Below are 54,679 nucleotides of genomic sequence, written 5' to 3'. Positions count from 1 at the left end.
ATGGTGCGCGCACCCCGGCCGATGCCCTGTTCGCCGACGAATTCGCCGCTTTCGCCGCCCGTCATGGCGAGCGTTTCCGTTACCTGCCCTGTTTCTCGCGGGCGTTGCCGGCGGACGACTGGCCGCATGGCGCGGACGCCGAGGCGCGCCACGGTTACGTGCAGGGGGTGCTGGAAGAACTCGCGCCCGATGCCGGATGCGACATCGCCTACCTCTGCGGCAACCCGAACATGGTCGATGCCTGCGTGGAGGCGCTGAAGGGTTTCGGCCTGCCGATGAAGCACATACGCCGCGAAAAGTACGTCAGCCTGAAATGAGCCGATGAGCGAAGTTCGCGCGTCCGTCGCGAACGCGGCGCTCTACCCGCGTCCCGCCGTGGGCGCGGCCCGGCCATCGCAGTCGTTTCGGAAGGTCGCCGGTTGCTTGCTGCTGTCGGGCGTGCTGGGCGCGGCCTTGGGCATCGGGCTGACGTTGCTCCGCCATTACTTCCGTTTGCCACGGCTGCTCCCCCTGGGCGGCGGCGCTGGGTTCTTCGCCGGCTTCCTACTCTCGCTCTGGCCCCAGGTACTGTTGCACGAGGCCAGCCATGCGCTGGCCGGAAAGCTGGTGGGGATGCGTCTGTACGTGGCGGGCGTGGGCCCCTGGCGCTTGCAGTGTCTGGCGGGGCGCTGGCGGGTGTTCCGCATCGGCGGCATCCGCGGCCTGGGCGGATTCGCGGCGATGGCGTCGTCCGGCCGGCATCCGCTTTCGAATGTCCGCATGCTGGCGTTCACGTTGGGCGGTATCGCCGGCAATCTGCTGGCGGCGGCCGCCTGCCTGGCCTTGATCGTCTGGCTGACGCCGCCGCCGCTTGCGCACGGCCTGCTTGGCGGGGCGGCGGCGGCCGGCTTGCTGCTCGCGCTGGCCAACGCGTTTCCGTTCGTGGCGCAGGGCTGGTACAGCGACGGCAAGCAGGCGCTGGGCCTGTTGTGCGGCGATCCATCCACGCTCGGTTATCTCGAATTGCAGCGCTACGGCGCGCTGATGCTGGCCGGCGTGCGTCCGCGCGACTGGCCGCCCGAATGGCGCCCGTCCCTGCGGGAGACGCCGGCCGAGGATCTGGCCGGCCGCCTGCACGAATTGATCCTGGCGCAATGGTCGCTGGATGCCGATCCGCGTGGCGGCGACGACCGTCTCTGGCCGCGTATCGTTGCCCACCATGCCGAGTTGCCCGACGGCATGCGCCAGTACGCCGCGCTGGCGATGGCCGATTACGCCGCGCGGGTGCTGCGCGATGCCGCCTTGTTGCAAGCCTGGCGCGCCGAGTGCGAGGGTGGGCTGGTCGATCTGTCGCCGCAGCGCGCCTGGCTGGACGCGGCGCTGGCCCGGTTGCAGCGCCGCGACGATGAACTGCCCGCCCTGATCGATGCCGCCGAGGCCCTGCTGCCACGCGCCAGCGACCCGGCCAGCCGGGCGATCCTGGCCGAGCATTTGCTCGCCCTGCGCCGCTCCTGAGCATGGCGTTCAGTGGCAAGTCGGCCGGTTCTCACACGGGGGCAACACGCGCGTGCACATACTGCCGGCATCAAGACACGGGCGAATGCGCGCCCACGGAGCCGACATGAGCAAGTTTGACGATATCGCCAGCCGCGCCGCCGGCATGGCTTCCGAAATGGGGGGCAAGGCCGCGGATTTCGCCGCCGACCTGGGCAACCGCGCCGGGCAGTTCAAGGGCAAGTTGCCCGATGCCGCGCTGAAGTGGGTCGAAACCGGCGCCGCGCTGGCCGCGGTGCGTGGCGGCGGCCGCATCGCCACCCGTTTCGTGCGCCGCAACCCCGCGCTGGTGGTGGCCACCGCGGCGGGTGCCGGCCTGCTCTGGTATGCCGCGCGCCGCCGGGCGAAGCAACGCGCCGCCGAAGCGCCGATCGAAGGCAGCGCGCGCCGCATCCAGAAACAGCAGGCCGAGGAAACCGGGGCCGAATAAACACCGCGCGAAGCGCCACGCGGCTCAGTACACCTAGGTGGTGCAGGTCGCTTGCGGCAGTTCGATCACGAAGCGCGCGCCGCCGCCTTCGCGGTCCTCGTAGAACAGGTGGCCGCCGGCGCTCATCACGATCTGCCGGGCCAGCGACAGGCCAAGGCCGCTGGACAGGCCGTTGGCGGGGTCGGTATCGGACAGCCGGGTGAACGGCTTGAACAGCTCGCGTTGGCGCGCGGCCGGGATGCCCGGCCCGCGGTCCTGCACCACCAGCTGCCAGTAACCGGGTGCGCCGGCGCGCACCCACAACTCCAGCTCTCCGCCGTCGGTGGCGTATTTGCCGGCGTTGGTGACGAGGTTTTCCGCCACTTGGCGTAGCACCATCGGGTCGATCGCCACCTGGTCGGCGTGTTCGGGAAGGCGCGTCTGGATGCGCAGGCCGCGTGCTTCGAGTTGCAGCGCGTAGCGGCTGACCAGCCATTCCACCGCTTCGCGTAGCGAGGCGACCTGGGCGTGGTGGTGCTCGCCCGCCGGGCTGGATTGCGACTCCAGATAGCTGCGGATGTAGCTGATCGCGTCCAGGGTGGCATCGTGGATGATTTGCAGGTAGCGCGGCGCGCGCTCCGGGTTGACATCCGGCTGCATCAGCATGTCGCTGGCGAACAGTACGCTGGTGAGCGGATTCTTGAGATCGTGCGCGACCAGATTGACCAGATTCTGGCGCTCCTGGGCGACCCGTTCGAGGCGGTCGCGGGTGAGTTTGAGCACGATGTGGGCGTTGACCCGGGCGATCAGCTCTTCGGGGATGAAGGGTTTGGTGACGTAATCGACCGCGCCGGCATCGAAGGCACGCAGCAGCAGGTCGCGGTCCTGCGCCGCGGTGAGGAAGACGGTGGGGATGCGCATCAGTTGCGGGTCCTGCTTGATCGCGTGCAGGAGTTCGAAGCCGTCCATGCCCGGCATCATCATGTCGAGTAGGATCAGGTCGGGGCGGATCTCCCGGCAGCGCTCAAGCGCTTGCTCGCCATTGGTGGCGGCGATCACTTCGTAGCCCTGGCGTTCCAGCAGGGTGTTGACCACGTGCAGATTGGTCGGCTGATCATCGACCAATAGGATGTGGCCCGTGGTGGCAATGCGAAGTGGCACGATGGTTTCCCCTGTCACAATGCGCGTATGACGATAGACGTCATACATTGAATTATAAGGATGTGGCTATCGCACTGATATAGGCGCATTCAAGCTGAATAATTCAGTCTTTCGGTCGCTCAGGCGTCAAGCGCGCGCCATTGGCCGGGCTTCAGGCCGTCCAGCCGCCAGCCGCCTAGCGCGACCCGGATCAGGCGCAAGGTCGGCAGGCCGACGGCCGCGGTCATCCGCCGCACCTGGCGGTTGCGGCCTTCGCGCAGGGTGATTTCCAGCCAGGCGTCGGGCACGGTCTTGCGGTGGCGCACGGGCGGGTCGCGCGGCCATGGCGATGGGGGTTCGATGCGACGCGCGCCGGCGGGCAGGGTCGGGCCATCGTTGAGAGGGACGCCGCCGCGAAGGCGCGCCAGTTGCGCTTCGTCCGGGTCGCCTTCGACCTGCGCCCAATAGGTCTTGGCGGCCTTGTGGCGGGGGTCGGTGAGGCGGTGGGCGAGCGGGCCGTCGTCGGTCAGCAGCAGCAGGCCCTCGGAATCGAAGTCCAGCCGGCCCGCGGCGTAGACCCCGGCCGGCAGCCCGAATTCCGCCAGTGTGCGGCGTGGCGGCGTGCTGCGGTCGGTGAACTGGCAGAGGACGCCATAGGGCTTGTTGAAGGCGATCAGCATCCCGCGTCGGTCCGCGCGCCATCGCAATGGCCGGCCATCGGCGTGGCGCGCGGGTGCTGCGCGGCGGTTTGTCGCCGGGTGATCACGGGCCGGTGGGTTTGACGAAGCGCAGGGTCATGCGGTCGCTTTCGCCGATGGCGCGGTACTTGGCCGAATCGCGCGCGGCATGGCGGTTGGTCGGCGGCAGCGTCCACACGCCGTTCGGGTGGCGGGTGTCGTCCTTGGCATTGGCGTTGATCTCGCTCCTGGCGTCGAGCCGGAAACCGGCCTCGGTGGCGAGCTGGATCACTAGCGCTTCGGTGAGATAGCCGGATTTCTTCATCGTCTCCAGATCGGTGCCGGGCGCGGCGCGATGGTCGACCACGCCGAGCACGCCGCCGGGTTTCAGCACGTCGTGGAAGGCTTTGAAGTAAGCCTTGGCATTGTCCGCCGCGACCCAGTTGTGAACGTTGCGGAAGGTGAGCACGGCATCGGCCGAACCGGGCGCGCCGAATGCCGGTGCCTGGGCATCGTATTCCAGCCATTGGGCGCGGTCGAAACGCTCGGGATCGGCGGCGAAGCGCGCCTTCAACGCGGCGTTGCGCTTGCCGCCGGTGCTGTCGGCCGGGGCCTTGGCGCTGGCGGCGAAGTAGCTGCCGGAGCTGCGCACGTAGGGCGCGAGGATCTCGCTGTACCAGCCGGCGCCGGGGCTGATCTCGATCACCCGGTCGCGGCTGCCGATGCGGAAGAACTGCAAGGTCTCGCGGGGATGGCGCCAGGCGTCGCGGGCGCGCTGGCCACTGCCGCGCCAATGGCCGTCGAGAATGACGCTGAGCGCTTCGGCATCGGCCGCGCGCCAGGCGGCTTCCTGTGCGGCGGGCGAAGGGGCGGACGAATGCGGGGTGGTGGCGCAGGCGGACAGCAGGCCGACCAGCGTGGCCGCGGCCAGGCGGGACATGATGCGACGCATGGGATGGTTTCCCCTCCGGATGTTGCACGGCAGCCTAGCGCAGGCGATGTGGCGATGCACGTGAAAAACGGACATGGCGGTGAGGACGGGGCCATCGCCGGCGCCCGTGGCGGTGGCGCGCCGGGCGTGGTCGGCATATTTTCGAGGGAAAATCGGCGGCTGGCCCGTCGTCCTGGGTGTCGCAAGCTGCGAGAAAGTGGATGTGGACATCGCCGGTGTTCGTGCTGGCGGTATGGGCGGCATGTCGCCGAGGGGAAAGCGGCGGCTGGTCCGCCGCCCCGGGTGTCGCAAGTCGCGGGAAAGTGGATGTGGATATCCTCGATGTTCGTGCTGGCGGCGCGCGCGGCATATTTTCGAGGGAAAATCAGCGGCTGGCCCGCCGACTTGCGTGCCGCAAGCGGTGGGAAAGCGCAATTGCGGGCGTGGTGCGGGCGCGGGCAGGAGAACAAGCAAAAGCCCGGCGCGTGGCCGGGCTTCGCAGGTGTGGGCCGGGCGTCACGCTCAGCCGCTTAGCCTTGCAGCAGACTCAGTGCCGCGTTGAGGGTGGGGCTGGGGCGCATCGCGGCATCGGTGCGGGTGTCGTCGGGGCGGTAGTAGCCGCCGATGTCGGCGGGCTTGCCCTGTACCGCGACCAGTTCATCGACGATTTGCGATTCACCTTCCACCAATGCTTTCGCCAGTGGCACGAAGGCCGCCTTCAACTCGGCGTCGCCATCCTGTGCGGCCAGCGCCTCGGCCCAATAGCGCGCCAGCCAGTAGTGACTGCCGCGGTTGTCGATGCCGCCGAGCTTGCGAGTCGGCGATTTGTCGTTGTCGAGGAAGCGGCCGTTGGCGACGTCCAGTGCCTCGGCCAGCACCCGGGCGCGGGCGTTGCCGGTGGTCTCGGCCAGGTGTTCGAGCGAGGCTTGCAGGGCGAGGAATTCGCCCAGCGAATCCCAGCGCAGGTAATTCTCGGCCACGAACTGCTGGACGTGCTTGGGCGCGGAGCCGCCGGCGCCGGTTTCGAACAGCCCGCCGCCGGCCATCAGCGGCACGATCGACAGCATCTTGGCGCTGGTGCCGAGTTCCATGATGGGGAACAGGTCGGTCAGGTAGTCGCGCAGCACGTTGCCGGTGACGGAAATCGTGTCCTTGCCGGTGCGGATGCGTTGCAGCGAATGCTTCATCGCGTTGACCGGCGACATCACGGTGATGTCGAGGCCCGAGGTGTCGTGTTCCTTCAGGTAGTGCTCGACCTTGCGGATGATCTCGCGGTCGTGCGCGCGCGCTTGGTCCAGCCAAAACACCGCCGGGGTGCCGGAAAGGCGCGCGCGGTTGACCGCGAGCTTCACCCAGTCGCGCACCGGCGCGTCCTTGGTCTGGCACATGCGGAAGATGTCGCCGGCCCGCACTTCCTGCCGCATCCACACTTTGCCGGTGTCGTCGACCACCCGCACCATGCCCTCGCGCGGGATATGGAAGGTCTTGTCGTGGCTGCCGTATTCCTCGGCCTTCTGCGCCATCAGGCCGACGTTGGGCACGCTGCCCATGGTGGCCGGGTCGAAGGCGCCGTTGGCCTTGCAGTCGTCGATCACCACTTGGTAGATGCCGGCATAGCAGCGGTCGGGGATGACGGCTTTCGTATCCTGCAACTCGCCCTTGGCGTTCCACATGCGGCCGGAGTCGCGGATCATCGCCGGCATCGAGGCATCGACGATCACGTCGCTCGGCACATGCAGGTTGGTGATGCCCTTGTCGGAATTGACCATCGCCAGGCCGGGGTTCTCGGCGTGGATTTCGCCGAGGGTGGCGATGACTTCGGCGCGCTCGACCTCGGGCAATTCGCCGAGGCGGGCGTCGAGTTCGCCAATGCCGTTGTCCGGCTCGAAACCGATGCGTTCGAGCAGCGCGCCGTGCTTTTCGTACAGCTTTTTATAGAAGCGCCCGAGCGCGATGCCGAACATGATCGGGTCGCTGACTTTCATCATCGTCGCCTTGAGGTGCAGCGAAAACAGCGTGCCGCGCGCCTTGGCATCGGCGATCTGCGCATCGATGAAGTCCGCCAGCGCCGCCGAGCGCATCACCGCGCAATCGAGCACTTCGTCCTTCAGCACTTTGGTCTTGGCCTTCAGCACCACTTCGGAGCCGTCGGTGCCAAGCAGTTCGATGCGCACCTTGCCGTCATGGTCGAAAACCACCGATTGCTCGCTGGCGTAGAAATCACCGCCGTCCATGTGCGCGACGTGCGATTTCGAGGTCGCCTCCCACTTGCCCATGCGGTGCGGATGCTTTCTGGCGTAATTCTTCACCGAGGCCGGTGCGCGGCGGTCGGAGTTGCCTTCGCGCAGCACCGGGTTCACCGCGCTGCCCTTGACCTTGTCGTAGCGGGCGCGGATGTCTTTTTCGTTTTCGTCCCGCGGGTCTTCCGGGTAGTCGGGGATGTCGAAGCCCCGGCCTTGCAGCTCGGCGATCGCCGCCTTCAATTGCGGCTCGGAGGCGCTGATGTTGGGCAGTTTGATGATGTTGGCCCGGGGCGTCGCGGCCAGCTCGCCCAGTTCGGCCAGGTCGTCGCTTACCCGGTGCTCGCCAAGACGCTCGGGGAACTGGGCGAGGATGCGCGCGGCCAGTGAGATGTCGCGGGTTTCCACCTCCACGCCGGCGCTGCGGGCGAACGCCTGCACGATTGGCAGGAGGGAATGCGTGGCGAGGAGCGGTGCTTCGTCGGTGAGGGTGTAGAGGATCTTGGGCGTGTCGGTCATGTCGGGCTCGCTAGGGAATGGGCGCGACGCGGGCGCGCGGGAACCGCCCATTGTCGCCGCTCGCGCGGGCGCGGGCAAAATGCGGTGGCGTATCGGCGCGCGCGGATGCGCGGATAAAAAAAGGGCGCGGTTCGCGCCGCGCCCGTGTCCGCCCTTGGACAAAAAAGTTGAATCGGGCCATGCCGCGAAGCGGCACCTGCCCGGTTGATGATTCAGCCATCACGCTCGTGTAGCCAGGGCGCGTGGCTCAGGCCGATCAGAACCCCCTCGGGGCTGATGAACCTGGCGACTGTCTGGCCCCAGGGTTCGGTTCTGGCTTCGTGAATGAATGCATGGCCCTGTTCTTTCATTTCCTCGACCGCGGCCGCGACCGCGCCGGCATCGACCAGTTCGAATTCCAGGGTCGCTGTCGGCTCGGGCACATGCCCGGGCCATTCGTCCTGACCAAAGCAGGTGCGGGCCGCCATGGCGAGCGGCCATACGCCGAAATGGTTGGATCCCGGGAATCGATCCATGAACAGGTAATCTTCTTGCCCCGCCAGCGGCAACCCAAGGCGTTCGCGGTAAAGCGCGACACTGGCCGATGGCTGTTTTGTAATCACGGCGAATCCGGCGATGCACTCGATTTCCATCGGTGTCCTTCATGTATGCGCGCGTCGCAAATATACGGCAGGCATTGAGTTGCCGGTTTTTTGGAAAGCGCGCGATCGAAGCGGGGTTGCCGGTTTCTCGTGAATGGTGCGGCCTGCCGGTTGGCAGGCGCCCGACGCCGGCCCCGATCCACTGGCGACCGACCGGCGTGGTTGCCCGGGGCTTACTTTACCTCGAACTCGCGGCTCTGCGCCGCGCCGCCGTCCATGCTGACGTCCACCTTGTATTTGCCGGCCGGCCAGCCTTTCGGGTTGGCGACGTGGAATTCGTAGGTGGTGTCGGCGCCGGTCATGTCGCGGCTTTCTTCATGCACGGTCTGGCCATCCTGAAAAGTCCATTTGGCGGCGATCTTCTTGCCGGCGCCGTCGCCGCTGGTATTGATCGAGGCGTAGATGGTGTCGTTCTTGCCGAAGCGGGTGCCAGGCGTGGTCACTTTGCCGTCCGCGCCGAGGGCATTGCCCAGATCGATCGAGACGATGCCGGCGCTGGCCGGGGCGGGTGCGGGTTCCGGTGCCGGGGTGGGGGCCGGGGCGGTCTCGGCGGCGGGCGGCGGCGGCATGGGTTCTTCTTTCTTCTTGCAGCCGGCAATGCCGATGGTGGCGACCAGCGCGGTGGCCAGGGCGATGGAAATCTGCTTGCGTTTCATGGGGGGCGTTCCTGGTAAGGGGGAGGGGCTGGGCAATCAGGGAATACGGAGCACTTGCCCCGGGAATATCTTGTCGGGGTCGTCGATCTGGTCCTTGTTGGCCTCGAAGATCGCGTTCCACCGGCTGCCGTCGCCATAGACCGCCTTGGCGATCTTCGACAGGGAGTCGCCGGCCTGGACGGTATAGCGCTGCTGGTCGCCGCCGGCGCCGACCGTGGCGCTGCTGCCTCCGGTCACGGCGGAGAAGTCCGCGCCGCCGGAACCGGTGGCGCCGGATAAGGAAAGCTTGTCGGGATCGGTGTCGGTGGGCATGTCGGGCTCCTGTGCGGGATGCACGGGGCGCAGCGTTGCATGCGGCCCGTTAAGAACGGATCGTGCCGGGGTGAAAGAATGGCTATTGGCGCGGCAGGCGACGCGGTGGCGGCGCGGCGCAATCGGGCGTGGCCCGCCAGGGGTTGATGTCCAGCCCGCCACGGCGGGTATAGCAGGCTTCCACCGAGAGCGATCGCGGCCGGCAGCGGGCCGTCAGGTCGATGAAGATGCGCTCGACGCATTGCTCGTGGAATTCGCGGTGGTCGCGGAAGCTGACCAGGTAACGCAGCAGTCCTTCGCGGGCGATACGCGGGCCGCGATAGGCGATGACCACGCTGGCCCAGTCCGGCTGGCCAGTCACCGGACAATTGGATTTCAGCAGGTGGGAGGAGAGGATTTCCTCGACGGTTTCGTCATCGGCGGCGCTCAGGTGGCCGGCGTTGGGCGGGCCGTAGTCGTCGATGGCGATATCGAGGCCGTCGATGCATTCGCCGCCGGCCTCGCCCATCGGCGGCAGCGCCGGATGCATCGTCACCGGCGCGGCGGCGGCGGTCGACAGATCGGTTTCGATGCGCGCGCGCAGTGCGGTGTCGTCTTCCACCCGCTCGCGGTTGAACGAATTGAGATAGAGCTTGAAGGATTTCGATTCGATCAGGTTCGGCGAGTCGGCCGGCACCGTGAAGCGCGCCACCGCCACCCGTGGTTTGCCGCGTGCGTCCAGCCAGCTCAGTTCGTAGGCGTTCCAGGCATCGAACCCGACGAAGGGCGGAGCGCCGTCGATGCCCAGCGCGGCGCGACCCCGCGCGCGCGGGATGGGAAACAGCAGGCGGGCGTCGTAATGCTCGGGATAGGCGGTTTCCCGGCCAAGCTGGCTGGTGTCGGGCGAGTTGTGGGCGGTGCTCATGGCGGCATTATCGGCGAGCGCGGGTGGCGGGGCGTGGTTGTCGCCGCGGGTGTGGCGAGGGCTTCAGCGATTCGAGCTGGCCGCCTCTGGATAGCGCGCGCCGGCTGCCGCATCCAGTGGAAAGGCCGCTTCGATGCGATTCATGTCTTGGGCGCTCAACGTCACTTCCGTGGCTGCGAGGTTTTCTTCCAAATACTTGCGCCGTTTGGTGCCGGGGATGGCGACGAGATGCGGATCGCGCGCCAGTACCCAGGCCAGTGCGAGTTGTCCGGGCGTCACGCCCAAGTCGTCGGCGATGGTCTTGACCGTATCGACCAGGGTGAGATTGCGCGCGAAATTATCGCCCTGGAAACGCGGGCTGGTGCGACGGTAGTCGTCGGCGTCGAAGTCGTCCGGCGCGCGGAACTTGCCGGTCAGGAAGCCGCGCCCGAGCGGGCTGTAGGCGACGAAGCCGATGCCGAGTTCGCGGCAGGCGTCGAGTACGCCATGGGTTTCCACCTCGCGCGTCCACAACGAGTATTCGGTCTGCACGGCGGTGATCGGATGCACGGCATGGGCGCGACGGAGGGTATCGGCGGACACTTCGGACAGGCCGATCCAGCGCACCTTGCCGGCGCGCACCAAATCGGCCATCGCGCCGACGGTTTCCTCGATGGGCGTCCTGGGGTCGATCCGATGCTGGTAATACAGGTCGATGTGGCCGGTGCCGAGCCGCTTCAGGCTGCCTTCCACCGAGGCGCGCACGTATTCCGGCCGGCCATCTATGCCGCGCGCCGCCGGGTTCGCCGGGTCGCGGATGATGCCGAACTTGGTGGCGACGAAGGCATGCTCGCGTCGTCCCTTCAAGGCGCGGCCCAGCAACGTTTCGTTGGTGTGCGGGCCGTACATGTCGGCGGTGTCGAACAGAGTCACACCCAGTTCGAGCGCGCGATGGATGGTGGTGATCGATTCGGTTTCATCCTCGCGGCCAGCGTAGAAGTCGCTCATGCCCATGCAGCCGAGGCCCTGCATGGAGACTGCCGGGCCGGCGGGGCCGAGGGTGCGGGTTTTCATCGGGCGTCTCCTGCTTGGTCGAAAAATTCCCGGGCCACGCGGATGGCGTTCAACGCCACCGGCAGGCCGGTATAGGGATGCAACTGGTCGAGCGTGGCGAAGATTTCGGCGCGGCTGGCCCCGGCGTTGCGCGCGCCTTGCAGGTGTACGCGCAACTGCGGGGCGGCATCGCCGCGCGCGGCCAGCACGGCGACGGTGACGAGTTCCCGAGTCTTGAGATCGAGCGTGCCGTGTTCGCCATAGATTTCGCCCACGGCGATGGCCTCGGCCCGCGCGGTCAGTGGGGTGTCGTGGGCGGCGCGTTCCATCGATGCGCGGCTGTCCTTGCCCAGCAGGGTTTCGATGCGTTGCAAGCCGGCTTCCATGGTGATCGGTGTGCGGGTCATGGCGTTGTCCTTTTGCGCAGCGATTGCGCATCGAATCGCGCGCCGATCGGGGAGCGGCGCATGCCGCCCAGCGCCGGCGGCGCGACCAGCACTACGCGAGACATCGGGTAGCGGATGGTGGGCAAGCCGCTGGCCGCCGGCATCCGGCTCCAACGGTCGGAATCGCCGTGAACCAGGATGCGCGGCGGCGTGGCGGCGGAGAGGCCGGGCAGGCAGAGCAAAGCAGGAATCAAGCGACGCATGGAATGTCCCGGCCGAGCGATGCGAACAGCATGAGTGCATTGATTGCGATGAAAAACCGGCAAGATACGAATACCTATTGAAGTGAAACTTCACGATGAGTGCGGCCCGTTTTTCCGCCCTCACCGCTTTCGCCGCCGTCGCCTGCCACGGCAGCTTCAGCCGCGCGGCCGGCGTATTGGGCGTTTCGGCCTCGGCGCTGTCGCAATCGGTGCGGGCGCTCGAAGCCGATACCCGCGTGCGCCTGTTCAACCGCACCACGCGGCGGGTCGGGCTGACCGAGGAGGGCGAACGCTTCCTAGCCCAGGTCGCGCCGGCGCTGGCGATGTTGGAAGCCGCGTTCGAGGCGCTGGCCGAACGCCGTGGCGAACCGGCCGGATGCTTGCGGATCAATGCCTCGCGGCTGGCGATCGGTCTGCTGATCGAGCCGGTGTTGGCGGAATTCCTGGCTCGCCATCCGAAAATCGAACTGGATCTCCATGCCGACGACACCTTGGCCGACTTGGTGGCCGGCGGCTTCGATGCCGGCATCCGTCTGGGTGAGACATTGGCGCTGGACATGGTGGCGTTGCCGGTGGGGCCGCCACAGCGGCTGGTCGTGGTCGGCGCACCGGATTACCTCGCCCGCCACCGTCCGCCGCGGACGCCCGCCGATCTGACCGTGCACGAGTGCATCCGTTTCCGCCTCCCCGGCAGCCAGCGGATCATGCCGTGGCTGTTTGGTGATGCCGAAGGTCGCGAGTTCCGAATGGACGTGCCGGGTCGCCTGGTGGTCAACGACAACCGCCTGTCCCAGCAAGCGGCGCTGACGGGAGCGGGGCTGGCGCTGCAATTCGAGAACACCGTGCGTGAACACCTGGCCGAGGGCCGGCTACGCCAGGTTCTGGCGGATTTCGCCGCCCCGCCCGAGCAGCTTTTCGTCTATTACCCGGCGCGCGAACACCTGCCGCTGAAGCTGCGCGCGTTCGTGGATTTCCTGCGTGCGGGGTGAAGTGGTGCGGCGTCTGACCGATTCAGGTAACGGATGGATGGCGTGACGCGCTGGATGAACCGGCTGGCTGGACCCGCGCCGGCGGCAGCGGCAAGCCGGGTGCGGCGCTACGGCGCTCCGCTTCGGGTGGAAGCGCGCCGGTTTGGCGGTCGATCACCCGAATGCGGAGTCTGCCATCGCGCATCGCTCAATCCTTCGCGCCGCCGTGCAGGTAGTCCAGCGACATTTGCAGCATCGCGCGCAGGCCGATGTCGAGCGCGGATTCGTCGAGCTTGAACAGCGGCGAATGGTTGGAGGGCGCGCTGGCCGGGTCGATGCCGGTCTCGGTGGCGCCGACGAAGAAGAACACGCCCGGCACTTCCTTGGCGTAGTAGCTGAAGTCCTCCGCGCCCATTTGCAGCGGCGGTTCGATGACCTTGCCGTCGCCGGCCACCGCTTTCAGGCTGGGGAGCATGCGCGCGGTGAGCGCTGGGTCGTTATAGGTGACGGGGTTGCCGGTTTCATCGCCGATGTCCAGACGCGCCTTGGCGCCGTGGGCGGCGGCGCTGTGTTCGACCACGTTGCGCATGTCCTTGACGATGCCGGCGCGCATGGCGTCGTCGAAGGTGCGCAGGGTGCCTTCCATCCGCACCGAATCGGGGATGATGTTGTAGCGGATGCCGCCCTGGATGGTGCCGACCGTGACCACCGCCGGCAGTTTGGTGATATCGGTACGGCGGCTGATGACGGTTTGCAGCGTGCCGACCAGATCGGCGCTGGCGGCGATCGGGTCGATGCCGCCCCAGGGCCGGGAGCCGTGGGTCTGCCGGCCCTGTACCTCGATGCTGAAATAATCGCTGGCCGCCATCAGCGGCCCCTGGCGGATGCCGAGGGTGCCGGCCGGCAGGGTGGAGAACACGTGCAGGCCGAATACCGCTTCGGGCTTGAAATCGCGGAACAAGCCTTCCTTCAGCATCAGCGAGGCGCCGCCCGCCTCGGGTGGCGGCGCGCCTTCCTCGGCCGGCTGAAAGATCAGCATCACCTGCCCGGGCAGGTCTTTTTTCATCGCCACCAGCGCTTCGGCCACGCCCATCAGGATCGCGGTATGGGCATCGTGGCCGCAGGCGTGCATCACCCCGGTCCGCTGGCCGTTGAAGGTGGTGGTGACTTTCGAGGCGAACGGCAGATCGACTTGTTCGGTAACGGGTAGCGCGTCCATGTCGGCGCGCAAGGCGAGCCTGGGCCCGGGCTTGCCGCCTTCGATGAGGGCGACGACGCCGTGGTGGGCGATGCCGGTCTGCGGCTTCAGGCCCAGTTTGCGCAGGTGCGCGGCCACTTTCGCCGCGGTGCGTTCTTCGCGGTTGGAAAGCTCGGGGAACTGGTGGAAATCGCGTCGCCAGGCGATGACGTCGTTTTGCAGGCGTCTGGCGGCGGCATCGACTTCCGGCCTGCCCTGGGCGCTGACTTGGGGGGCGGGCAGCAGCGTGGCGGTTAAAACGGTGGCGAGTAGTGAAAGGCGCATCTCGTTTTCCCGTGAGTTGGTTGGAAACGATGCTAAACCAGATTGCCGCGCCGCCTTGGAATGGGCCGGGGCGCGATGGCGCGGGGCCGGTCTAGGTCAGGTGCTCGCGCGCGAGATACTCGGCGCTTTGCATCTCGATGAGCCGCGAGGCGGTGCGTTCGAAGGCGTGCGCCAGGCGTTCGCCGTGGTAGAGATCGACTGGCGCGGCGTCGGCGGCGGCGATCAGGTTGACGTGGCGGTCGTAGAACTCGTCGATGGCGGTGACGAAGCGGCGCGCGGCGTCATCGTTGGCGCCTTCGAAGCGCGGAATGCCGCCGAGCAGGACGGTGTGGAATTCGCTGGCGATCTCGATGTAATCGGCGGCGGCGCGCGGGCCTTCGCAAAGGGCGCCGAAATCGAACCAGACGAAGCCGTGGTGGCGGGCGCGCACGGGGATCGCGCGGCCATCGATATCCAGCGCGCCGGGCCGCGCCGGTGCGTGGGTGAGGGTCTGCCAGCGTTGCTGGAGCCAGGCGTCGGCGGCAGCGCCGGCCGGGGAGAAATACACCGGCGAGCGGGTCAGTTCGCGCAGGCGGTAATCGGTGCTGGATTCGATCTCCATCACTACGCAGTGCTGTTGGATGAGGGCGATGGCCGGCAGGAAGCGCGCGCGCTGGAGACCGTCCTTGTACAGATTGGCCGGCGCGGTGTTGGAGGTCGTCACCAGCACCACGCCTTCGGCGAACAGGCGCTCCAGCAGCCGGCCGAGCAGCATGGCGTCGCCGATGTCGGTGACGAAGAATTCGTCCAGCACCAGCACCCGCATGTCGCGCCGCCATTCCCGGGCGATGGCGGCCAGCGGGTCGCGTTCGCCGGCGTGCGCTTTCAGGCGGGCGTGCATGTCGCGCATGAAGCGATGGAAGTGGGCGCGGCGTTTTTCCGGGAAATCCAGCGAGTCGAAGAACAGATCGACCATGAAGGTCTTGCCGCGGCCAACGCCGCCCCACAGGTACAGGCCGCGCGGCGGCGGCGGGGCGTGCCGGCCGAGCAGCCGGCCGAGCAGGCCGGGCGGCTCCGCCGGGGCGGACAGGGCCGCATGCAGGCGGTCGAGTTCGGCCATCGCCGCGCGTTGGGCGGGGTCGTCCCGCCAGTCGCCGCGTTCGACGCCGGCGGCATAGGCTGTACCGGGCGCGGGGTTCATTCGGCGGGTTCGGCGGAGGGTGGGGGGGTGGTCTCCCGCGGCGGATTCGGCAGCCAGTGCCGGGCGGTGTTCTTCACCACGCCGCGCAGATCGACCAGCTTGCCGTGGAAGAAATGCGAGCAGCCGGGCATTTTCACCAGGGTCAGTCGCGGAGCGTCGAGCCGTTCCAGCCAGTGATAGACGGCGTTGGGGTCGACGATTTCGTCCTCTTCGCCCTGGACCACCAGCCACGGCATGGGCGGCGCGGCGTCATCGAAATCCCAGCGTCCGGCCGGGGGCGCCAGCGAGATCAGCGCGGCCGGTTCGAGCGTGGCGGATGCGCGGATGGACACGAACGCGCCAAAGCTGAAGCCAGCCAGCCACAGCAGCGCTTCCGGGCGCTCGGCGCGCACCCAGGCGGCCACCGCGCGCAAGTCGGCCTGTTCGCCCACGCCTTCGTCGAATTCGCCGGCGGAGTGGCCGGTGCCGCGGAAATTGAAACGTACGGTGGTCACGCCCAGCTCGCGGAGCGCGCGTGCGGTCATCGTCACCACTTTGTTGTTCATCGTGCCGCCCTCGGTGGGCAGAGGATGGCAGACGATGGCGACGACTGGCTGCGGCGTGCCGCCGGCATCGGGAAGTTCCACCACCGTTTCCAGCGGGCCGGTGGGGCCGGGGAGCGTGAGTGGGGTGTCCTGGGTGGGGAATGCGGGGGGATTCATGCGCGCATTTTAATCGCCACGGGGGTGGGTCTTTCGCCGCGCGCCGAGGCGCAGGTCGATCGCCAGTGGATCGTGGTCGGCGCTGCGCCAGGGCGCGGCCGGCGCGTCGGCCGCGGGCGCGAGGTCGGGTTCGTCGGCGTTGATGTGCCATTCGGTGGCGGCGGCCAGCCGCGCCGCCATCGCGGCATTGAGGAAGGCGTGGTCGAGGCGGCCGGCCTGGCCGTCGTAGACGTAGGAGTAGGGTTTGTCGGTGTCGGTGTCGGCGAAGGCGTCGCGCCAGCCGGCGTCGCGCAGCCATCGCGGCGGGTCTTCCATGGCGTAGGCGTTGAAGTCGCCCAGCATCAATGCCGGCATCGTGGCGAAGCGCTGGCGATACCAGCGGTCGAGTTTTTGCACGGCGTCCAGGCGGGTGGCGCTCCAGCAGGATTGGCCGTCGCGCTGGTCGGCGTCGGCGCCTTTCGCGTCGCGGCAGCCCTTGGATTTCAGGTGGTTGGCGATCACCGCGAAGGCCGGCCCGGCCCCGGCGCGGAAGCGCGCGGCCAGCGGCGGGCGGTTGCGCGTGGCGAAGGTGTCGTCATCGAGGGTGTCGGCGGCGCCCAGCAGGCGTACTTTCGAGGCGCGGTAGACGATGCCGACGCGGATCGCGTCGGTGCTGGCATTGGCCGGCACTGGCACCGCTTTCCAATCGCCGCCGTGGGCGAGGTTGAGCGCGGCCAGCAGTTGCGATTCCGACGACAGCGCGTCCTGGCCGTCGTTCTCCAGCTCCATCAGGGCGACGATGTCGGCATCCAGCGCGGCCAGTACGGCGACGTGCCGGGCGCGCTGGCGCAGGTAGTCGGCTTGCGTCGCGGCCCCGCGCGCGGTTGGGAAGCCGCCGCCTTTTCCATCGCCGTTGAACAGGTTTTGCAGGTTGAAGGCGACGATGCGCAGGTCGCCGGCGCGGGCGGGCGGGGCCGGCCGCGCGGCGGCTGCCACGCGCGGCATGGCCGCCAGTTGCAGCCGGTAGCGGCCAAAGCGTTGATCGACGATGCCTTCCACGCCGCTCAGCACGCTGCCGGTGCGCGGGATTTCGCGGCTCATCGCGGTGCCGGCGCGCGCGCGGGCGTGGCCGTCGTCGAGCCACAGGGTGCGGGCGTGGTTGCGGCGGCCAAGTGCGGCAGCCGCCGGGCCGGGTCGGGCGATCTCGGTGGGCGTCCACAGCCGGCCGTCGGTACTTGCCTGCCATTCGCCGAAGCGCGCGGCGTTCCGGGTGCCGGTGAGCGTCAGCGCCACCGGCACGCCGACCCGCATCGCTTCCAGCGATTCCCAGCCGGCGGGACTGGCCGGCGCGGCGGCCAGTGGCCTTGCCGCCGGCAGCGGGCGCGGCGGCAGGGCGCGCGCTTCGATCACCCGGAGCGCGGTGACGGTGGTTTCGCGGCCGCTGTCGAGTTCGACCACGACCCCGCGCACCGACAGGGCGTCGCCAGGCTTCAGGCCGGCCGGCGCGCCGGCGAGGAACAGGGCGTCGGAAGTGGCGTCGTCGCCATCGCCGTCATCCTGCAATGCGAGGAGGCCGAGGCCAGGGGAGAAGTCTGCGGTGATCACGCCGGCAACCCGCACTTCGCGGCCGGTCAGCGGGCTTCGCGGGCCGGCTCCCTGCACCGCGCCGATGGCGAGCGCGGCGGGCGCGGCCGGCGGCGGGGAGGAAAGGCAGCCGGCGAGCAGGGCGGCGAGGAGCGGCGGGACGAATGGACGGATCGGGCGCATGGCGGGCTGGGGGCGAAAGGGAGGTAGGTGTTCCAGCGGCGGTGGGCGCGTCGCGGGCGAAAACGAAAACGCCGCCCGAAGGCGGCGTCATCGCGATGCGGCGGTTTACTTGCTTTGCTCGACCATCCATTCGACGGTCTTTTGCACCTGTTCGTCGGTCAGTGCCGGGTTGCCGCCCTTGGCGGGCATCACGCCGGTGCTGCCGGTGAAGCCACCGATGGCCTTTTTCACCAGTTCGTCCAGGCCCTGCTGCGCCAGGCGCGCGCCGATCCCGGCGGCATCGAGCTTCGGTGCGCCGCCGGCGCCCGAGGTATGGCAGCCGGTGCACAGGCTGTCGTAGATCACCTTGCCGTCCAGGGTGCCGCCGTAGGCCGCCTGCGAGGTGACGGCGGCCGCGCGCGCGGCATCGGCGGCCAGCGCCCGGGCCATGCCCTCGGCGCCGACGTAGACCGCGCCGACCGGGGTGATACGGGCATCGGTCTGGGCCTGCGCCTGCGGGGTCATTTCCGCCGGCAGCAGCTTGTTGATGTGGCGTGCCAAGAAGATTAGGCCGATCGTCACCACGACCAGGAAGGCGATGACCGTGGAGAATTTTTTCAGGAAGACGGAATCGTGCTTGTTCACGTGCTAATGCCCCGGACGACCCGGTTGGCCGCCTCCAGCCCGGCAGTATAAAGGCCGCGGGCAACGCTCACCATAGCCGGGGCCGGGGTCAGCCGGCGAGCGTGGCGCAATCGACCACGAAACGGTATTTCACGTCGCTGCGCAGCATCCGCGCGTAGGCGTGTTCGATCTGGTCGGCGCGGATCGGCTTGATGTCGGCGACGATCCCGTGGCGGGCGCAGAAATCCAGCATCTCCTGGGTCTCGGCGATGCCGCCGATGAGCGAACCGGCGATCGCCCGGCGCTTGAAGATCAGCGCGGCGATGTTCGGCGCCGGGTGCGGATGCTCGGGTATGCCGACCAGCACCAGTTGGCCGTCGCGTTTCAGCAGGCGGGTGTAATCGTCGAGCGAATGGCTGGCGGCGACGGTATCGAGCACGATGTCGAAGCGGTCGGCCTGCGCCTTCATTTCGGCGGCGTTGCGCGAGACCACCACTTCGTGCGCGCCGAGCGCGAGGGCGTCTTGGCGCTTGGATTCCGAGGTGGTGAAGGCCACCACGCGCGCGCCGAGCGCCGCGGCCAGTTTCACCCCCATGTGGCCCAGCCCGCCAATGCCGACGATGCCCACGGTCTTGCCCGGCCCGGCCCGCCAATGGCGCAGTGGCGACCAGGTGGTGATCCCCGCGCATAGCAGCGGCGCTACCGCCGCCAACTGCGCCTCGGGGTGACGGATGCGCAGTACGAACCGTTCGTCGACCACGATGCGCTCGGAATAACCGCCCAGCGTGTGGCCCGGCGCTTCGGCGCAAGGCCCGTTGTAAGTGCCGGTGAAGCCGTGTTCGCAATACTGCTCCAGCCCTTCGCCGCAGGCGTCGCACTGGCCGCAACTGTCGACCATGCAGCCGACGCCGGCCAGGTCGCCGGGCCGGAAGCGCTCGACCCCGGCGCCGACCGCGCTCACCCGGCCGACGATTTCATGCCCCGGCACGCAGGGGTAGCGGGTGCCGGCCCATTCCGAGCGCACGGTGTGCAGGTCGGAATGGCAGATGCCGCAGTGGGCGATGTCGATTTGCACGTCGCGCGGGCCCACGGCGCGGCGCTCGATGCGCATCGGCTCCAGCGGGCGGGCGGCGGCGTGTGCGCCAAGGGCGTGGATGTTCATGGCGGGCTCCAAAGCGGGAACGCCAGCATTGCATGTGGTGTATGAAAGCGCCGGCAATGGGGCGCGCCGGTCGTCCCGGGGCGGATGCCGGCGCCGCGACGTTCGGTGGTAAGGTGCCCGCCTCCCGCCGGTGAGCGGGCGGGGCGGAGGACGCCCGGGCCGCCGACCAACGCGGTGCGCGCGCCGGTCGCCGGCCTGGCGACGCCGATACGTAGATGGGTTACGCAATGCACCAATCACCGCGCGTCGATGCTGGACGCGAAATGTCCCGGGAGGCCCGCTTGTGAGCATCCGTTCGATTTCCGCGCGCGATGCGTGGGCGCGATTGGCGCGCGGCGAGGCACGCATCATCGATGTGCGCGAGCCGCACGAGCAGGCGCTGGGCGTGGCCCCCGATGCCTGGAGAATCCCGCCGCCGTCGCTGTCGCGGCACCCCGGGCTGGCGGCGTGCCGGCCCGATGCCGCTCTCATGCTGATCTGCGCCTCCGGCGCGCGGTCGCGGGCGGCGGCGGGCATCCTGCTGGCCGAGGGCTTTAGCGATGTGGCTTCCGTCGAGGGTGGCATGGCGGCCTGGCGCGCGGCGGGGCTGCCGGTCGAGAGTGGCGGCCTGGATCCGGCCTGGGCGGATCGTTATTCGCGCCAGATCAAGCTGCCCGAGGTGGGGATCGCGGGGCAGCGCAAGCTGGAGGACGCCCGCGTGCTCATCGTCGGCGCGGGTGGGCTGGGCTCGCCCATCGCGCTGTATCTCGCGGCGGCTGGCGTCGGGCGGATCAGGCTGGTCGATGACGATCGGGTCGAGCGCAGTAATTTGCAGCGCCAGGTGCTGCACGCCGAAGCGCGGATCGGCATGCGGAAAGTCGATTCGGCGCTGGAGACGCTGTGCGCGCTGAATCCCGCGATCGCGGTCGAGCCGGTGGTCGGGCGGCTCGACGAATCGACCATCGAAGCGCTCCTCGACGGGGTGGACGTGGCGGTGGATGGCTCGGACAACCTCGCCACGCGCTACCTCCTCAACCGTGGCTGCGTGCGGCGCGCGGTGCCGCTGGTCTATGGCGCGGTGCAGGGGTTCGAAGGACAGGTCGGCGTTTTCCACCCGGCGGCGGATGCGCCGGAGATGCCCTGCTACAACTGCCTTTTCCCCGAGCGGCCGGGCGTGGCCCCGTTGCCCAACTGCGCCGAGGCGGGCGTGCTGGGCGTGGTGCCGGGCACCATCGGCCTGTTGCAGGCGACCGAAGTCCTCAAGCTGCTGCTGGGGGTCGGCGCATCGCTGGCCGGCACGTTGTTGCACGTCGATCTCTCGACGGCGGATTTCCGCCGCCTGGCGATACGGGCGGACCCGGCCTGCGAGGTCTGCCAGAAGCGCGCGGGCTGACGGGCCGCCGCCCGGGCGGCGGCCGGGCGCGATGAATGCCATCCGCCTTGACACATCTCAAAGACAGGCAATCGCGAGCGGCGGCACACTTCGCCCGTTCAAATAGGGACGGGATACATGAAAACGTTGAGCTTCATCGTCGTGGGCATATGCGCGCTGGCAGGCGGGCCGACCAGCGCGGCGGAACCCGCCGCCGCGGCCGATCCATGGTCGTTGAGCGCGCGCTATCGGCACGAATTCGTCAGCGACGGGGCGTTCGCCAGGCAGGCCAATGCCGACACGCTGCGGCTTCGCGCCGGCTTCGCGCCCAGGCTGTCGAATGGCTGGGAAGCGTTCGCCGAGGCCGAAGGCGTGGTGGAACTCAATCGGCGCTTCAACTCCGGGGCCAACCGACAAACCACCTATCCTCTGGTGCCGGACGCGCGCGCGTTCGAGTTGAACCAGGCGTGGGTCGGCTGGAAAGGGGCAAGGGGCGGCGTGCGCGCGGGGCGGCAGCGCCTGGCGCTGGACAACCAACGCTTCATCGGCAACGTCGGCTGGCGCCAGAACGAGCAGACTTTCGATGCCATCGGCGGTCAGTTCGACATCACCGCGCGGACGCGGGCGCGGGCGATCTGGCTCAATCGCGTGCGTCGGGTGTTTGGCGACAACGCCATCGCCCCCCTGGCCCGCGAACGCCGCCTGGACGGCCGTCTGCTCACGGTCGAACAAGGGCTTGCCCGCGCCGGCACGCTGGCCGGATACGGTTACTGGATCGAGGACAAGGACGTGCCGGGTGCTTCGTCGCGCACCCTGGGCGCGCGCTGGAACGGTGCATGGCCGCTTACCGGGCACACGAAATGGGGCCTGGAGGTGGAAGGCGCCCGGCAGAGCGGCCATGCCCGTGCGCGGGTGGGCGGCGCGCGATACCTGCGGGTGGAGCCGTGGCTGGAACATGCCGGCACCACTTACCGTCTCGGCTATGAAAAACTGGGGCGCGGGCACGAACGTTCGTTCCAGGCCCCGCTGGGCACCCTGCATGCGTTCAATGGCTGGGCGGACAAGTTCATGGTCACGCCGCCGGGCGGGCTGGAGGATCGTTTCGCCGCCGTGCGTCGCGGTTTCCAACTGGGTGGGAGAAAAGGCCGTTGGGAACTGGCGTGGCATGATTTCCGCGCCGATGGCGGCGCGCGTTACGGCCGCGAGCTGGATGCCTCGGTCGGCTTGGCGCTGCGCCCCGGGTTGCAGGCGCTGCTGAAGCTCGCCGATTACCGCAGCGATGGTTTCGCGCGGGATACGCGAAAGGTATGGTTCCAGCTCGAATGGTCGCGCTGATGTAGGTCAAAGTCCGGGCCGGGGCCGCTGTAGTAACGTTCGACCGCCAGCCGCGCCCTGCCGCGTTGGCGCTCCGAACCGCGTCGCCTTCGCCTTGGCATGGCGCGCGGTCGTGCCCCCGCGGGGCACTGGGTGCCGGGGGAAACACCAGCGCCTCCCGTGTTTGGAAAGGAGTGTGGATGACATCGCTGACCGACCGCTTCGGGCGGACGTTTTCCTATCTCCGGCTCTCCCTGCTGGAAGCGTGCAACTATCGTTGCAGCTATTGCCTGCCGGACGGTTTCCGCGCCATCGAGGGTAGGGCGCCCGAACTGGAAATCGACGAGATCGCCCGGCTGCTGCGCGCCTTCGCGGCATTGGGGACGCGCAAGCTGCGCCTGACCGGCGGCGAGCCGTCGCTGCGCCGGGACCTGACGCGGATCATCGCCACCGTCGCCGAGACGCCCGGCATCGACACCGTGGCGCTCACGACCAACGGATGCCTGCTGGACAAGCGCATCGACGACTGGCGCGGCGCCGGCCTGACCCATCTCAACGTCAGCGTCGATTCGCTTTCTCGCGCCCGTTTCCAGTCCATCACCGGGCACGACGACCTGCCCCGGGTGCTGGCGGGGATCGAGCGCGCGCTCGCCCTGCCGGCGCCAGCGGTGAAATTGAACGCCGTGTTGCTGCGGGGCCTGAACGACGACCAGATGCCGCTGTGGCTCGATTACATCCGCGAGCGGCCGGTGGCGATCCGCTTCATCGAGCTGATGCAGACCGGCCAGAACGCCGAGTACTTCCAGCGCCATCATCTGCGCGCCGAAGCGCTGGAGAATTCCCTGGCCGACAGCGGCTGGTCGCCGTGTCCGCGCGCGCCGGGGGCCGGCCCCGCCCGCGAATATGCGCACCCCGGCTATCGCGGGCGCATCGGCGTGATCGCGCCCTATTCGAAGGATTTCTGCGCCGGGTGCAACCGCCTGCGCGTCACCAGCCAGGGCGAGCTGCGGCTTTGCCTGTTCGGCAACGTGGGGATTCCGCTGCGCCCGCTTCTCCAGCGCGACGACCAGCAACCACTGTTGCGGGCCACGATCGCCCGCCAGCTCGGCATCAAGGCGATCGGGCACGGCCTGCATGGCGGCGATACCGGCCTGACCCCTCATCTCGCCGCCATTGGAGGTTGAAAGCTGATGAAAGAAAAGATCGACTCCCCGCCCGGCGGATTCCACATGGCCGACGTGCGCCGCAAGCGCGCGACCGAGCGCCGCGCGGTGGCGGTGGGCGAGTTGCGGGCCGGCGATGCGTTCGCCCTCGTCGTGGAGAAACGGCTGCCCAAGGGCGATGCCATGACGATGGCCGAGGTCGCCGGCCTCCAGGGCGCCAAGCAGGCCAGCGCGCTCATGCCGCTGTGCCACCCATTGTTGCTGGAGTACGTGGATGTCCGTTGCGTCCCGGTGGCCGAACGCCAGGCGATCCGCGTGTATTGCGAAGTGGCCACCCTTGCCCGCACCGGCGTGGAGATGGAAGCGCTGGCCGGCGTCAACGCCGCGCTGCTGACGCTCTACGACCTCACCAAGCCGGTCAAGCCCGACCTCACCATCGATGACGTGCATCTGCTGTTCAAGGAAGGCGGAAAGAAGGGCCTGTGGATCTGCCCGCAATCGCTCACGGAAGAGGAAACACGCCATTACCGCCCACGCAAGGAGCCGCGCCTCGATGACGTTTCCGCGCACGTGGTGACGTTGAGCGACCGCGCCCACGCCGGGATCTATGCCGACGAAGCCGGCCCGCTCGCCGTGGCGCGGCTCACCGCGCTGGGCGCTCGGGTGGGCCAGCACCTGCTGCCGGACGATCGCGGCGCGCTCGGCGCCCTGCTCTCCCGGCTGAGTGATGAAGGCACGCAACTGGTCGTGTGCACCGGCGGCACCGGGCTGGGCGCGCGCGACCTCACGCCGGAAGCCCTGGTCGATGTCGCCACACGGCGTGTACCGGGGTTGGCCGAACTGTTTCGCAGCGCCAGTGCTGCGCACACCTCGCTGGCATGGCTGAGCCGCGCCGAAGCGGTGCTGTTGGGAGACATGCTGGTCATCGCGCTGCCCGGCAGCCCGCGCGCGGTGAAACAAGGCATGGATATCCTCGCGCCGCTGCTGGCGCACGCGATCGCCATGGTGCGCGGGGAGCCGCACCCATGATGCCGGTACACCAGGCGCGCGCGTTGATCGAGGCCCATGCGCGGGCATTGCCGGGCGAGTGCGTATCCATCGACGACGCGCCCGGCCGGGTGCTGGCCGAGGACGTGCGCGCGACCCACGCCCTGCCGCCCTTCGACAACAGCGCGATGGATGGCTTCGGCCTGCGCGTGGCGGCCGGCGTGGTGCCCGCCGGCACCGCGCTGCCGGTGTCCGCGCGCCTGGCCGCGGGCGATGGCGCAACGGTGCTCGCCCCCGGCAGCGCCTGCGAAATCATGACCGGCGCGCGCGTCCCGGCCGGGTGCGACAGCGTGGTTCCGGTCGAGCAGGTGGACGTGCTCGACCGCGATGCCGACGGCGTGCCGCGAACCATCCGACTGTGCGCGGACGTGGCGCAGGGCCAGCACGTGCGCCGAGCCGGCGAGGATGTCGCGGCGGGCGCGATCCTCGCCCCCGCGGGCGCCTGGGTGACGCCGGCGCTCGCCATGCTGTTGCGCGGCGCGGCGGCGCATCGCGTACCGGTGGCGCGCCGCCCCCGCGCGGCCTTGCTCAACACCGGCCGCGAGCTGGTGGACGACGAGCGGCCCTTGCGCGAGGGCGAAATCCGCAACACCAACGGGCCGTACCTGGAGGCTCGGCTGCGCGAGGCCGGCGCCGAGGTGGTGCTGCGCGAAACCGTGGGCGACGAGACCATGGCGTTCGTCGAGGCGCTCGGGCGCGCGCTGGCGGCGGGGGCCGAGGTCATCGTCAGCACCGGCGCGGTGTCGATGGGGCATTACGACTTCATCCCCGATGCGTTGGTGGCGATGGGCGCGCGCATCCACTTCCACAAGCTCAGGATGCGGCCGGGAAAACCGCTTCTCTTCGCGCAACTGCCCGGCGGCGCCCTGTGTTTCGGTTTGCCGGGCAACCCGGTGTCGAGCGCGGTCGGCCTGCGCTTCTTCGTCGAACCGGCGCTGCGCCGCATGCTGGGCATGCCGGCCGAGCGGCCGCTCATGCTGCCGCTGGCCGCGCCGGTGGCCGGGAAACCCGGCTTCACGCGTTACCACAAGGCCGATGTCGGGATCGATGGCGGCGGGCAGGCGCGCGTGCATTCCCTGCACGGCCAGGAATCCTTCCGCATCCGTCCGCTGGCGCTGGCCAACGCCTGGCTGGAGCTTCCCGAATCCGCCGAAGGGTTCGACAGCGGCGTTCTGGCGCCGGTGTGGCCGCTTACCCATTGCCATCCTTTTTGGAGCCAGACGCCATGAACGCCATCGAACTGCAACTCTTCGGCGTGTTCCGCAGTTGGGAGCCCACCGCGCGCCTGCGCCTGCCGCTCGCCGCCGGCGCGCGCATCGGCGAGGTGCGCGCCGCGTTGGCGGAATACGCCGCCGCCCACTGGCCGCCTTTGGCGCACGATGTCCTGGCCCAGTCCGCGTTCGCCGATGCCAGCCGCGTTCTGCGCGATGACGATGCCGTTCCGCATGACGGGGCGCTCGCCGTCCTGCCGCCGGTCAACGGAGGCTGAGCCATGCCCGAGGCCCGTATTTCGGTTCACGTGCTGGATGCGAGTTCCGCCAGGCCCGACCCCGCGCAGGCGCTGGATTTCGTCACCGACGAAGCCTTCGGCGGCCAGTCGCTCTTCGTGGGGCGGGTCAGGCGCCACACCCGGGGCCGCGCATGCACCGGCATCGCCTACGACATGTTCGACGCATTGGCGCTGGTGCAATTCCGCGCCGCCGCCGAAGCCGCCATCGCGCGTCACGGCCCGCTCATGCGGATCTACGTGGCCCACGCCAAGGGCGCGCTGGACGTCGGCGACGTCGCGGTGGTCGTGGCCGCCGGCAGCCCGCACCGCCACGAAGCGTTCCTGGCCTGCCGCGAGGTGATCGAGCACGTCAAACACCGCTCGCCGATCTGGAAACAGGAGCACTACGTCGATGGCAGCAGCGAATGGAGCGAAGGCTGCTCGCTCTGCGACGCCGACCACGCCGACCGTCCGCCGGCGACGCCCGTCGCCGGGGCGGATGCCGGGCACTGCGATCACCCGCATGGAGACCCCCCATGAAAGTGCAACTCACCGACAAAGCCTTGCGCTGGCGCATCGACGAACGCGAACTCGCCGCCCTGTTGGCGGGCGATCCGGTTTCGCTCGCCCCCTGCGCCGGTGCGCTCGGACTGGCCTGCCTGCTGGCCCTGAGCGACGACGACACGCCCCGCTTCGACCCGACGGCCGGGCGCTGGTCGCTGCGACTGCCGCGCGCGCTGGTGGAGGCGCACGTGGCCACGCTGCCCAGCCGGGAAGGGGTGCGCGTCGATATCGGCGCGCTGTCGTTCCTGTTCGAGGTGGACGTGCGCGAGAGCGTCCGCGCCGGGCGGTCGCGCGCCCCGGCGCGATGAACTTGCGCTGCGCCGGCTTCAGTCCCGGAGGATCGCGCGCGCCAGGGCTTCCAGCCGGGCGATGTCCATCAGATGGACGTCGCGCTGATGCACTTCGATCAGGCCGTCGTTGCTGAACTTGCGGATGATCCTGCTCACGGTTTCGGGCGCGATCCGCAGATAGTTGGCGATATCCGCACGCGTCATGGCGAGGTTGAAGCGGTGGGCCGAGAATCCGCGCGCGAGATAGCGTCGCGACAGCACCACGAGGAACGCGGCCATCCGCACCTCGGCCAGGGAATCGACCGCCAGCATCGATGATTTGCCGATGTCCATGCTGAGCAGCTTGAACAGGTGCTGTTGCAGGCCCGGCATCTTCGCCGCCAGCGTGGCGAGTTGCGGAAACGAGAACCGGCAGAGCGTCACCGTGTCCAGGGCGACCGCGTTGCAGGGAAACCGGGCGGCGTGGATCGCGTTCAGGCCGATCACCTCGCCGGGTAGATAGAAGCCCAGCACCTGTTCGTTCCCCGCCGGGTCGACGATGAAGGTCTTGACAGCCCCGGCGCGCACCGCGGAAATCGCATTGAAGGTGTCGCCTTCCCGGAATATGTACTGCCCGGCGTGGTAAGGGCCAATGTGATCGACCAGCACGTGCAATGCCGCCAGATCCTGCTTGGCGTAGCCCTCCGACAGGCATGCCTGGGAAAACGCGCAGGTCGAGCAGAACGTGAATTCGTCGCCGTCATCGGCGGCGGCGGGGTTCGGGCACCGGGTGCCGGCGGGCGATAAGGCCGGGAACATGCGGGGGAAGGGGAGGCGCGCGCGGCGGGTTCGAAGGCGTCTAGGATAACGTGTGCGGGTCAAATAGGCTGGCAATCGCGCTCGAGGCCAGCCGCGCGATGGGGTCGAGAACGATTCGGTTCCCCGCCCAGGCGAGCGAGCCATCCACGAATAGAGGCGCCAGCCGGGTCAATTCCCCGTCGAAATAGCGGCGGAATTCGATGTGGTACCAGTGTTCGAGGCGATCCGCGTCGATGTACCCGTGACACATGATTTGCTGGAATATCCGCGCGCGCAACTGGTCCTCCTCGTTCAGCACGAGCCCGCGCGCCACCGCGCGGCTGGCGCTGTCGATGCGGCGCTCCCAGTCGGCCGGATCCTCGGGGTTCTGCGCGTAGCACCTGCCAAGCTGGCTGATGGCGCCGACGCCGAAGCCGACCAGATGCGTGGTGCCGTGCGCGCCGAAGCCGAGCACGTCGCGATGGATATGCCCCGAGCGCTGCGCCCTCAGCAGCGGGTCGTCTTCCAGGGCGAAGAGCTCCCCGCCCACATGGTGGTAGCCGGCCTCGCCCAGTCTGTCCGCGGCCGCGCAGAGCAGCCGTGCGTGCTGCCTGTGCCGCGCGTCACTTTCCTTTTCGCTGTTTCGGTTTTTCGGCTCCCCGCAATAACGCAGCACCACGCGTTCGGGTCTGGCCGCGATCACCGCGTCGAGCAGGGCGGCGAACGTCGCGTCGTCCTGCCCGGGCATCGCATAAGGCACTTCCATGCGGATGTTGGCGAATCCGGCCTGCCGCGCGGTATCCAGTTGCCGGGCAACGGCCTCGCGCAGGTGCGCCGCGTTGGCATGGCTGGCCAGGGCGCCAAGGCCGATGCCGATGCGATTGAAACCCAGCGCGGCCCATTCGTTGACGCGGACGGCGCGCGTCTCGCCGTCGAGCGTCATGGCGAGGTCGAGGTCGCCACGGCGATGCAGGTGCAACTGGTGGAACAGACTGTCGAGCAATTCCTCGACCTGGGCCGGCGTCATCCAGCGCGTCATTCCCGGCGCGAGATTGACCCGCACCACGTCGCGGTCGCGGTCGAACAGGCTGGCGACCAGGCCAAGCTCGCGGATCAGCCGATCGCGGTAGAGCGCGGCGGGATTGGCGTCCTCCTCGCCGATGGCGGGGGGAGGGTGGCAGAAGCTGCCCCGGTAGCGCGCGGGGACATCGAAATGCAATGCCAGCCGCGCGGGAATCGGGTCGCCATTGCTGGTGTGGATCGCCGCCTTGAATTGGGCGTCGTTCAATTCGCCGAAATCGCGTGGCGGCGGATACAGCGCGCGGCGGCCGCCGCCCAGTGTCAGGATGCGCGACAGCCGGGAGACTGCCTTGTCTGCTGTCGTCATGATGGCCTCATGCATGCGGAGTGGTCATCGGCAGGGGAAAGACGCGGCCGGTCAGCCACAACCGCAGCTGCCGCAGCAACGCTCGCCGCCGGGCGCGGCCACCCGCATGGACAGGCCGGCCTCGCGGATGGCCGCGTCCAGCCGCTCACGGTCGATGTCGCCGCGCACGAGCACTTCGCCGCTGTATTCGTCGATGAGCACTTCGGCGTCCGGGTCCATGCGCCGGAGCAGCTCGCGCAATCCGGCGAGCGTGGCGGCGGTGGGCGTCGAGGGGGAGGGCGATGGATTCATGTCGGTCGATGAAGGATCGGGAGCTTCAATCTTCGGGAGCGTCATCATGGGCCGCATTGATAAAGGTCAAACAGGGATGTACTCGCCGTGGATAGACTGCGAACCTCCCCACTGTTTACCCGTGATGGATCATTTCGACGATCTCCTGGCCAGCGCCCGGGCGCGGCCCGAACCGCAGAGGCTGCTACTGGTGTTCACCCGCGCTGAATGCCCCGCCGATGCCGGCGCCGAGGCGCGAAGCGCCTTCGAACGCGGAGAGGGCGGCGCGCTTGCGCCGGTGGTTTGCGTGGACAAGCGGCCGGAGGAGATCGCCTCCTTTCAGGCGCTTCTGGAGGAGTCGCGCGGGATCGCCCCGGACTGGCGCATCCTGTTCGTCGCCGCGATGGAAGGCCGCGGCGGCCACGCGCCCAATGCCGACGAGGCCGTCCAGCCGTTGCGGATGATGGTCGAGCAGATCAAGGGCGGTCACATCGCGCGCTTCCTCGCCGTGAATACCGGCGGGCGGCTGGTGGCCCTGGCCCGGACGTAAGCCGGGCGGCGTCGCCGGGCTGAGCCTGGAGCGCTAATTTGCGAAGCCCCGGATGCACGCCCCGGGGCTTCTTCCGTGTCGTTTCATTACGGGGTCTTGGCGTCCGGCTGGGGCGGCTGCGCCGGGCTGTCGTACCCCAGCAGCACGATCTGCCGTTGCACGGCCGGGCTGCGCAGGTGATGCAGAAAACCGCGCGCGGCCGGATTGTCGCGTCCACGCGTCAGCAGTACGGCGCTCTGCACGATCGGCGCGTGCCAGTCGGCGGGCACCAGCCAGCTCGAACCAGGTTGGGTGCGTTGCGCTTCCAGCACCATGGAGCGAGGCACCAGGCCAAGCGGCGCCGCGCCGCTGGTCAGGTACTGCATGGTCTGCCCGATGTTTTCGCCCATGACCAGCTTCGGCTTCAGCGCCTCCCAGCGGCCGATGTGGCGCAGCGACTCGCGCGCGGCGGCGCCGTAGGGCGCGAGTTCCGGGTTGGCGATGGCCAGCCGGGCGATGTCGCCCTGGCGCAGCGTCGCCTCGCCGTCGCGAAAGGCCGCGGGGTCGCGGCTCCAGAGCATCAGCCGTCCCACGGCGTAGTCGAACAGGGTGTCGCGGACCGCCAGCCCTTCGTCCACCAGTCTGCGCGGGGTGGTGTCGTCGGCCGAGAGGAAGGCGTCGAACGGAGCGCCATGCTTGATCTGCGCATACAGCTTGCCGGAGGAGGCGCTGCTGATTTCGATGCGGTGGCCGGTCTGGCGCCGGTAGTCGTCGGCGAAGCGGCGGGCCGGTTCGGCGAAGTTCGCGGCCACCGCGAGCCGCGCGCTGCCGGATTCCACCTGGGTGGTTTGTTGCGCATGGGCGTATCCCATGACCAGGCAGGCATAGGTGGCCATACCGGCCACGAGACGTTTGAGCGAGCGTTTCATCGATACTCCTGGAAAACGGGTGGGTGGGGAATGTCGAACCGCATGGGCCGGGACGAAGCCTGGCCCGCGTGCCTTGGCTGTCGCCACCGTGGCGGCGGGAATGGCCGGCCAGGCGGGCCGGCATCCACGATCAGCGCCGTATCATTCGTGCGGGTCCTCGCAAGTGAAGAAATCGACCGCGCCGGTGGCAAGCTCGTAATCCGCCCCGACGATGCGCAGGCCGCCCTGGCGTTGGGCGTAACGCAGATAGTCGGAATGGCTGAGAAGACTCCGCATGGTGGCGCGCACATTGGCACGGATCGCCTGTCGCATGCACGCATCGTTCGCCGCTCCCGCGCAGTCGTCGATGACCGGCCGGACGCCGGGCGCGATGCGATCCACGATCGTGCGCAGGGCCGGGCTGGTGTCGGCCGGGGTCAGGCAATGGTTCAGCGTCGCGCGCACCGCCCCGCAGTTGGAGTGGCCGAGCACGACCACCAGCGCGATACCGTACTGCTCGACCGCGAACTCGATGCTGCCCACCTGGGACGGCGCGGCGATGTTGCCGGCGACCCGGATCACGAACAGGTCGCCCAGCCCCTGGTCCAGGACGAACTCGGCCGGCGCGCGCGAATCTGAGCAGCCCAGGACGACCGCGAAGGGGCGCTGCACCCGCGCATGCTCGTCGCGGCGGGTGTGGCTGAGTAGCGCCTCCAGGCTGACGACGTGGTCGACGAAGCGCCGGTTGCCCTCGCGCAGCCGCGCGAGGGCCTGGTCGGCGTCGAGCTGCGGCCCCCGCATGTCAGGGCGTCTTCCGCGCGGCCTGCATGATTTCGGGCAGATCGGTGTCCCTGGCGATGTGCGGGTGACGCGCGAGGTCCATGCGGCGAATGGCGAAATGCATCCATGCCAGCGACGCGCTGACCAGCACGAACAGCAGCATGAAGCAGCTCGACCAGATACCTATCGCATCGTTTATCGCGCCGAACATGATGGGCAGGAGGAAGCCGCCAAATCCGCCGATCATGCCGACCACGCCGCCCACGGAACCCACGTTGTCCGGGTAGTAGGCGGGGATGTGCTTGTACACCGCCGCCTTGCCCAGCGACATGAAGAAACCCAGGATGAAGACCAGGATCGTGAAGGGCACCACGCCCATCGCCAGGCGGAACTCGATCGGCCCCTGGGCGCCATCCACGATGTAGCGGGTGGGCGGATAGGAGAGCAGGAACGTGCAGGCCGCCGATACGCCCAACGTCCAGTACATGACGCGCCGCGCGCCGATCTTGTCCGACAGCCAGCCGCCGACGATCCGGAACAGGCTGGCCGGGATCGAATAGAAGGCGGCGATGGTGCCCGCGGTCTTGACGTTCAGCCCGTAAGCGCCGATGAGATAACTCGGCAGCCACAGCGCCAGCGCGACGAACGCGCCGAACACGAAGAAGTAATACAGCGAGAAGCGCCAGACCTGGATGTTGCGCAAGGGGCGCATCTGCACCGCGAAAGGCACCGGCTTGACGCCTTCGGCCTTGCGCCGGGTCAGGCCCGGGTCGTCCTTGGCGAACACGAAGTAGAAGATCGCGGTCAACGCGAGGCCGGCCGCCCAGAAGCGGGCCACGCCTTGCCAGCCGTAGGCCACCATCACCATCGGCGCGAGCAGCTTGGTCACGGCCGCGCCGACGTTGCCGGCGCCGAAAATCCCCAGCGCGGTGCCCTGTTTTTCCTGTGGAAACCACTTCGACACATAGGCCACGCCAACCGCGAACGAACCGCCGGCCACGCCCACGGCCAGGGCGGCCAGTAGGAATTGCACGTAGGTGTGCGCGTAGGTCAGCATCCAGGTGGCCAGCGCGCCGCAGAGCATGACCAGGCTGAAGACGACCCGGCCGCCGAATTGTTCGGTCCAGACCCCCAGAAACAGGCGGACGAGCGAGCCGGTGAGGATGGGCGTGGCGGCCAGCAGGCCGAACTGGGTGTCGTTCAGGCCCAGGTCTTTCTTGATCTGGATGCCGATGATCGAAAAGATCGTCCACACCGCGAAGCAGACGGTGAACGCGAATGTGCTCGACCACAGTGCGCGGTTGCGCTGGCCGGGCGTGACATTGGCGGTAAGGGTATTCATGTTGGAAATCTCCGTGTTTCAGCAGGGGTTGGCTGCACCGCGTCGCGCGTACATCCACCAATTGAGTGCCACGTTGAAGGCGAAGAACACGGTCAGACCGTGGAAGACCGGCGCCGCCCCGCGGGAAGCGCCGAAGGCCCAGGCGAACAACATGCCGAAAAGGAATGGGCCATACGCGGCGATCGCGGCGGTGAAGCCGATCACGCCCGCGGCCTGGCGTGGGGCGAACAGCATCGGCATCTGTTTGAACGTGGACGCGTTGCCGACGCCGGCGAAGAAGAACAGGGCCAGCATGGCGGCGACGAACTTCGGGAAATCCGCGAGCGATGCCGGCGACGCGAACAGGGCGACCAGCCCGGTGCATACGACCATGCCGATGCCCGCCCAATGAGTCACTCGCGCGCCGCCGAGCTTGTCCGACAACGGCCCGGCGAGCACCCGCGCGAGAGAACCCACCAGCGGCCCCCAGAATGCCCACTTCAATGGATCGGGTGCGTTTTCAAAACCGCCGAAACCCTGCTTGATGAGCAACGGAAAGGTGGCGGCCAGGCCCGAGAACCCGCCGAAGGTCATGATGTAGAGCGAAGTCATCGACCAGGTATGGCGCGACTTGAAGATATCGAACTGCTCGGCGAAGTTGGCCTTGACCGGCACCGATTTCAGCATCAAGAACGCCGTCACGCCGAAGACCAGCACGAACGGGATGAACACCGCCGCCGCGTTCTGCATGTAGACCTGGCTCTCGACGCCGTTCTTCACCAGCGTCTGGCTGTCGCCCATGAAGGCGGCTCCGCCCAGCATGGCGAAACCGATGACCCACGGCGTCACGAACTGCACGACCGACACGCCAAGGTTGCCGATGCCGGCCTGGATGGCCAGCGCCGTGCCGAGCAGGCGCTTGGGAAAGAACAGGCTGGTCGAGGGCATGAACGAGGAGAAATTGCCCCCACCCAGCCCCGCCAGGAAGGCCAGCAGCATCAGCATCCAGTAAGGCGTCGCCGGGTTCTGGACGGCGAAGAACCAACCCACCAGCGGAAACAGCAGCGACAACGTGGAGAGGCTGACCACGTGGCGGGTGCCGTACATCGGCGTCAGGAACATGTGGATGAGGCGCAGCGTGCCGCCGGCCAGCCCCGGCATGGCGGTGAGCCAGAACAACTGGCTGGGCGTGAATTGGAAACCGACCTGCGGCAAGCGCACCACCAGGGCCGACACCAGGAACCAGGCGACGAAGGCCAGCGTCAGGTTCACCGTCGTCAATATCAGCGTCCGCCAGGCTATCGTGGAGCCGCCCTCGTTCCAGAAGGTCGAATCCTCGGGTTGCCAGCGCGCGAGCCACGTCCCGGATGGATGCGCGGCGGAGTCTCGGTTGATCGTCATGTAATGCCTTGAATTTACTTTCGTGATGGTCGGTGACGATGATCCGCACTCACGTGGCGCTGAAATTTGACGACCATCAAGTTCATGGGCCGTCGCGCTTGATGTACATCAAACCGGGCAATGTTCGTGGCGAGGCGCTTGGTGCATGCGGTGGATAGGCGCGATTGGGTGGCCGGTAAGACGCTTGCGGCGATGCCACCGAAGCGCGTTCGGTCGCCCGTCGGGTCGAGGTCGATCGTTATGGTGGGCAGTCCGAAAGCCGGGGCTGGCAGGGCGGCTACGAAGGCGTCGATATCAACATCCCACTACTCGATGCCGCATGACCTGCCGGTTGGTTTGTCGTCGATCCGTTTGCCCGTTCGGGGCGGTGTTGCGCGTCGGCGCCCCGATGCTCGAAGCCCGATTGCCATTCGACCTCCGGGTCGAAATGGCGAAAGAGTGCTCCATTAATGGGGTGGGAGTTTTATGCCCGGTCTCAAGACCGGGCGGATGACGATTGGCTGCCCGAGTGGCGGACGGTTTGGTTCAAGGCGCGATCTCGATCCCTTCGACCCCATATCGTTCGGCCAGGATGTGCAGGTACTGGTGCAGCGCGTTCTGCCGGGTCTGCGTTTCCAGGTAGGAGGCGATGCGGTCGCGCGCTTCGTCGTAGCGCATCGGTGCGCCCTCGATCCGTTCCAGCACTTCCACGACGTGGTGCCCGTAGCGGGTTTCCACGGTGAGTCCGGCCAGTCCGGGTTTCAGCATGAATAGTTGGCGGTCGAATTCCGGCACGGTGTCGCCGCGTTCGATCCAGCCCAGTTCGCCGCCCTCGTCGCGGGAGGGGCAGGCGGAGTGGCGCATGGCCAGTTCGATGAAGTGCTCCGGGGCTTGTTTCAGCGCGCCGATCAGTTCTTCGCCCAGTCGTTGCGCGCGGTGGCGCGCCTGCACCTGCGCGGGCGGCGCGGCCAGCAGGATGTGCCGTGCGCGGATGCGGTCGGGGTGATGCAGGTGCGTGCGGTTGGCGTCGTAGTAACGGCGGATCGCGTCGGCATCGGCTTCGGGCGCGTCGATGGCATGTTCGATGAGGACGCGAACGCGGGCTTCGTCCTCGGTTTCGCCGGCCAGCGGTTCCACCGGCAATGCCAGTCGTTGGCATTCGCGGCGCACCAGTTCGCGGATCGCCAGGGTGGCGGCGGCGGCCTGGCGCGCGGCATGCGGGTCGGCCGCGCGGTGGAACTGCATTTCGCGCGCGATCTCCGCCTCGTCGATCGGTTCGCCGGCGACGCGCACGTAGACCGGCGCCGGACCGGGCGGGGCGGTGGCGGCGGTCTGTCCATGCGCGTTGGCTTCCGCCGTCTGGGCGCTTGCCCGGGCGGCGGCGTCCGACAAGGCGCCGGCATCCATGACCAGCGGGATGATGCGGTCGCGCATGGGATCAGTTTCCCGGGTAGCGCAGCGGGCGCTGGCGGCGGCGGACGATCTGGTACGAGCGGGTGAGATAGCCCAGCGGCAGCGACCAGACGTGCACCAGCCGGGTGAATGGGGTGATGAGAAGGAGCGTCAGGCCCAGCGCGACGTGCGTCTTGAACACCCAGTGGGCGTCCCAGATGTACTGGGTCGCGTCCGGACGCATCGACACGATGGCTTGCGCCCAGTGCGCCAGCCGCATCATCTGTTCGCCGTCCATGTGGCCGCGCGAGATGTTGATCGACCACATCCCCAGCAGCAGTTGTGCGAGCAGCAACAACAGCAGCAGCGAGTCGCGCCAGGTGCCGGTGGCCCGCACCCGGGTGTCGAACAGGCGGCGGGAGATCAGGATCAGCAGGCCGAACAGGCACAACACGCCGAAGAAGCCGCCGATGGCCATCGCCATGAGCTGTTTCTGGCCGGGTTGCAGGAACCAGGCGTACCAGGCGTGCGGGGTGAGCAGGCCAACCAGGTGGCCGCCCAGGATGGCGAGGATGCCGACGTGGAACAGGTTGCTGCCGACGCGGTGCCATTTGCCGCCGGAGAGCAATTGGCTCGACCCGGCGCGCCAGGTGTAGGCGGCATGGTCGAAGCGCATCCACGAGCCGACCAGAAACACCGCGAGCGCGATGTAGGGATAGATCTGGAAGACGAAGACGTCGAAGAGGGGGACGATCGCCGGTTCCGCGGCTTCGGCGGTGATCGGGGTCATCATTCTGGGTTCTCCAAGGCGTTGGTGCGGCGCGCGCCTTGCGGCAGGCGGTGGGGCGGATCGCAGTTCTCGCCGGGGGCGTCGGGGCCGAAGCGTACGGCTTCCTCCTCCCAGACGCGATCCATGATTTCGGGGGTGTCGTCGCGCGCTTCGCCGGCCACGCGCTGGCGCAGGGTTTCGAGATCGACCCGCCCGGTGGCGAGTTCCACCAGGGCTTCGAAGAGCGCGGCGTAGGGGCTTTCGCGCTGCCCGGCGCGGGCGGCCAGCAACGACAGGATGTGGCCGATGTGGTGCAGCCATTCGCGCGCCTCGTCGGCCGGCCGCAGCGACAGGTATTCCAGCACCACCGGCAGGTAGTCCGGGAGCTGCCGAGCTTCGAGTTCGAAGCCGTTGCCGCGATAGGTGGCCAGCAGGTCGACCATCGCCTGGCCGCGGTCGCGCGATTCGCCGTGGATGTGCTCGAACAGCAGCAGGCTCATCGCCCGGCCGCGGTCGAACATCGACAGCCAGCGTTCCTGCGCGTCCATCGGTTCGGTGGCCAGCAACTGGTCGATGAAGGCGACGAGCGCGGCGCGGCGCTTGGGCGAGAGGCCTGGGTCGTCCGCCGCCGCGCGCAGTTCGTCGCCGTGCCGCCACAGGTCGTCTTGCGGATAGTCGAGCACGACGGCGATGAGCTTCAGCGATTTCATGCGGGTTCGCGCTCCACCGTCTGGCGCGCCGGCGGCACATGGTAGGTCTGGGTGGAGCGGCCGCCGAACAGCGCCTCGGCCGGGCTGGAGGGCGAGCAGCCGTTGCCGAAGGTGAAGCCGCAGCCGCCGCGCTCGCCGAAGGCGTCGTTGGCGTATTCGCGGTGGGCGGTGGGAATGACGAAGCGGTCTTCGTAGTTGGCGATGGCGAGGTAGCGGTACATCTCCTCGGCCTGGGCGAGGCTCAGGCCGGCTTGTTGCAGCACCTCCAGGTCTTCCACGCCGTCCACGTGCATGGCGCGGCGCCATGCGCGCATCGCCAGCATGCGTTCCATGGCGCGCACCACCGGGGCTTCGTCGCCCGCGGTCAGCAGGTTGGCCAGGTAGCGCACCGGGATGCGCAGCGACTTCACGTCCGGGATTTCCCCGTTCATGCCGATGCGGCCGGAATCGGCGGCGGACTGGATGGGCGAAAGCGGCGGGACGTACCAGACCATCGGTAGGGTGCGGTATTCCGGGTGCAGCGGCAGCGCGAGTTTCCAGTCGATCGCCAGCTTGTAGACCGGCGATGCCTTGGCCGCCTCTAGCCAGCTGTCGGGGATGCCCTCGGCGCGCGCGGCCTCGATCACCTTGGGATCGTCCGGGTCGAGGAAGATGTCCAGGTGCGCCTGGTACAGATCCTTTTCGGAAGGCGTGGAGGCGGCTTCTTCGATGCGGTCGGCGTCGTAGAGCATCACGCCCAGATAGCGGATGCGGCCCACGCAGGTTTCCGAGCACACGGTGGGCTCGCCCATTTCGATGCGCGGATAGCAGAAGATGCATTTCTCGGATTTGCCGCTCTTCCAGTTGTAGTAGATCTTCTTGTACGGGCAGGCCGAGACGCACATCCGCCAGCCGCGGCACTTGTCCTGGTCGATCAGTACGATGCCGTCTTCCTCGCGCTTGTAGATGGCGCCGGAAGGACACGAGGCCACGCACGCGGGGTTGAGGCAGTGCTCGCACAGCCGGGGCAGGTACATCATGAAGGTCTTCTCGAACGCGCCGTAGATCTCGCGCTGGACGCCTTCGAAGTTGTAATCCTTGGCGCGCTTGGCGAACTCGGTGCCGAGTATTTCCTCCCAGTTCGGGCCCCAGTGGATCTTCTGCATGCGCTCGCCGGTGATCAGCGAGCGGGGCCGGGCGGTGGGCTGGTGCTTGCCTTCCGGGGCCTGGTGCAGGTGCTGGTATTCGAAATCGAACGGTTCGTAGTAGTCGTCGATCCGCGGCAGGTCGGGGTTGGAGAAGATCTTCGCCAGCATGCGCAGGCGCCCGCCGGCTTTCAGGCCGACCTTGCCCGAGCCGTCGCGCACCCAGCCGCCGTTCCACCGCTGCTGGTTCTCCCATTCCTTGGGATAGCCGATGCCCGGTTTGCTTTCCACGTTGTTGAACCAGGCGTACTCGACGCCTTCGCGGCTGGTCCACACGTTCTTGCAGGTGATCGAACAGGTGTGGCAACCGATGCACTTGTCCAGGTTGAGCACCATCGCGATCTGTGCGCGGACTTTCATTACGCCACCTCCTTCTGCGCCGGCACGGGTTCGCCATCGAGCCAGTCGATCTTGTCCATCTTGCGCACGATCACCAGCTCGTCGCGGTTGGTGCCGACCGTGCCGTAGTAATTGAAGCCGTAGGCCAGTTGCGCGTAGCCGCCGATCATGTGGGTCGGCTTCACCACCACGCGCGTCACCGAGTTGTGGATGCCGCCGCGGGTGCCGGTCACTTCCGAGCCGGGCGTGTTGATGATGCGTTCCTGCGCGTGATACATCATCGCCATGCCGTTCTTGACGCGCTGGCTCACCACCGCGCGCGCGGCGATGGCGCCGTTGACGTTGAACAGCTCGATCCAGTCGTTGTCCTCGATGCCGGCCGAGCGCGCGTCGTCCTCCGACAGCCAGACGATCGGCCCGCCGCGCGAGAGCGTCTGCATGATGAGGTTGTCGCTGTAGGTGCTGTGGATGCCCCATTTCTGGTGCGGGGTGATCCAGTTCAGCACGATCTCCTTGTGGCCGTTCGGTTTCGCGCCGAGCAGCGGCTTGACGGTCCGGGTGGTGATCGGCGGGCGGTAGCCCATGAAGCTCTCGCCGAAATCGCGCATCCATTCGTGATCTTGGTAGAACTGCTGGCGGCCGGTGAGCGTGCGCCAAGGAATCAGCTCGTGCACGTTGGTGTAGCCGGCGTTGTAGCTGACGTTCTCGTCCTCCAGGCCCGACCAGATCGGCGAGGAGATGATCTTGCGCGGTTGCGCCACGATGTCGCGGAAGCGGATCGCTTCGTGCTCCTTGCCCTCGGCCAGGTGCGTGTGGCTGCGGCCGGTGAAGCCTTCCAGCGATTTCCAGGCTTTCACCGCGACGTGGCCATTGGTTTCCGGGGCCAGGTGCATGATGGCCTCGGCCGCGTCGATGGCCGTTTCCAGCCGTGGCCGCCCCAGGCTGACGCCCTTTTCGGTCACTTCGTGGTTGAGGCGGCCGAGGAATTCGACTTCGTGCGTGGTGTTCCAGCTCATTCCCTTGCCGCCGTTGCCTTGTATGTCCAGCAGCGGGCCGAGCGAGGTGAACTTCTTGTAGAGGTTGGGGTAATCGCGCTGGACCACCACCATGTTCGGCGCGGTCTTGCCGGGCACGAGGTCGCACTCGCCCTTCTTCCAGTCGCTGACGCCGTAGGGCATGGCGATTTCGTTGGGCGTGTCGTGCAGGATCGGCACCAGCACCAGGTCTTTTTCCACCCCCAGCACGCCCGGCGCCAGGTCGCTGACGGTGCGGGCGATGCCCTTGAAGATGTCCCAGTCGCTGCGCGCCTCCCAGGCCGGGTCCACCGCTTTCGACAGCGGGTGGATGAACGGGTGCATATCCGAGGTGTTGAGGTCGTTCTTTTCGTACCAGGTGGCGGTGGGCAGAACGATGTCGCTGTAGAGCGCGGTGGTGCACATGCGGAAGTCGAGCGTGACCAGCAGGTCGAGCTTGCCCTCGGGGGCTTCGTCGCGCCACTTCACTTCCTCCGGCTTGGCCGCGCCGCGCTCGCCCAGGTCCTTGCCCTGCACGCCGTGGCGGGTGCCCAGCAGATGCTTCAGCATGTATTCGTGGCCCTTGCCCGAACTGCCCAGCAGGTTGGAGCGCCAGATGAACAGGTTGCGCGGGAAGTTTTCCGGGGCGTCGGGGTCGGAGAAGGCGAAATCCAGGCTGCCGTCCTTCAGCTTGCCGGCGGCGTAGGCGGCCGGCGCCACGCCGGCGGCTTCGGCCTCGCGCGCCAGTCGAATGGGGTTGGTGTTGAGTTGCGGGATGGACGGCAGCCAGCCCATCCGCACGGCGCGCAGGTTGTAATCGGCCAGCGAGCCGCTGTACTTGGCCTTGTCGGCCAGCGGGGAAAGGATTTCCTCGACGTCCAGTTTTTCGTAACGGTACTGGCTGGAGTTGAAGTAGAAGAACGAAGTGCCGTTCATCTGGCGCGGCGGTTTGCTCCAGTCCAGCCCGAACGCGACGGGCAGCCAGCCCGATTGCGGGCGCAATTTCTCCTGGCCCACGTAGTGCGCCCAGCCGCCGCCGGTCTGGCCCACGCAGCCGCACATCACGAGCATGTTGATGAGCCCGCGATAATTCATGTCGTTGTGGTACCAGTGGTTCATCGCGGCGCCGACGATGATCATCGAGCGGCCGCGGGTCTTGTCGGCGGTGCGGGCGAACTCGCGGGCGATGCGGATGACCTCCGCGCGCGGCACCCCGGTGATCGTCTCCTGCCAGGCGGGGGTGCCGGGCAGGTTGTCGTCGTAACTCGCGGCGACGTTTTCGCCGCCGAATCCGCGATCCACGCCGTACTGCGCGAGCAGCAGGTCGTAGACGCTGGCGACCGCCCATTCCCGCCCGTCGGCCAGGGTCAGCCGCTTGATGGGGATATTGCGCTCCAGCACGTCGTCGAACTTGGACTCGGTCCAGTATTCGTTTTCGATGCCGCCGAAGTAGGGGAACGAGACCGCCTCGATCGCATCGGCATGGTCCTTCAGGCTCAGCCGCAGGCGCGTGTCGCGGCCGGCGCTGTCTTTTTCCTCGATGTTCCACTTGCCCTGCTCGCCCCAGCGGAAGCCCACCGACCCGTTGGGGACGGTGATCTCGCCGGTGGCGTCGTCGTAGGCCAGCGTCTTCCAGTCGGGGTTGTTGGACTCACCCAGCCCGCCGAGGTCGGTGGCGCGCAGGAAGCGCTCCGGCACCAGGCGGCCATCGGCGCGCTCTTCCAGCCGCACCAGCATCGGCATGTCGCTGTACTGTCGGCAATAGTCGGTGAAGTAGGGCGATGGATCATCGACGTGGAACTCGCGCAGGATGACGTGGCCGAAGGCGAAGGCCAGCGCGGCGTCGGTGCCCTGCTTGGGGTGCAGCCAGTGGTCGGTGAGTTTGGCGACCTCGGAATAGTCGGGCGTGATCGCCACCGTCTTGGTGCCGTTGTAGCGGGCCTCGGTGAAGAAATGCGCATCCGGCGTGCGCGTCTGTGGGACGTTCGAGCCCCAGGCGATGATGTAGCGGCTGTTGTACCAGTCGGCCGATTCGGGCACGTCGGTCTGTTCGCCCCAGACTTGCGGGCTGGCGGGCGGCAGGTCGCAGTACCAGTCGTAGAAGGAGAGGCAGGCCCCGCCCAGTAGTGACAGGTAGCGGGCGCCGGCGGCGTAGCTCACCATCGACATGGCGGGGATGGGTGAGAAGCCCACCACGCGATCCGGCCCCCAGTGTTTCACCGTGTGGAGGTTGGCGGCGGCGATGATCTGGTTGACCTCGTCCCAGGTGGCGCGGACGAACCCGCCCATGCCGCGCTTGGACTTGTAGCTTTTCGCCTTTTTGGGGTCCTGTGCGATGCTGGCCCAGGCGTCCACCGGGCTCATCGTCTTGCGCGCCTCGCGCCACAGTTTCAAGAGCGCGCTGCGGATCAACGGATACTTCACCCGGTTGGCGCTGTAGAGATACCAGGAATAGCTGGCGCCGCGCGGGCAGCCGCGCGGTTCGTGATTGGGCAGGTCGGGGCGGGTGCGCGGATAATCGGTCTGCTGGGTTTCCCAAGTGACCAGGCCGTTCTTGACGTAGACCTTCCAGCTACAGGAGCCGGTGCAGTTCACGCCATGGGTTGAGCGCACGATCTTGTCGTACTGCCAGCGCTGGCGGTAGCTGTCTTCCCAGCTGCGGTCTTGCTGTTTGGTCACGCCATGACCATCGGCGAACGGCTCGGATGCGTGTTTCAAGAAGTTCAGCCGGTCGAGGAAATAACTCATGTATTCAAGGTCTCGTGCGATGGCGGCGACAGTGTCCGTGCTGGGCTGGAGGTCTTCCTTGACATACATCAAAGGCGATTGGGGCGAATATCCTCGGCATTCACGAAAATACCGACAATGAGAATCAATACCATTTATTGCCGCGTGTCGGGGGAAGCGGCATCGAGCCGATTGCGCGCACGGGCGCGAGCGCATGGGAAAATGCGCCAGCCGATGTTTCGATCCATATCGATTCGCGGTGTCCGCGTATTCCGAAAACCTTACCGCGATAGCGCCGGGCGATCACGGTTAAATGAAAATGGTCGCCCGCATCAAATGGGAAATGATCGTGTCGTGTGATGTCCCCGCCCGGCCTCGTCCGCTGGCGCTCGGAGTGCTCGCCGGTGGGCGCGGCAGCCGGCTCGGCGGCGTCGATAAAGCCTGGATCGAGATCGATGGGCATCCCCTGGTGTTGCATTGGAAGGCGCTCGCGGATCGGCTGGGCCTGCCGCTTCGAGTCAGTGCCAATCGCGATACGCATCGCTTCCTGGACTACGGCCTGACCGTCTGGCGGGACGATGCGGAGGACCTCGGCCCCGTATCGGGACTGCATGCGCTTTCGCGGTCGGTGGCGCGCGGCGGTGGTTTGCTCACCGTGCCGGTGGATGCCCTGGGGCCGGTCGATACGGTGCTTCAGGCGTTGCTGCGGCATGGCCCCGGCCACTACGCCCGGGATGCCACCGGCATTCAACCACTCGTCGCGTATTGGGACGCATCGCGCCTGCGGGCGCTTGCCGGCGAAGCGCTGCGGGCAAGGCGTCTGGCGGTGCGCGACTTGCTGTCGGCCGCCGGGATGGCGCCGGTCGTGTTTGCGGATATCGAAATCGAAAACCTCAACACGCCCGACGATCTGGCGCGCACCGGCGCGCGGCTGCCGCGTTGAGCGGGCGGTGGTGCGCCAATGTCGGCCAACGGCGCGTTGGCGAGCGTGCCGTGCTCGGGTGCGCGTCGTATCGTTGCCGGCGATGGGGGCGTGGATACGCTTCCCCGCCCAGGTGCGCACCGTGGAAGGTTTAAGATGGCCGCCCATTGGGTGCCGCTCGTCGACAAGGGCCATGTACGGATTCCTACTGTTACTGCATGTGCTGGGCGCGAGCGTGTGGGTGGGTGGACATCTCGTGCTGGCGCTCGGGGTGCTGCCCGGTGCGCTGCGCGAGCGCGACGTGGCGGGGCTCTTGGCGTTCGAATCGCGCTACGAAAAAGTGGGAATGCCGGCGCTGGCCGTCCAGGTCGTCACGGGCCTGTGGCTGGCATGGCGTTTCCTGCCGGAGCCGATGCAATGGTTCGACGCATCCACGCCCATCGCGCGGTTGATTCTGGCCAAACTGATCCTGCTGGGGCTGACCGTGGTCATCGCCCTGCACGCCCGCCTCCGCGTGATTCCCGTATTGGATGGCCGGCGTCTTCCCGCCATGGCCGGGCATGTCGTTGCCGTGACCATACTCTCGGTGCTGTTCGTGGTGGTGGGGCTGTCGGCCCGGGCCGGCTGGCTGGCGTGAGAGAGGCGACGCATGCGGGCTGTTGAGGCCATCGTCCTGACCGCTGCTCCTTCGCCACTGCTCCTGGCGATATGGGTGACGTTGAAGCTGGCCACCCTGGCCACGCTGATTCTTCTCGTCATCGGCATGCCGCTGGCGTGGTGGCTGGCGCGCACGCGTTCGGTGCTGCGCATTCCCATCGGCGCGCTGGTGGCATTGCCGATGGTGCTGCCGCCGACGGTGCTGGGGTTCTATGTGCTGATCGGCCTGGCGCCTTCCGGGCCCATCGGCCAACTTACCGAAGCCTGGGGGCTGGGCACGCTGGCCTTCACCTTCGAGGGGCTGCTGATCGCCTCGATCCTGTATTCCTTCCCTTTCGTCGTGCATCCCTTGCAGGCTGGCTTCGCCTCCATTTCCCCCACCGTGCTAGAAGCATCCGCGACGTTGCGCGCCTCGCCGCTCGACCGCTTCTTCACCGTCGTGCTGCCGCTCGCGCGCCCCGCGCTGGTGACCGCGACCCTGCTGGGGTTCGCGCACACCATCGGCGAATTCGGCGTGGTGTTGATGGTGGGCGGAAACATCGAAGGCGAGACGCGCGTGCTTTCCGTGCTGCTCTACGATCAGGTGGAGGCGATGGCCTATGGCGAAGCGCATCGCCTGGCGGCGGGACTGCTGCTCTTTTCGTTCGCCCTGCTGCTGTTGATGCAATGGATGGGCCGGCGCACGGCGGTGGGCCATGCCTGAGGCCGCCATCGTCCTGGACGTGCGGGTCGGCCACGGCGCGTTCGAGCTGGCGGTGGACGCGCGCCTGCCGGCGACCGGCACCACGGTGATCTTTGGGCCATCGGGCTGCGGCAAGAGCACGCTGCTGCGCGCGATCGCCGGGCTGGAGCCGGCCTGCCAGGGAGCCATCTCGGTGGCCGGCGAGGAATGGTTGTCCGGCCGACACCGACTACCCGCCCACAGAAGGGCGGTCGGCATGGTGTTTCAGGATGCGGCATTGCTTCCGCATCTGTCGGTCGAGAAGAACCTGCGCTACGGGTGGACGCGCGCCGGACGTCCCGCCGGCGCGATGGAACGCTGGATCGACCGCCTGGATCTGTCCGCCATGCTCGCGCGCGCGCCGCGCACGCTGTCCGGCGGCGAGCGCCAGCGGGTCGCGCTGGCGAGAGCCCTCGTGACCGCGCCCCGCCTGCTTTTGCTCGACGAACCACTGAGCGCGCTGGACGAGGCCCGCCGCAAGGACGTACTGCCGAGCCTGGAAGCGGTTCGCCGGGATGCGGGAATCCCAATCCTCTACGTGACCCACTCGGTGGAGGAAGTCTCGCGCCTGGCCGACCATCTGCTGCTGATGGAAGCCGGGCGCATCCTCGCCGATGGCCCGGCATTGGCGCTGCTCAACCGCCCCGACCTGCCCCTGGCGCTACGCGACGATGCGGGTGTGGTGATCGAGGCCGAGGTGGAAGAACGCGATTCGCACGGCCTGCTGACGATGCGCAGCCCGGCCGGACGCTTCCATGCCCACGGGCCGCACAGCCCCGGCAGCCGTCTGCGCCTGCGCATCCAGGCGCGCGACGTCAGTCTGGCGCTCCAGCGCCACGAGGATTCCAGCGTGCTCAATCTCCTGCCCGCGACCATCACGGACTTGACCCCCCTGCCCGAAGGACAGGTCCAGGCCGCCCTGCGAGTCAACGGTTGCCGGCTGCTGGCCCGCCTTTCCCATCGATCCGTCGAAACGCTGTCGCTGGGCGTCGGCAAGGACGTATGGGCGCAGGTGAAGGCCGTCGCGTTGCTGCTCTAGCGGCGGAAAGACCGCCCGCCCGCTGGGTGGCCGGCTCGCACGACGCCGACCACCCGGGACGACGGCCGGAGGACCCGCGGCGGGGCGGGGTGTGAGAGGTATCGTGCCAGCGCTCCGCGGACTCTCGCAGGAGCTGCTCGCCAGGAAGGTGGGTTGCGCGAAGCGCCGCAAGCGATCTATGCCAGCCAAGAGGTGGCGCGCCTGGAGGGATTCGAACCCCCGACCAACGGCTTCGGAAGCCGCTACTCTATCCGGCTGAGCTACAGGCGCCCGGATCAACACTTGCTGTGGATGCGACATGCCCCTGGCCGCCGCTTCCGCGATGTGGCGCGAAGCCCATTGGCCGGCGCGTCGCGGGCGCCGTTCAAGAGAACGATGGCCCACAGGGCGGCAAGTGTAGCCGTTTGCCGCCGCGATGAGAAATCCCGCCTTCAGGCGTCGCCGACGATGTCCGGGCGCTCGTCCGCGCCCAGCCACTTGTACAGGCCGCCGCCGATCGCCGCGCCAATGAACGGCGCCAGCCAGAACAGCCAGAGCTGGGAAAGCGCGCCGCCGCCGGCGAACATGGCCACGCCGGTGGAGCGTGCCGGGTTCACCGAGGTATTGGTGATCGGGATGCTGATGAGGTGGATCAAGGTCAGGCCCAGGCCGATCGCGATCGGGGCGAAGCCGGCGGGCGCGTGTCGGTGGGTGCTGCCGAGGATGATGATCAAGAACATCGCCGTCATCACGATTTCGCAGACCAGCGCCGCCGCCATCGTATAGCCGCCCGGCGACAGGCTGCCGTAACCGTTGCTGGCGAAAGCGCCAGCGGTTGCCGGCTGGCCGATGGCGGCTTGCGCGATTGTCGCGCCGTTGCCGGTGGCCAGGAAGTAGAGCAGGGCGCCGGCCGCCAGGCCGCCCAGCACCTGGGCGATCATGTAACCCGGCAGATCCCTGGCGGGAAAGCGTCCGCCGGCCCACAGGCCAAGGCTCACCGCTGGGTTGAAGTGGCCGCCCGAGACATGGCCGAAGGCGTAGGCGCCGGTCAGCACGGTCAGGCCGAAGGCCAGCGAGACGCCGACAAGACCGATGCCGAGCGGGTTGCCGTCGCCGCCGAACTTGGCCGCCAGCACCGCGCTGCCGCAGCCGCCCAGCACCAGCCAGAACGTGCCGATGAATTCGGCCGTCAGTTTCCGGGTCCGTGTCATGCCCTTGTCCTGTCGTGATCGTGAACCGGCGCACCATAGCCGAACGTTTCCGATTTCGAAGTGAAGACGGAAGGAGCGGCTTCCACGCTGCTACGCTTTGCGAATGGGAGACCAACGACATGACGCCCCGGCCGTGGCGGCACCGCCGTGGCGGCACAAGCTGAAGGGCTATCTGCGGCTGATGCGCGCCGACCGGCCGATCGGCTGGCTGCTGCTGCTGTGGCCGACCTGGTGGGGCCTGTGGCTGGCGGCGGAAGGCGTGCCGGACTGGCATCCGCTCCTGGTGTTCTCGTTCGGCGTGTGGCTGACGCGCGCGGCCGGCTGCGTGATCAACGACTATGCCGACCGCTGGCTGGACGGCTCGGTCGAGCGCACCCGGGATCGGCCGCTGGCGACTGGCGAGGTAAGCGGGCGCGAGGCGCTGATCCTGTTCGCGGTTCTCATGCTGCTGGCCTTCGCGCTGGTGCTGACGCTCAACCGCCTGGCCATCCTGATGAGCGTGGCCGGCGTGTTCCTGGCCGCCAGCTATCCCTATTTGAAGCGCCATACCTATCTGCCGCAGGTGTATCTGGGCATGGCCTTCGGCTGGGGCATCCCGATGGCGTTCGCGGCGATCCGCGGCGAGGTGCCGTCGCTGGCCTGGCTGCTTTACATCGCCAACATCCTGTGGGCGAGCGCTTACGACACCTGGTACGCCATGGTCGATCGCGAGGACGACTTGCGCATGGGCGCCAAATCGACCGCGATCCTGTTCGGCGAGATGGATCTGGTGGCGCAGGGCGTGCTGTACGCATCGATGTTCTTCGCCCTGTGGCTGGTCGGGCAGCGCGCGGGAATGGGTGCGTATTACTGGGGTAGCCTGTTGGTCGCGGCGCTCTTGGCGCTGTACGAGTTCCGTATCGCCCGCGCCCGCGAACGCGCCGCCTGTTTCCGCGCCTTCCTGCACAACAACTGGGTGGGAATGGCGATCTTCGCCGGCATCGCGCTGGATTTCGCCTGGCGCTGAGGTTCAAGCCGCGCGTGCGCAGACCCAGGCATCGACGCGGGCCACGCCGGCCTGCCGCAGCGCGCGGGCGGCGGCTTCGAGGGTGGCGCCGGTGGTCATCACGTCATCGATGAGCGTGACGCGCGCCGGCGCCGCGCCGCCACGGACGCGGAACGCATCGCGCAGGTTGCGCCGCCGCGTGGCCTGGTCGAGCCGCGATTGCGCGCCGGTGTGCTTGCATCGCCACAGCAAATCGTGGCGCAACGGCAGGCCAAGGGCGCGCGCCAGCGGCCTGGCCAGCTCCAGCGCCTGGTCGTGACCGCGCGCCGCCAGACGCCGGCGATGCAGCGGAACCGGGATCAATACCGTGTCGGCCGACGAGAGCGCGGCATCGGCCAGTCCCGATACCATCAGGGATGACAGCAACCTGCCCGCCGCCAGTGACTGGTGGAACTTGAAACGCGGCAGCAGGCGGTCGAGCGGAGCGGTATAGGCGAAGACGGCGCGCACCTCGGCAAGTGGCGCATCGCGGCGGATCAGGCAGGCGCCGCAGCGCGCGCCGGTATCGGCCGCGGCCAGTGGCAGCGCGCAACCCGCGCAGGCGTGACGGTGCCAGGGCAGGGCGGCGAAACAGGCCGGGCACAGGTCGCGCCCGGCCCCGGTGTCGCCGCCGCCGCAGCAGGCCAGGCAGACGGGTGGCCACAGCCGGCGCGCGAGGCCGTCAACCAGGCGCCGTATCGGAAAGTTGACAGGTATCGGCATGCTCAACAGACTGACCCTCCTTTCTTCGCTGGTCTGTCAGACATGTCCGAATCCGCCCTCGGTCACGCCCCCGTTCGCCACGACTGGACGCGCGCGGAAATCGCCGGCCTGTTCGCGCTGCCGTTCACCGAGCTGCTGTTCCGGGCCGCCAGCGCGCACCGCGAGAACTTCAACGCCGACGAGGTGCAGGTCTCGACGCTGCTCTCGGTCAAGACCGGCGGCTGCCCCGAGGATTGTGGTTACTGCCCGCAGGCGCAGCGCTACCACACCGGCGTCGACGCCACCAAGCTCATGCCTTGCGAGGACGTGTTGGCGAAAGCGCGCGCGGCCAAGGCGGCCGGCGCCTCGCGCTTTTGCATGGGTGCGGCCTGGCGCTCGCCGAAGGACCGCGACATCCCGAAAGTCGCCGAAATGATCGCCGGAGTGAAGGCGCTCGGTCTCGAAACCTGCGCCACCCTGGGCATGCTGAGCGATGCCCAGGCCCAGGCGTTGAAGGACGCGGGTCTCGACTACTACAACCACAATCTCGACACCGCGCCGGATTTCTATGGCGATGTCATCACCACGCGGCAGTACCAGGACCGGCTCGACACGCTGTCGCACGTGCGTGATGCCGGCCTCAAGACCTGTTGCGGCGGCATCGTCGGCATGGGCGAGTCGCGCGAGCAGCGCGCCGGGCTGCTGCATACGCTGGCCACCTTGCCGGCGCACCCGGATTCGGTGCCGATCAATCGCTTGGTGCGCGTCGCCGGCACGCCGCTGGCGAAGGAGAAGGAACTCGATCCGTTCGAATTCGTGCGCACGATCGCGGTCGCCCGCATCGTCATGCCGAAATCGATGGTGCGTCTGTCCGCCGGGCGCGAGACGATGAGCGACGAATTGCAGGCGTTGTGTTTCCTGGCCGGTGCCAATTCGATCTTCCACGGTGAGCGGCTGCTCACCACCGGCAACCCGGACACGGCCAGGGATGACGCCCTGTTCGCCCGCCTCGGCTTGAAGCCGATGCCGTTTACCGGCGCCGACGTGGACAGTTGTGGCGATACCGTGCACGCGCCCATCGCCGCGCCGGCGGCGGCCGCGGCATGAGCCGGCCATCGCTGCGCCAGCGCGTCGACGATGCGCGCGTCCTGCGCGGCGCCCGGCAGCGGCGCCGCCAGCGGTTGGTGGTCGAACGCCGCGACGGCATGCGGTTCGATATCGGCGGCCGTTGGCTGACCGCTTTCTGCGGCAACGATTACCTCGGCCTGAGCCAGCATTTCTCGGTGGTCGGCGCCTTGCAGGACGAAGCCGCGCGCAGCGGCGCGGGGGCCGGCGGCTCGCATCTGATCAGCGGCCACACCGCGACCCACGAGCGGCTCGAACGCGAAGTCGCCGACTGGCTGCAAGTGCCGGCGGCGCTGTATTTCTCCAGCGGCTGGGCGGCCAACCTGGCGGTGCTGCAATCGCTGCTGGAAAAGGACGACCTCTGCGTGCAGGACCGCCTCAACCACGCCAGCCTGATCGATGCCGCGCGCCTTGCCGGCTGTCGCCTGCGCCGTTATCCGCACGGTAATTCCGAGGCCGCGCAGCGGCAGTTGCGCGGCGATCCCGAGGTCGCGGCGATGCTGATCAGCGACGGCGTCTTCAGCATGGATGGCGACATCGCCCCGCTGCGCGATCTGGCGATGGTCGCGCGCTTGCAGCAGGCGCTGCTGTATGTCGATGACGCCCACGGCATTGGCGTCATCGGCGAGGAAGGCCGCGGCAGCGTGGCCGCCGCCGGCCTCGACCACCAGCAGGTGCCGTTGCAGATGGTGACGCTGAGCAAGGCGCTGGGCGGCGTCGGCGCGGTGGTGGCCGGTGATGCCGGGCTGATCGGCCATCTCGCCGAAACCGCGCGGCCCTACGTCTACACCACCGCGTTGCCGCCGGCGATGGCGGCCGCCACCCTGGCGGCGATCAAACTGGCGCGGCGCGAACACTGGCGGCGCGAAAGGCTGGGGTCGCTGATCTCAAGTTTCCGCGACGCCGCGCGCCACCACGGCTTCCGCCTGCTCGACTCCGATACCCCGATCCAACCGCTCCTGTGCGATAGCGACGCCGAGGCGCTGGCGATGGCCGGGGCATTGCGCGAACTGGGTTATCTAGTGGTGGCGATCCTCCCGCCGACGGTGCCGCAGAATGGCGCGCGGCTGCGCATCACGCTCTCGACGCTGCACGCGCCGGAGGACGTCGACGGGCTGGTGCGGGCATTGCTGCGCGCCCGCGACGAAACCACGCGCCGGCTGGGGGGCGCGGCGTGAACGGGCCGCCGAAAACCGGCGGCGTGGTGCTGGCCGCGGTCGCCATCGCGCTGGCCTCGGCGCTGTTCTTCACCCTCACCTACGTGCTCAACCGCGCCAGCGCCAGCGAAGGCGGACATTGGGCGTGGACCGCCTGCCTGCGCTACTTCATCACCCTGCCGCTGATGCTGCCGTTGATGCGCGGGCGGATGCGGCCGGTGCTGGCGGCCATCGGCCACCGCCCCGGCGCGTGGTTCCTGTACGCCGCGATCGGCTTCGTGCTGTTCTACGCGCTTTTGTCGTTCGCGGCCGACAGCGGCCCGTCGTGGCTGGTGGCCGGCAGTTTCCAGTTCACCGTGATCGCCGGGATGTTATGCGCGCCCTTCCTCTACCGCGACGAACGCCGGCGGGTGCCGTTGACGGCCTGGGGCGTGGCGCTGATGATCCTGGCCGGCGTGATGCTGATGCAGTTTTCGCACGCCGCCGGCGGGCTTGACCGCGCGGCGTGGATCGCCTTGGCCTGCGTGTTGGGCGCCGCGGTGATGTACCCGCTCGGCAACCGCCTGCTGCTGCTGCACCTGGAAAAGACCGGTGAATCGCTCGACGCCACCCAGCGCGTGTTCGGCATGACCCTCGCCAGCCAGCCGCTGTGGCTGATGATGGCGGTCTACGCGTGGTCGCGGGCGGGCGCGCCGCCGGCCGCGCAGGTCTGGCTGGCCGCGGGGGTGGCGCTGGCCGCCGGCGTCATCGCCACCATCCTGTTCTTCAAGGCTACCGGGCTGGTGCGCGACAACCCCACCGCGCTGGCCGCCGCCGAGGCCATGCAGGCGGCGGAATTGATCTTCGCCAGCGTGCTTGGCGTGTTGTTTCTCGGCGAAGCCTGGCCGCGCGGCGGCGCTCTGGCGGGGGGCGCGATGATCGTGGTCGGCATCGTGCTGTTCGCCTGGGTGGCGGCGCGCCCGCGCGCCCGCAACCAGCGTGAGGTGCGGGCGATGCGCTCGGATCACGGCGCATGAGCCTGCATATCGAACGCACCGGCCACGGCCCCGACCTGGTACTGCTGCACGGCTGGGCGATGCATGGCGGGGTGTTCGCGCCGCTGGTCGAACGCCTGCGCGCGCACTGCACGCTGCACGTGGTCGACCTGCCCGGTCACGGCCGCTCGCGCGAATCGGCCGTGCCGCTGGCGCTGGACGCGTGCGCCGAGGCCATCGCCGCCCAAGTACCGCAAAACGCGTATTGGTGCGGCTGGTCGCTGGGCGGGCTGGTGGCGCTCGGCGCCGCCCAACGGGGCCTGCCGCTGGCGGGGCTCTGTATGCTCTGCGCCTCGCCCTGCTTCGTGCGCAAGGCCGACTGGCGCTGGGGCATGTCGGTGGAAATCTTCCGCGATTTCGCCCATGGCCTGCGCCACGATTGGCGCGGCACGTTGGATCGCTTCCTTGCGCTGGAAGCCTTCGGCTCCGACCATGCCGAGGAAGAACTGCGTCGCCTGCGCGAAGCCCTCTTCGCGCGCGGCGAACCCGCCGCCTCGGTACTGGCCGATGGCCTGGAACTGCTGGAAAACGCCGACCTGCGCGCGGGATTGCCGGCGCTCGCCCCGCCCAGCCTGTGGATCGGCGGACGCCGCGACCGCCTGGTCGACCCGCGCGCGATGGCGGACGCGGCGGCGCTGACGTCCCATGCCGAATTCGCGCTGATCGAACACGCCGGCCATGCGCCCTTCCTGACCCATGCCGAGGCGGTGGCCGAGGTCATGCGGCCGTGGCTCGGGCTCGCCCGATGAACGGGGCGTTGTTCGATAGCCGTCACGTGCGCAGGGCCTTTGGCCGTGCCGCCGCCGGTTACGCGGAAGCCTCGGCCGTGCAGCGCGAGATCGAATCGCGGCTGCTGGAATCGCTCGATCATTACGCCCTGCGCCACGGCGAGGCCGCGCCCGCGCGCGTGCTCGATCTCGCCTGCGGCCCGGCGCGCGCCGCCCATGCCTTGCGCGCGCGCTGGCCCAAGGCCGAGGTGATCGCCGCCGATGCCGCCCTGCCGATGCTGCGCGCCGCCCGCGCCAACACCCGTGGCCACTGGCTACGGGCGCGGGAAATCGCGCGCGTGGCCGCCGACCTGCGCGTACTGCCGTTCGCCGAGGACGCGTTCGACCTGTTGTTTTGCAACCTCGCGCTGCAATGGATCGACGACCTGCCGGCCGCGTTCGCCGAATTCCGCCGCGTGCTGAAACCCGGCGGCATGCTGCTGGTATCGACCTTCGGCAGCGAGACGCTGGCCGAATTGCGCGAAGCCTTCGCCACCGCCGATGTCGCACCGCACGTCAGCCCGTTCACCGCCATCGCCCCGTTCGGCGATGCGCTGGTCGCCGCCGGTTTCCGCGAGCCGGTGCTCGACCGCGATGTATTGGTCGAGGCCAAACCGTCCTTCCGCGCCATCCTCGACACGCTGCGCGCGATGGGCGCGACCAATGCCCTCGGCGCGCGCCGGCACACGCTTTCGGGCCGCGCCCGCTTCGCCGCCGCCGAGGCCGCGCACGCGCGCGCCGCCGATGGCTGGCCGATGCGCTGGGAGGCGATCTACGCCCAGGCATGGGCGCCCGAGCCGGGCACGCCGATCCGCGATGCCCACGGCGAACTGGCGCGGGTGCCGCTCGCGCGCATTCCGATTCGCCGCCGCTGAGGCGGGACGCGCGCGCGGCGGTTCATCCGCGTCTGCCTAGACTGCGGGCGAATCCGTATCGGAGTCCGCCCATGTCGCCGCGCGCGCTTGCCATGCTGCTCACCACCGCGATGTGTTTCGGCGTCGCCCCCTCGGTGTCGCTGGCCGACAGTCGCGGCGAGGTGGCGGCACAGGCCGACGGCCTGCTGCGCGCCGCCAGCGACGACTCGCTCGAACGCTTGTTCGCATCGGTGCACGCGCTTTCGCGCCACCCGGACGATGCCGCCCGCGTCTGCCGCGCATTGGCCTCGGTATCGCGCGCCAGCGCCGACACCTGGCTGCGGCTGGCGCGGACGCTTTCCGACGACAACCGCCGCGCGCTGGCCTCGGCCCTGGGCGAGGTGGCGATGTCCGGCTGGCAGAGTGCGCCGCGTCCGTTCGACGAACCACGGGCGCGGCAATGGCTGCGCCAGGCCGGCGTGCGCGCGGCGATGCTCAACGATGGTTTCGTCGCCGGCCTGTCCGGCGCGGAGGGCGACACCGGGCAGGAAGCCCTGCGCTGCCGCTCGCTGGGCTGGCTGCTGGATGCGCTCGCCACGCAGCCGCGCGAAGCGCGCGCGGCCGTCACGCGTTTGCTGCTGCGCGACGGCTTGGCCTCGGTGCTGAACGTGGCGGGATCGGCGTCCCGAGCGGCGGCGCGAGTGAGGTGCGATGCCCGTGTCCATGGCACTCGGTGTGATGATTCATGGCATGTCGATGCGGACGGTGCACGGTTCGCCGGTAGTTCCGGCAATCAGGATCAGGCCCCATTGATCTCATTTGGTTGGCGTGTTCGGGTCTCCGCAAACATGCCGATCGACAAGTCCCCTTTTCAGACTACGGATGCTTCAATCGAGCCTTGAATCCCTGGATGATATTTTCGGGAAAAGTCTCACCCAATATGGCGAACGGCGCAATGCGCCTAATTCATATCGTACTATCGGGCCTCCGATGACAAAGTAAGGACTGCTATGCGTAGCATCTGCCCGCTTGGGCTTCCGCTTGTTTTCGCCATTCTTGTGATGTTGCCAAGCACGCCGGCCATGGCCTCACAGAGAACCATCACCCATGCCAGTGGCACGCCAATTGAGCAAATCAGCGGTGCCGATCGCATGCGTATCGAGAAGATGCTCGACCGGGCGCTTCCTGAAACGGCCGCAAGCCTGAAGCTCATAGAAGGTCAATCCGGGTTCAACATCAAGACGCGGCTCGTTCCAGA

56 protein-coding genes, 1 tRNA gene and 1 riboswitch (2 of these 58 only partly in view) are annotated in these 54,679 nt (G+C 68.2%); of the genes, 24 read left to right on the top strand and 33 right to left on the bottom strand.

The genetic code is table 11. From position 1 onward, the window contains the following. From EBB59_RS03980 to EBB59_RS03970, 3 genes are all read left to right on the top strand, one after another. On the top strand, window positions 1–317 hold the 3' portion of the coding sequence (locus EBB59_RS03980; RefSeq protein WP_122100856.1) for an FAD-binding oxidoreductase. 454 nt of this gene lie to the left of the window's left edge; 317 of the gene's 771 nt are visible here — the last part of the coding sequence; its start codon lies beyond the left edge, outside the window; the stop codon is at window positions 315–317. A gap of 4 nt (window positions 318–321) precedes the next feature. Further along, the gene (locus EBB59_RS03975; protein ID WP_122100855.1) at window positions 322–1,494 is read left to right on the top strand and encodes a site-2 protease family protein; all 1,173 of its coding nucleotides are present in this window, start codon (window positions 322–324) and stop codon (window positions 1,492–1,494) included. 106 nt (window positions 1,495–1,600) lie between these two features. Continuing rightward, window positions 1,601–1,963 (top strand): hypothetical protein, encoded by a 363-nt coding sequence (locus EBB59_RS03970; protein WP_147455499.1) that lies wholly within the window; start codon window positions 1,601–1,603, stop codon window positions 1,961–1,963. A gap of 33 nt (window positions 1,964–1,996) precedes the next feature. Here the strand turns inward: EBB59_RS03970 and EBB59_RS03965 are convergent, their stop codons facing one another. The 11 genes from EBB59_RS03965 to EBB59_RS03910 all read right to left on the bottom strand — a co-directional run bounded on the left by EBB59_RS03965 (window position 1,997) and on the right by EBB59_RS03910 (window position 11,643). Then, window positions 1,997–3,103 carry a hybrid sensor histidine kinase/response regulator gene (locus tag EBB59_RS03965; protein WP_158601706.1) on the bottom strand — a complete coding sequence of 369 codons (1,107 nt, stop codon included), beginning with the start codon at window positions 3,101–3,103 and terminating at the stop codon, window positions 1,997–1,999. A 119-nt stretch (window positions 3,104–3,222) separates the two neighbouring features. Then, window positions 3,223–3,762, bottom strand: a complete 540-nt coding sequence (locus EBB59_RS03960) for a pseudouridine synthase (RefSeq protein ID WP_122100852.1) — start codon at window positions 3,760–3,762, stop codon at window positions 3,223–3,225. Between the two features lie 82 nt (window positions 3,763–3,844). Next, window positions 3,845–4,711 carry a class I SAM-dependent methyltransferase gene (locus tag EBB59_RS03955; RefSeq protein WP_158601705.1) on the bottom strand — a complete coding sequence of 289 codons (867 nt, stop codon included), beginning with the start codon at window positions 4,709–4,711 and terminating at the stop codon, window positions 3,845–3,847. A gap of 509 nt (window positions 4,712–5,220) precedes the next feature. Further along, window positions 5,221–7,449, bottom strand: coding sequence for an NADP-dependent isocitrate dehydrogenase (locus EBB59_RS03950; protein WP_122100851.1), 2,229 nt, complete (start codon window positions 7,447–7,449; stop codon window positions 5,221–5,223). Window positions 7,450–7,661: 212 nt separating this feature from the next. Further along, window positions 7,662–8,081: a VOC family protein gene (locus tag EBB59_RS03945; protein ID WP_122100850.1), complete on the bottom strand. Its 420-nt coding sequence runs from the start codon at window positions 8,079–8,081 to the stop codon at window positions 7,662–7,664. Between the two features lie 182 nt (window positions 8,082–8,263). Next, entirely contained in the window at window positions 8,264–8,746 is a 483-nt protein-coding gene (locus tag EBB59_RS13745; RefSeq protein WP_158601704.1) for a hypothetical protein, read from the bottom strand. Between the two features lie 36 nt (window positions 8,747–8,782). Further along, window positions 8,783–9,058 carry a LysM peptidoglycan-binding domain-containing protein gene (locus EBB59_RS03930; RefSeq protein ID WP_122100847.1) on the bottom strand — a complete coding sequence of 92 codons (276 nt, stop codon included), beginning with the start codon at window positions 9,056–9,058 and terminating at the stop codon, window positions 8,783–8,785. A gap of 82 nt (window positions 9,059–9,140) precedes the next feature. Then, the gene (queF, locus tag EBB59_RS03925; protein WP_122100846.1) at window positions 9,141–9,962 is read right to left on the bottom strand and encodes an NADPH-dependent 7-cyano-7-deazaguanine reductase QueF; all 822 of its coding nucleotides are present in this window, start codon (window positions 9,960–9,962) and stop codon (window positions 9,141–9,143) included. A 63-nt stretch (window positions 9,963–10,025) separates the two neighbouring features. Continuing rightward, window positions 10,026–11,015 carry an aldo/keto reductase gene (locus EBB59_RS03920; RefSeq protein ID WP_122100845.1) on the bottom strand — a complete coding sequence of 330 codons (990 nt, stop codon included), beginning with the start codon at window positions 11,013–11,015 and terminating at the stop codon, window positions 10,026–10,028. Beyond that, on the bottom strand, window positions 11,012–11,401 hold the full coding sequence (locus EBB59_RS03915) for a carboxymuconolactone decarboxylase family protein (protein ID WP_122100844.1): 390 nt from the start codon (window positions 11,399–11,401) through the stop codon (window positions 11,012–11,014). The genes EBB59_RS03920 and EBB59_RS03915 overlap by 4 nt, the downstream gene beginning before the upstream one ends. Beyond that, window positions 11,398–11,643, bottom strand: a complete 246-nt coding sequence (locus EBB59_RS03910) for a hypothetical protein (RefSeq protein WP_147455498.1) — start codon at window positions 11,641–11,643, stop codon at window positions 11,398–11,400. The genes EBB59_RS03915 and EBB59_RS03910 overlap by 4 nt, the downstream gene beginning before the upstream one ends. Window positions 11,644–11,738: 95 nt before the next feature. Between EBB59_RS03910 and EBB59_RS03905 the strand changes: the two genes are divergently transcribed. Then, entirely contained in the window at window positions 11,739–12,632 is an 894-nt protein-coding gene (locus EBB59_RS03905; protein ID WP_122100842.1) for a LysR family transcriptional regulator, read from the top strand. A 187-nt stretch (window positions 12,633–12,819) separates the two neighbouring features. Here the strand turns inward: EBB59_RS03905 and EBB59_RS03900 are convergent, their stop codons facing one another. The 6 genes from EBB59_RS03900 to EBB59_RS03875 form a co-directional block, all read right to left on the bottom strand. Further along, window positions 12,820–14,133, bottom strand: coding sequence for an amidohydrolase (locus tag EBB59_RS03900; protein WP_122100841.1), 1,314 nt, complete (start codon window positions 14,131–14,133; stop codon window positions 12,820–12,822). Between the two features lie 91 nt (window positions 14,134–14,224). Further along, window positions 14,225–15,313, bottom strand: a complete 1,089-nt coding sequence (zapE, locus tag EBB59_RS03895) for a cell division protein ZapE (protein WP_122100840.1) — start codon at window positions 15,311–15,313, stop codon at window positions 14,225–14,227. Further along, the gene (locus tag EBB59_RS03890) at window positions 15,310–16,014 is read right to left on the bottom strand and encodes an alpha/beta hydrolase (RefSeq protein ID WP_122100839.1); all 705 of its coding nucleotides are present in this window, start codon (window positions 16,012–16,014) and stop codon (window positions 15,310–15,312) included. The genes zapE and EBB59_RS03890 overlap by 4 nt, the downstream gene beginning before the upstream one ends. A 9-nt stretch (window positions 16,015–16,023) precedes the next feature. Further along, entirely contained in the window at window positions 16,024–17,760 is a 1,737-nt protein-coding gene (locus EBB59_RS03885; RefSeq protein ID WP_122100838.1) for an ExeM/NucH family extracellular endonuclease, read from the bottom strand. A gap of 105 nt (window positions 17,761–17,865) precedes the next feature. Continuing rightward, window positions 17,866–18,384, bottom strand: a complete 519-nt coding sequence (locus EBB59_RS03880; RefSeq protein ID WP_122100837.1) for a c-type cytochrome — start codon at window positions 18,382–18,384, stop codon at window positions 17,866–17,868. A gap of 88 nt (window positions 18,385–18,472) precedes the next feature. Beyond that, complete coding sequence (locus EBB59_RS03875; protein ID WP_122100836.1) at window positions 18,473–19,525, bottom strand: NAD(P)-dependent alcohol dehydrogenase; 1,053 nt, start codon at window positions 19,523–19,525, stop codon at window positions 18,473–18,475. A gap of 283 nt (window positions 19,526–19,808) precedes the next feature. On the opposite strand from EBB59_RS03875, the gene moeB reads away from it, so the two are divergent. From moeB to EBB59_RS03835, 8 genes are all read left to right on the top strand, one after another. Beyond that, on the top strand, window positions 19,809–20,897 hold the full coding sequence (gene moeB / locus EBB59_RS03870) for a molybdopterin-synthase adenylyltransferase MoeB (protein WP_158601703.1): 1,089 nt from the start codon (window positions 19,809–19,811) through the stop codon (window positions 20,895–20,897). 117 nt (window positions 20,898–21,014) lie between these two features. Then, on the top strand, window positions 21,015–22,211 hold the full coding sequence (locus tag EBB59_RS03865) for an alginate export family protein (protein WP_122100834.1): 1,197 nt from the start codon (window positions 21,015–21,017) through the stop codon (window positions 22,209–22,211). Between the two features lie 62 nt (window positions 22,212–22,273). Continuing rightward, window positions 22,274–22,401: riboswitch (molybdenum cofactor riboswitch) on the top strand. Next, window positions 22,391–23,374, top strand: coding sequence for a GTP 3',8-cyclase MoaA (gene moaA / locus EBB59_RS03860; protein WP_122100833.1), 984 nt, complete (start codon window positions 22,391–22,393; stop codon window positions 23,372–23,374). Its footprint overlaps the riboswitch before it by 11 nt. Window positions 23,375–23,380: 6 nt before the next feature. Further along, entirely contained in the window at window positions 23,381–24,382 is a 1,002-nt protein-coding gene (moaCB, locus tag EBB59_RS03855) for a bifunctional molybdenum cofactor biosynthesis protein MoaC/MoaB (RefSeq protein WP_122100832.1), read from the top strand. Then, the gene (locus EBB59_RS03850; RefSeq protein WP_122100831.1) at window positions 24,379–25,629 is read left to right on the top strand and encodes a molybdopterin molybdotransferase MoeA; all 1,251 of its coding nucleotides are present in this window, start codon (window positions 24,379–24,381) and stop codon (window positions 25,627–25,629) included. The genes moaCB and EBB59_RS03850 overlap by 4 nt, the downstream gene beginning before the upstream one ends. Then, window positions 25,626–25,889: a thiamine biosynthesis protein ThiS gene (locus EBB59_RS03845; protein ID WP_122100830.1), complete on the top strand. Its 264-nt coding sequence runs from the start codon at window positions 25,626–25,628 to the stop codon at window positions 25,887–25,889. Before EBB59_RS03850 ends, EBB59_RS03845 begins: the two co-directional genes overlap by 4 nt. A gap of 3 nt (window positions 25,890–25,892) precedes the next feature. Beyond that, window positions 25,893–26,429 (top strand): molybdopterin synthase catalytic subunit, encoded by a 537-nt coding sequence (locus EBB59_RS03840; protein WP_122100829.1) that lies wholly within the window; start codon window positions 25,893–25,895, stop codon window positions 26,427–26,429. Continuing rightward, window positions 26,426–26,761: a hypothetical protein gene (locus EBB59_RS03835; protein ID WP_122100828.1), complete on the top strand. Its 336-nt coding sequence runs from the start codon at window positions 26,426–26,428 to the stop codon at window positions 26,759–26,761. Before EBB59_RS03840 ends, EBB59_RS03835 begins: the two co-directional genes overlap by 4 nt. 18 nt (window positions 26,762–26,779) lie before the next feature. On the opposite strand, the gene EBB59_RS03830 is transcribed toward EBB59_RS03835, so the two are convergent. From EBB59_RS03830 to EBB59_RS03820, 3 genes are read right to left on the bottom strand one after another with little or no spacing between them, the layout of a single operon-like run. Next, on the bottom strand, window positions 26,780–27,541 hold the full coding sequence (locus tag EBB59_RS03830) for a helix-turn-helix domain-containing protein (RefSeq protein WP_122100827.1): 762 nt from the start codon (window positions 27,539–27,541) through the stop codon (window positions 26,780–26,782). Between the two features lie 40 nt (window positions 27,542–27,581). Continuing rightward, window positions 27,582–28,907 (bottom strand): oxygen-independent coproporphyrinogen III oxidase, encoded by a 1,326-nt coding sequence (locus EBB59_RS03825; protein ID WP_147455497.1) that lies wholly within the window; start codon window positions 28,905–28,907, stop codon window positions 27,582–27,584. Window positions 28,908–28,958: 51 nt separating this feature from the next. Then, window positions 28,959–29,198 carry a hypothetical protein gene (locus EBB59_RS03820; protein ID WP_147455496.1) on the bottom strand — a complete coding sequence of 80 codons (240 nt, stop codon included), beginning with the start codon at window positions 29,196–29,198 and terminating at the stop codon, window positions 28,959–28,961. On the opposite strand from EBB59_RS03820, the gene EBB59_RS03815 reads away from it, so the two are divergent. Next, window positions 29,197–29,727, top strand: coding sequence for a ribonucleotide reductase subunit alpha (locus tag EBB59_RS03815; protein ID WP_245979000.1), 531 nt, complete (start codon window positions 29,197–29,199; stop codon window positions 29,725–29,727). The two genes, EBB59_RS03820 and EBB59_RS03815, sit on opposite strands and share 2 nt — an antisense overlap. An 86-nt stretch (window positions 29,728–29,813) precedes the next feature. On the opposite strand, the gene modA is transcribed toward EBB59_RS03815, so the two are convergent. The 9 genes from modA to EBB59_RS03770 all read right to left on the bottom strand — a co-directional run bounded on the left by modA (window position 29,814) and on the right by EBB59_RS03770 (window position 42,250). Next, window positions 29,814–30,635, bottom strand: coding sequence for a molybdate ABC transporter substrate-binding protein (gene modA, locus EBB59_RS03810; RefSeq protein ID WP_122100823.1), 822 nt, complete (start codon window positions 30,633–30,635; stop codon window positions 29,814–29,816). A 141-nt stretch (window positions 30,636–30,776) separates the two neighbouring features. Continuing rightward, the gene (locus EBB59_RS03805) at window positions 30,777–31,415 is read right to left on the bottom strand and encodes a carbonic anhydrase (protein ID WP_122100822.1); all 639 of its coding nucleotides are present in this window, start codon (window positions 31,413–31,415) and stop codon (window positions 30,777–30,779) included. Between the two features lies 1 nt (window position 31,416). Continuing rightward, window positions 31,417–32,736: an MFS transporter gene (locus EBB59_RS03800; protein WP_122100821.1), complete on the bottom strand. Its 1,320-nt coding sequence runs from the start codon at window positions 32,734–32,736 to the stop codon at window positions 31,417–31,419. A gap of 18 nt (window positions 32,737–32,754) precedes the next feature. Continuing rightward, window positions 32,755–34,116: an MFS transporter gene (locus tag EBB59_RS03795; RefSeq protein WP_122100820.1), complete on the bottom strand. Its 1,362-nt coding sequence runs from the start codon at window positions 34,114–34,116 to the stop codon at window positions 32,755–32,757. 525 nt (window positions 34,117–34,641) lie between these two features. Then, window positions 34,642–35,529 (bottom strand): peptidylprolyl isomerase, encoded by an 888-nt coding sequence (locus EBB59_RS03790; RefSeq protein ID WP_122100819.1) that lies wholly within the window; start codon window positions 35,527–35,529, stop codon window positions 34,642–34,644. 4 nt (window positions 35,530–35,533) lie between these two features. Beyond that, window positions 35,534–36,280, bottom strand: coding sequence for a respiratory nitrate reductase subunit gamma (narI, locus tag EBB59_RS03785; protein WP_245978998.1), 747 nt, complete (start codon window positions 36,278–36,280; stop codon window positions 35,534–35,536). Beyond that, on the bottom strand, window positions 36,277–36,966 hold the full coding sequence (gene narJ / locus EBB59_RS03780; RefSeq protein ID WP_122100817.1) for a nitrate reductase molybdenum cofactor assembly chaperone: 690 nt from the start codon (window positions 36,964–36,966) through the stop codon (window positions 36,277–36,279). Before narJ ends, narI begins: the two co-directional genes overlap by 4 nt. Further along, the gene (gene narH, locus EBB59_RS03775) at window positions 36,963–38,510 is read right to left on the bottom strand and encodes a nitrate reductase subunit beta (protein WP_122100816.1); all 1,548 of its coding nucleotides are present in this window, start codon (window positions 38,508–38,510) and stop codon (window positions 36,963–36,965) included. Before narH ends, narJ begins: the two co-directional genes overlap by 4 nt. Beyond that, the gene (locus EBB59_RS03770) at window positions 38,510–42,250 is read right to left on the bottom strand and encodes a nitrate reductase subunit alpha (RefSeq protein WP_122100927.1); all 3,741 of its coding nucleotides are present in this window, start codon (window positions 42,248–42,250) and stop codon (window positions 38,510–38,512) included. The genes narH and EBB59_RS03770 overlap by 1 nt, the downstream gene beginning before the upstream one ends. Before the next feature lie 292 nt (window positions 42,251–42,542). Here EBB59_RS03770 and mobA point away from each other — a divergent pair, with 292 nt between their 5' ends. The 4 genes from mobA (at window position 42,543) to modC (ending at window position 45,568) form a co-directional block, all read left to right on the top strand. Then, a complete protein-coding gene (gene mobA, locus EBB59_RS03765; RefSeq protein ID WP_122100815.1) occupies window positions 42,543–43,172 on the top strand; it encodes a molybdenum cofactor guanylyltransferase in 630 nt (209 codons plus the stop codon). Window positions 43,173–43,344: 172 nt separating this feature from the next. Beyond that, window positions 43,345–43,788 carry a CopD family protein gene (locus EBB59_RS03760; protein WP_122100814.1) on the top strand — a complete coding sequence of 148 codons (444 nt, stop codon included), beginning with the start codon at window positions 43,345–43,347 and terminating at the stop codon, window positions 43,786–43,788. 12 nt (window positions 43,789–43,800) lie between these two features. Further along, the gene (gene modB / locus EBB59_RS03755) at window positions 43,801–44,511 is read left to right on the top strand and encodes a molybdate ABC transporter permease subunit (RefSeq protein ID WP_122100813.1); all 711 of its coding nucleotides are present in this window, start codon (window positions 43,801–43,803) and stop codon (window positions 44,509–44,511) included. Then, window positions 44,504–45,568, top strand: coding sequence for a molybdenum ABC transporter ATP-binding protein (modC, locus tag EBB59_RS03750; protein ID WP_122100812.1), 1,065 nt, complete (start codon window positions 44,504–44,506; stop codon window positions 45,566–45,568). Before modB ends, modC begins: the two co-directional genes overlap by 8 nt. Before the next feature lie 193 nt (window positions 45,569–45,761). Here modC and EBB59_RS03745 read toward each other — a convergent pair. Then, a tRNA-Arg gene (locus tag EBB59_RS03745) sits at window positions 45,762–45,838 on the bottom strand. A 161-nt stretch (window positions 45,839–45,999) separates the two neighbouring features. Continuing rightward, entirely contained in the window at window positions 46,000–46,758 is a 759-nt protein-coding gene (aqpZ, locus tag EBB59_RS03740) for an aquaporin Z (RefSeq protein WP_122100811.1), read from the bottom strand. Between the two features lie 103 nt (window positions 46,759–46,861). Between aqpZ and ubiA the strand changes: the two genes are divergently transcribed. Then, window positions 46,862–47,764, top strand: a complete 903-nt coding sequence (gene ubiA / locus EBB59_RS03735; RefSeq protein WP_122100810.1) for a 4-hydroxybenzoate octaprenyltransferase — start codon at window positions 46,862–46,864, stop codon at window positions 47,762–47,764. A gap of 3 nt (window positions 47,765–47,767) precedes the next feature. Here the strand turns inward: ubiA and EBB59_RS03730 are convergent, their stop codons facing one another. After that, window positions 47,768–48,511 (bottom strand): ComF family protein, encoded by a 744-nt coding sequence (locus EBB59_RS03730; protein ID WP_425451789.1) that lies wholly within the window; start codon window positions 48,509–48,511, stop codon window positions 47,768–47,770. A 36-nt stretch (window positions 48,512–48,547) separates the two neighbouring features. Between EBB59_RS03730 and bioB the strand changes: the two genes are divergently transcribed. From bioB to EBB59_RS03700, 6 genes are all read left to right on the top strand, one after another. Beyond that, on the top strand, window positions 48,548–49,591 hold the full coding sequence (gene bioB, locus EBB59_RS03725) for a biotin synthase BioB (RefSeq protein WP_122100808.1): 1,044 nt from the start codon (window positions 48,548–48,550) through the stop codon (window positions 49,589–49,591). After that, window positions 49,588–50,787 (top strand): 8-amino-7-oxononanoate synthase, encoded by a 1,200-nt coding sequence (gene bioF / locus EBB59_RS03720; RefSeq protein WP_122100926.1) that lies wholly within the window; start codon window positions 49,588–49,590, stop codon window positions 50,785–50,787. The genes bioB and bioF overlap by 4 nt, the downstream gene beginning before the upstream one ends. Then, window positions 50,784–51,782, top strand: coding sequence for a multidrug resistance efflux transporter family protein (locus EBB59_RS03715; protein ID WP_245978996.1), 999 nt, complete (start codon window positions 50,784–50,786; stop codon window positions 51,780–51,782). Before bioF ends, EBB59_RS03715 begins: the two co-directional genes overlap by 4 nt. Window positions 51,783–51,784: 2 nt before the next feature. Next, entirely contained in the window at window positions 51,785–52,549 is a 765-nt protein-coding gene (bioH, locus tag EBB59_RS03710) for a pimeloyl-ACP methyl ester esterase BioH (protein WP_122100924.1), read from the top strand. Next, window positions 52,546–53,442: a methyltransferase domain-containing protein gene (locus EBB59_RS03705; protein ID WP_122100807.1), complete on the top strand. Its 897-nt coding sequence runs from the start codon at window positions 52,546–52,548 to the stop codon at window positions 53,440–53,442. Before bioH ends, EBB59_RS03705 begins: the two co-directional genes overlap by 4 nt. Window positions 53,443–53,513: 71 nt before the next feature. After that, on the top strand, window positions 53,514–54,323 hold the full coding sequence (locus EBB59_RS03700; protein ID WP_122100806.1) for a hypothetical protein: 810 nt from the start codon (window positions 53,514–53,516) through the stop codon (window positions 54,321–54,323). Window positions 54,324–54,509: 186 nt separating this feature from the next. Here the strand turns inward: EBB59_RS03700 and EBB59_RS03695 are convergent, their stop codons facing one another. Continuing rightward, window positions 54,510–54,679, bottom strand: the 3' portion of a protein-coding gene (locus EBB59_RS03695; RefSeq protein WP_122100805.1) for a hypothetical protein. The gene runs 166 nt beyond the window's last position; only the last 170 of its 336 coding nucleotides appear in the window; its start codon lies beyond the right edge, outside the window — the gene reads right to left on this strand; its stop codon occupies window positions 54,510–54,512.

It is taken from the genome of Solilutibacter pythonis, assembly GCF_003697345.1.
Lineage (GTDB): Bacteria > Pseudomonadota > Gammaproteobacteria > Xanthomonadales > Xanthomonadaceae > Solilutibacter > Solilutibacter pythonis.
The sequence above is the reverse complement of the archived record's forward strand: the minus strand, read 5'-3'. Positions and strand labels throughout refer to the sequence as shown.

Excerpts from the sequence above, each read along its gene's own strand:
- EBB59_RS03845 (WP_122100830.1), top strand. The coding sequence starts at position 25,626 with ATGAACGCCATCGAACTGCAACTCTTCGGCGTGTTCCGCAGTTGGGAG.
- EBB59_RS03800 (WP_122100821.1), bottom strand. The coding sequence starts at position 32,736 with ATGAATACCCTTACCGCCAATGTCACGCCCGGCCAGCGCAACCGCGCA.
- moaCB (WP_122100832.1), top strand. The coding sequence starts at position 23,381 with ATGAAAGAAAAGATCGACTCCCCGCCCGGCGGATTCCACATGGCCGAC.
- EBB59_RS03850 (WP_122100831.1), top strand. The coding sequence starts at position 24,379 with ATGATGCCGGTACACCAGGCGCGCGCGTTGATCGAGGCCCATGCGCGG.
- EBB59_RS03910 (WP_147455498.1), bottom strand. The coding sequence starts at position 11,643 with ATGCGTCGCTTGATTCCTGCTTTGCTCTGCCTGCCCGGCCTCTCCGCC.
- aqpZ (WP_122100811.1), bottom strand. The coding sequence starts at position 46,758 with ATGACACGGACCCGGAAACTGACGGCCGAATTCATCGGCACGTTCTGG.
- narJ (WP_122100817.1), bottom strand. The coding sequence starts at position 36,966 with ATGAAATCGCTGAAGCTCATCGCCGTCGTGCTCGACTATCCGCAAGAC.
- bioF (WP_122100926.1), top strand. The coding sequence starts at position 49,588 with ATGAGCCGGCCATCGCTGCGCCAGCGCGTCGACGATGCGCGCGTCCTG.
- queF (WP_122100846.1), bottom strand. The coding sequence starts at position 9,962 with ATGAGCACCGCCCACAACTCGCCCGACACCAGCCAGCTTGGCCGGGAA.
- EBB59_RS03790 (WP_122100819.1), bottom strand. The coding sequence starts at position 35,529 with ATGCGCGACCGCATCATCCCGCTGGTCATGGATGCCGGCGCCTTGTCG.
- EBB59_RS03970 (WP_147455499.1), top strand. The coding sequence starts at position 1,601 with ATGAGCAAGTTTGACGATATCGCCAGCCGCGCCGCCGGCATGGCTTCC.
- EBB59_RS03885 (WP_122100838.1), bottom strand. The coding sequence starts at position 17,760 with ATGCGCCCGATCCGTCCATTCGTCCCGCCGCTCCTCGCCGCCCTGCTC.
- EBB59_RS03930 (WP_122100847.1), bottom strand. The coding sequence starts at position 9,058 with ATGCCCACCGACACCGATCCCGACAAGCTTTCCTTATCCGGCGCCACC.
- EBB59_RS03945 (WP_122100850.1), bottom strand. The coding sequence starts at position 8,081 with ATGGAAATCGAGTGCATCGCCGGATTCGCCGTGATTACAAAACAGCCA.
- ubiA (WP_122100810.1), top strand. The coding sequence starts at position 46,862 with ATGGGAGACCAACGACATGACGCCCCGGCCGTGGCGGCACCGCCGTGG.
- EBB59_RS03875 (WP_122100836.1), bottom strand. The coding sequence starts at position 19,525 with ATGAACATCCACGCCCTTGGCGCACACGCCGCCGCCCGCCCGCTGGAG.
- EBB59_RS03815 (WP_245979000.1), top strand. The coding sequence starts at position 29,197 with ATGTCGGTCGATGAAGGATCGGGAGCTTCAATCTTCGGGAGCGTCATC.
- EBB59_RS03760 (WP_122100814.1), top strand. The coding sequence starts at position 43,345 with ATGTACGGATTCCTACTGTTACTGCATGTGCTGGGCGCGAGCGTGTGG.
- EBB59_RS03835 (WP_122100828.1), top strand. The coding sequence starts at position 26,426 with ATGAAAGTGCAACTCACCGACAAAGCCTTGCGCTGGCGCATCGACGAA.
- EBB59_RS03915 (WP_122100844.1), bottom strand. The coding sequence starts at position 11,401 with ATGACCCGCACACCGATCACCATGGAAGCCGGCTTGCAACGCATCGAA.
- bioB (WP_122100808.1), top strand. The coding sequence starts at position 48,548 with ATGTCCGAATCCGCCCTCGGTCACGCCCCCGTTCGCCACGACTGGACG.
- narI (WP_245978998.1), bottom strand. The coding sequence starts at position 36,280 with ATGATGACCCCGATCACCGCCGAAGCCGCGGAACCGGCGATCGTCCCC.
- zapE (WP_122100840.1), bottom strand. The coding sequence starts at position 15,313 with ATGAACCCCGCGCCCGGTACAGCCTATGCCGCCGGCGTCGAACGCGGC.
- EBB59_RS13745 (WP_158601704.1), bottom strand. The coding sequence starts at position 8,746 with ATGAAACGCAAGCAGATTTCCATCGCCCTGGCCACCGCGCTGGTCGCC.
- EBB59_RS03900 (WP_122100841.1), bottom strand. The coding sequence starts at position 14,133 with ATGCGCCTTTCACTACTCGCCACCGTTTTAACCGCCACGCTGCTGCCC.
- EBB59_RS03960 (WP_122100852.1), bottom strand. The coding sequence starts at position 3,762 with ATGCTGATCGCCTTCAACAAGCCCTATGGCGTCCTCTGCCAGTTCACC.
- EBB59_RS03840 (WP_122100829.1), top strand. The coding sequence starts at position 25,893 with ATGCCCGAGGCCCGTATTTCGGTTCACGTGCTGGATGCGAGTTCCGCC.
- modA (WP_122100823.1), bottom strand. The coding sequence starts at position 30,635 with ATGAAACGCTCGCTCAAACGTCTCGTGGCCGGTATGGCCACCTATGCC.
- EBB59_RS03700 (WP_122100806.1), top strand. The coding sequence starts at position 53,514 with ATGTCGCCGCGCGCGCTTGCCATGCTGCTCACCACCGCGATGTGTTTC.
- EBB59_RS03825 (WP_147455497.1), bottom strand. The coding sequence starts at position 28,907 with ATGACGACAGCAGACAAGGCAGTCTCCCGGCTGTCGCGCATCCTGACA.
- EBB59_RS03975 (WP_122100855.1), top strand. The coding sequence starts at position 322 with ATGAGCGAAGTTCGCGCGTCCGTCGCGAACGCGGCGCTCTACCCGCGT.
- EBB59_RS03950 (WP_122100851.1), bottom strand. The coding sequence starts at position 7,449 with ATGACCGACACGCCCAAGATCCTCTACACCCTCACCGACGAAGCACCG.
- EBB59_RS03705 (WP_122100807.1), top strand. The coding sequence starts at position 52,546 with ATGAACGGGGCGTTGTTCGATAGCCGTCACGTGCGCAGGGCCTTTGGC.
- modC (WP_122100812.1), top strand. The coding sequence starts at position 44,504 with ATGCCTGAGGCCGCCATCGTCCTGGACGTGCGGGTCGGCCACGGCGCG.
- EBB59_RS03905 (WP_122100842.1), top strand. The coding sequence starts at position 11,739 with ATGAGTGCGGCCCGTTTTTCCGCCCTCACCGCTTTCGCCGCCGTCGCC.
- EBB59_RS03890 (WP_122100839.1), bottom strand. The coding sequence starts at position 16,014 with ATGAATCCCCCCGCATTCCCCACCCAGGACACCCCACTCACGCTCCCC.
- EBB59_RS03770 (WP_122100927.1), bottom strand. The coding sequence starts at position 42,250 with ATGAGTTATTTCCTCGACCGGCTGAACTTCTTGAAACACGCATCCGAG.
- EBB59_RS03865 (WP_122100834.1), top strand. The coding sequence starts at position 21,015 with ATGAAAACGTTGAGCTTCATCGTCGTGGGCATATGCGCGCTGGCAGGC.
- EBB59_RS03795 (WP_122100820.1), bottom strand. The coding sequence starts at position 34,116 with ATGACGATCAACCGAGACTCCGCCGCGCATCCATCCGGGACGTGGCTC.
- moaA (WP_122100833.1), top strand. The coding sequence starts at position 22,391 with ATGACATCGCTGACCGACCGCTTCGGGCGGACGTTTTCCTATCTCCGG.
- narH (WP_122100816.1), bottom strand. The coding sequence starts at position 38,510 with ATGAAAGTCCGCGCACAGATCGCGATGGTGCTCAACCTGGACAAGTGC.
- EBB59_RS03830 (WP_122100827.1), bottom strand. The coding sequence starts at position 27,541 with ATGTTCCCGGCCTTATCGCCCGCCGGCACCCGGTGCCCGAACCCCGCC.
- EBB59_RS03920 (WP_122100845.1), bottom strand. The coding sequence starts at position 11,015 with ATGAAAACCCGCACCCTCGGCCCCGCCGGCCCGGCAGTCTCCATGCAG.
- EBB59_RS03820 (WP_147455496.1), bottom strand. The coding sequence starts at position 29,198 with ATGAATCCATCGCCCTCCCCCTCGACGCCCACCGCCGCCACGCTCGCC.
- mobA (WP_122100815.1), top strand. The coding sequence starts at position 42,543 with ATGAAAATGGTCGCCCGCATCAAATGGGAAATGATCGTGTCGTGTGAT.
- modB (WP_122100813.1), top strand. The coding sequence starts at position 43,801 with ATGCGGGCTGTTGAGGCCATCGTCCTGACCGCTGCTCCTTCGCCACTG.
- EBB59_RS03955 (WP_158601705.1), bottom strand. The coding sequence starts at position 4,711 with ATGCGTCGCATCATGTCCCGCCTGGCCGCGGCCACGCTGGTCGGCCTG.
- EBB59_RS03805 (WP_122100822.1), bottom strand. The coding sequence starts at position 31,415 with ATGCGGGGGCCGCAGCTCGACGCCGACCAGGCCCTCGCGCGGCTGCGC.